This window comes from Lacihabitans soyangensis (genome assembly GCF_024343775.1).
Lineage (GTDB): Bacteria > Bacteroidota > Bacteroidia > Cytophagales > Spirosomataceae > Leadbetterella > Leadbetterella soyangensis.
On record NZ_RJUF01000181.1, the window covers coordinates 57672 to 115342 of the forward strand.

At 36.9% G+C, this 57671-nt stretch carries 57 protein-coding genes (2 of these 57 cut by a window edge); 29 read left to right on the top strand and 28 right to left on the bottom strand.

What is annotated here, in order from left to right; all coding sequences use genetic code 11:
- Positions 1 to 536: the final stretch of a S8 family serine peptidase gene (locus EGI31_RS20025; protein ID WP_255038938.1), read on the top strand. 1093 nt of this gene lie to the left of the window's left edge; 536 of the gene's 1629 nt are visible here — the last part of the coding sequence; its start codon lies off the left edge, out of view; the stop codon is at positions 534 to 536.
- A gap of 73 nt (positions 537 to 609) precedes the next feature.
- Here the strand turns inward: EGI31_RS20025 and gldC are convergent, their stop codons facing one another.
- Positions 610 to 960 (bottom strand): gliding motility protein GldC, encoded by a 351-nt coding sequence (gene gldC, locus EGI31_RS20030; RefSeq protein ID WP_255038939.1) that lies wholly within the window; start codon positions 958 to 960, stop codon positions 610 to 612.
- Between the two features lie 27 nt (positions 961 to 987).
- Positions 988 to 1704, bottom strand: coding sequence for a DUF4197 domain-containing protein (locus EGI31_RS20035; RefSeq protein ID WP_255038940.1), 717 nt, complete (start codon positions 1702 to 1704; stop codon positions 988 to 990).
- A gap of 113 nt (positions 1705 to 1817) precedes the next feature.
- Between EGI31_RS20035 and EGI31_RS20040 the strand changes: the two genes are divergently transcribed.
- The 4 genes from EGI31_RS20040 to EGI31_RS20055 are packed head-to-tail and all read left to right on the top strand — an operon-like array spanning position 1818 to position 6776.
- A complete protein-coding gene (locus EGI31_RS20040) occupies positions 1818 to 3068 on the top strand; it encodes a competence/damage-inducible protein A (protein ID WP_255038941.1) in 1251 nt (416 codons plus the stop codon).
- A gap of 7 nt (positions 3069 to 3075) precedes the next feature.
- Positions 3076 to 4338, top strand: a complete 1263-nt coding sequence (locus EGI31_RS20045) for a dihydrolipoamide acetyltransferase family protein (protein ID WP_255038942.1) — start codon at positions 3076 to 3078, stop codon at positions 4336 to 4338.
- A gap of 5 nt (positions 4339 to 4343) precedes the next feature.
- Complete coding sequence (locus tag EGI31_RS20050; RefSeq protein WP_255038943.1) at positions 4344 to 5774, top strand: MBOAT family O-acyltransferase; 1431 nt, start codon at positions 4344 to 4346, stop codon at positions 5772 to 5774.
- A gap of 3 nt (positions 5775 to 5777) precedes the next feature.
- Positions 5778 to 6776 carry a hypothetical protein gene (locus EGI31_RS20055; RefSeq protein ID WP_255038944.1) on the top strand — a complete coding sequence of 333 codons (999 nt, stop codon included), beginning with the start codon at positions 5778 to 5780 and terminating at the stop codon, positions 6774 to 6776.
- Here EGI31_RS20055 and EGI31_RS20060 read toward each other — a convergent pair.
- The 4 genes from EGI31_RS20060 to EGI31_RS20075 are packed head-to-tail and all read right to left on the bottom strand — an operon-like array spanning position 6770 to position 10845.
- Positions 6770 to 7429: a DUF4159 domain-containing protein gene (locus EGI31_RS20060; protein ID WP_255039007.1), complete on the bottom strand. Its 660-nt coding sequence runs from the start codon at positions 7427 to 7429 to the stop codon at positions 6770 to 6772. The genes EGI31_RS20055 and EGI31_RS20060 overlap by 7 nt on opposite strands.
- On the bottom strand, positions 7429 to 8136 hold the full coding sequence (locus EGI31_RS20065; protein WP_255038945.1) for an RsmE family RNA methyltransferase: 708 nt from the start codon (positions 8134 to 8136) through the stop codon (positions 7429 to 7431). The genes EGI31_RS20060 and EGI31_RS20065 overlap by 1 nt, the downstream gene beginning before the upstream one ends.
- A complete protein-coding gene (locus EGI31_RS20070; RefSeq protein ID WP_255038946.1) occupies positions 8117 to 8653 on the bottom strand; it encodes a hypothetical protein in 537 nt (178 codons plus the stop codon). Before EGI31_RS20070 ends, EGI31_RS20065 begins: the two co-directional genes overlap by 20 nt.
- Positions 8653 to 10845: a glutamine synthetase III family protein gene (locus EGI31_RS20075; protein ID WP_255038947.1), complete on the bottom strand. Its 2193-nt coding sequence runs from the start codon at positions 10843 to 10845 to the stop codon at positions 8653 to 8655. Before EGI31_RS20075 ends, EGI31_RS20070 begins: the two co-directional genes overlap by 1 nt.
- Positions 10846 to 10930: 85 nt before the next feature.
- On the opposite strand from EGI31_RS20075, the gene EGI31_RS20080 reads away from it, so the two are divergent.
- The 3 genes from EGI31_RS20080 (at position 10931) to mtaB (ending at position 15657) form a co-directional block, all read left to right on the top strand.
- Positions 10931 to 12769 (top strand): LTA synthase family protein, encoded by a 1839-nt coding sequence (locus EGI31_RS20080; protein ID WP_255038948.1) that lies wholly within the window; start codon positions 10931 to 10933, stop codon positions 12767 to 12769.
- Positions 12770 to 13195: 426 nt separating this feature from the next.
- A complete protein-coding gene (locus EGI31_RS20085; RefSeq protein ID WP_255038949.1) occupies positions 13196 to 14221 on the top strand; it encodes a glutamine synthetase beta-grasp domain-containing protein in 1026 nt (341 codons plus the stop codon).
- A gap of 104 nt (positions 14222 to 14325) precedes the next feature.
- On the top strand, positions 14326 to 15657 hold the full coding sequence (gene mtaB / locus EGI31_RS20090; RefSeq protein WP_255038950.1) for a tRNA (N(6)-L-threonylcarbamoyladenosine(37)-C(2))-methylthiotransferase MtaB: 1332 nt from the start codon (positions 14326 to 14328) through the stop codon (positions 15655 to 15657).
- Positions 15658 to 15823: 166 nt separating this feature from the next.
- On the opposite strand, the gene EGI31_RS20095 is transcribed toward mtaB, so the two are convergent.
- The 3 genes from EGI31_RS20095 to EGI31_RS20105 all read right to left on the bottom strand — a co-directional run bounded on the left by EGI31_RS20095 (position 15824) and on the right by EGI31_RS20105 (position 19291).
- On the bottom strand, positions 15824 to 17158 hold the full coding sequence (locus EGI31_RS20095; RefSeq protein WP_255038951.1) for an ammonium transporter: 1335 nt from the start codon (positions 17156 to 17158) through the stop codon (positions 15824 to 15826).
- A gap of 39 nt (positions 17159 to 17197) precedes the next feature.
- Positions 17198 to 18373, bottom strand: coding sequence for a porin (locus EGI31_RS20100; protein ID WP_255038952.1), 1176 nt, complete (start codon positions 18371 to 18373; stop codon positions 17198 to 17200).
- 570 nt (positions 18374 to 18943) lie between these two features.
- A complete protein-coding gene (locus EGI31_RS20105) occupies positions 18944 to 19291 on the bottom strand; it encodes a 4Fe-4S binding protein (RefSeq protein WP_255038953.1) in 348 nt (115 codons plus the stop codon).
- 115 nt (positions 19292 to 19406) lie between these two features.
- On the opposite strand from EGI31_RS20105, the gene EGI31_RS20110 reads away from it, so the two are divergent.
- Positions 19407 to 20438 carry an acyl-CoA reductase gene (locus tag EGI31_RS20110; RefSeq protein WP_255038954.1) on the top strand — a complete coding sequence of 344 codons (1032 nt, stop codon included), beginning with the start codon at positions 19407 to 19409 and terminating at the stop codon, positions 20436 to 20438.
- Positions 20439 to 20527: 89 nt separating this feature from the next.
- Here EGI31_RS20110 and EGI31_RS20115 read toward each other — a convergent pair whose 3' ends face one another.
- A complete protein-coding gene (locus tag EGI31_RS20115; protein ID WP_255038955.1) occupies positions 20528 to 21331 on the bottom strand; it encodes an alpha/beta hydrolase in 804 nt (267 codons plus the stop codon).
- A gap of 106 nt (positions 21332 to 21437) precedes the next feature.
- Between EGI31_RS20115 and EGI31_RS20120 the strand changes: the two genes are divergently transcribed.
- The 6 genes from EGI31_RS20120 to EGI31_RS20145 are packed head-to-tail and all read left to right on the top strand — an operon-like array spanning position 21438 to position 27533.
- A complete protein-coding gene (locus EGI31_RS20120) occupies positions 21438 to 22151 on the top strand; it encodes an alpha/beta hydrolase-fold protein (protein WP_255038956.1) in 714 nt (237 codons plus the stop codon).
- Between the two features lie 4 nt (positions 22152 to 22155).
- Positions 22156 to 23166: an ATP-grasp domain-containing protein gene (locus EGI31_RS20125; protein ID WP_255038957.1), complete on the top strand. Its 1011-nt coding sequence runs from the start codon at positions 22156 to 22158 to the stop codon at positions 23164 to 23166.
- Positions 23166 to 24263 carry a carboxylate-amine ligase gene (locus EGI31_RS20130; RefSeq protein ID WP_255038958.1) on the top strand — a complete coding sequence of 366 codons (1098 nt, stop codon included), beginning with the start codon at positions 23166 to 23168 and terminating at the stop codon, positions 24261 to 24263. Before EGI31_RS20125 ends, EGI31_RS20130 begins: the two co-directional genes overlap by 1 nt.
- A gap of 41 nt (positions 24264 to 24304) precedes the next feature.
- On the top strand, positions 24305 to 25135 hold the full coding sequence (locus EGI31_RS20135; RefSeq protein ID WP_255038959.1) for a type 1 glutamine amidotransferase: 831 nt from the start codon (positions 24305 to 24307) through the stop codon (positions 25133 to 25135).
- A gap of 4 nt (positions 25136 to 25139) precedes the next feature.
- The gene (locus tag EGI31_RS20140; protein WP_255038960.1) at positions 25140 to 26339 is read left to right on the top strand and encodes a hypothetical protein; all 1200 of its coding nucleotides are present in this window, start codon (positions 25140 to 25142) and stop codon (positions 26337 to 26339) included.
- Between the two features lie 6 nt (positions 26340 to 26345).
- The gene (locus tag EGI31_RS20145; protein ID WP_255038961.1) at positions 26346 to 27533 is read left to right on the top strand and encodes an aspartate aminotransferase family protein; all 1188 of its coding nucleotides are present in this window, start codon (positions 26346 to 26348) and stop codon (positions 27531 to 27533) included.
- 54 nt (positions 27534 to 27587) lie between these two features.
- Here the strand turns inward: EGI31_RS20145 and trxA are convergent, their stop codons facing one another.
- The 6 genes from trxA to ispG form a co-directional block, all read right to left on the bottom strand.
- On the bottom strand, positions 27588 to 27911 hold the full coding sequence (gene trxA / locus EGI31_RS20150) for a thioredoxin (protein ID WP_255038962.1): 324 nt from the start codon (positions 27909 to 27911) through the stop codon (positions 27588 to 27590).
- Between the two features lie 175 nt (positions 27912 to 28086).
- Positions 28087 to 28998, bottom strand: coding sequence for an OmpA/MotB family protein (locus tag EGI31_RS20155; protein ID WP_255038963.1), 912 nt, complete (start codon positions 28996 to 28998; stop codon positions 28087 to 28089).
- An 83-nt stretch (positions 28999 to 29081) separates the two neighbouring features.
- Entirely contained in the window at positions 29082 to 29483 is a 402-nt protein-coding gene (locus tag EGI31_RS20160; RefSeq protein ID WP_255038964.1) for a gamma-glutamylcyclotransferase family protein, read from the bottom strand.
- A 17-nt stretch (positions 29484 to 29500) separates the two neighbouring features.
- Positions 29501 to 29857, bottom strand: a complete 357-nt coding sequence (locus tag EGI31_RS20165) for an MmcQ/YjbR family DNA-binding protein (RefSeq protein ID WP_255038965.1) — start codon at positions 29855 to 29857, stop codon at positions 29501 to 29503.
- On the bottom strand, positions 29854 to 30048 hold the full coding sequence (locus EGI31_RS20170) for a DUF6728 family protein (RefSeq protein ID WP_255038966.1): 195 nt from the start codon (positions 30046 to 30048) through the stop codon (positions 29854 to 29856). Before EGI31_RS20170 ends, EGI31_RS20165 begins: the two co-directional genes overlap by 4 nt.
- A gap of 1 nt (position 30049) precedes the next feature.
- Positions 30050 to 31993 carry a (E)-4-hydroxy-3-methylbut-2-enyl-diphosphate synthase gene (ispG, locus tag EGI31_RS20175; RefSeq protein ID WP_255038967.1) on the bottom strand — a complete coding sequence of 648 codons (1944 nt, stop codon included), beginning with the start codon at positions 31991 to 31993 and terminating at the stop codon, positions 30050 to 30052.
- Between the two features lie 116 nt (positions 31994 to 32109).
- On the opposite strand from ispG, the gene EGI31_RS20180 reads away from it, so the two are divergent.
- From EGI31_RS20180 to EGI31_RS20190, 3 genes are all read left to right on the top strand, one after another.
- The gene (locus tag EGI31_RS20180; protein WP_255038968.1) at positions 32110 to 32733 is read left to right on the top strand and encodes a 7-carboxy-7-deazaguanine synthase QueE; all 624 of its coding nucleotides are present in this window, start codon (positions 32110 to 32112) and stop codon (positions 32731 to 32733) included.
- A gap of 19 nt (positions 32734 to 32752) precedes the next feature.
- On the top strand, positions 32753 to 33262 hold the full coding sequence (locus EGI31_RS20185) for a GNAT family N-acetyltransferase (protein WP_255038969.1): 510 nt from the start codon (positions 32753 to 32755) through the stop codon (positions 33260 to 33262).
- 64 nt (positions 33263 to 33326) lie between these two features.
- Positions 33327 to 33851: an STM3941 family protein gene (locus EGI31_RS20190; RefSeq protein ID WP_255038970.1), complete on the top strand. Its 525-nt coding sequence runs from the start codon at positions 33327 to 33329 to the stop codon at positions 33849 to 33851.
- 176 nt (positions 33852 to 34027) lie between these two features.
- On the opposite strand, the gene EGI31_RS20195 is transcribed toward EGI31_RS20190, so the two are convergent.
- Both EGI31_RS20195 and EGI31_RS20200 read right to left on the bottom strand, forming a co-directional pair.
- On the bottom strand, positions 34028 to 34960 hold the full coding sequence (locus EGI31_RS20195) for an NAD(P)-dependent oxidoreductase (protein WP_255038971.1): 933 nt from the start codon (positions 34958 to 34960) through the stop codon (positions 34028 to 34030).
- 334 nt (positions 34961 to 35294) lie between these two features.
- Positions 35295 to 36512: an RsmB/NOP family class I SAM-dependent RNA methyltransferase gene (locus tag EGI31_RS20200; protein WP_255038972.1), complete on the bottom strand. Its 1218-nt coding sequence runs from the start codon at positions 36510 to 36512 to the stop codon at positions 35295 to 35297.
- Between the two features lie 113 nt (positions 36513 to 36625).
- Here EGI31_RS20200 and EGI31_RS20205 point away from each other — a divergent pair, with 113 nt between their 5' ends.
- The 5 genes from EGI31_RS20205 to corA all read left to right on the top strand — a co-directional run bounded on the left by EGI31_RS20205 (position 36626) and on the right by corA (position 41512).
- The gene (locus tag EGI31_RS20205; protein WP_255038973.1) at positions 36626 to 37045 is read left to right on the top strand and encodes an RrF2 family transcriptional regulator; all 420 of its coding nucleotides are present in this window, start codon (positions 36626 to 36628) and stop codon (positions 37043 to 37045) included.
- Positions 37035 to 38387, top strand: a complete 1353-nt coding sequence (locus tag EGI31_RS20210; RefSeq protein WP_255038974.1) for an aldehyde dehydrogenase family protein — start codon at positions 37035 to 37037, stop codon at positions 38385 to 38387. Before EGI31_RS20205 ends, EGI31_RS20210 begins: the two co-directional genes overlap by 11 nt.
- 65 nt (positions 38388 to 38452) lie before the next feature.
- Positions 38453 to 38932: a hypothetical protein gene (locus EGI31_RS20215; RefSeq protein WP_255038975.1), complete on the top strand. Its 480-nt coding sequence runs from the start codon at positions 38453 to 38455 to the stop codon at positions 38930 to 38932.
- A gap of 59 nt (positions 38933 to 38991) precedes the next feature.
- The gene (locus tag EGI31_RS20220; protein ID WP_255038976.1) at positions 38992 to 40413 is read left to right on the top strand and encodes an ATP-dependent DNA helicase; all 1422 of its coding nucleotides are present in this window, start codon (positions 38992 to 38994) and stop codon (positions 40411 to 40413) included.
- A gap of 10 nt (positions 40414 to 40423) precedes the next feature.
- Complete coding sequence (gene corA / locus EGI31_RS20225) at positions 40424 to 41512, top strand: magnesium/cobalt transporter CorA (RefSeq protein ID WP_255038977.1); 1089 nt, start codon at positions 40424 to 40426, stop codon at positions 41510 to 41512.
- A gap of 112 nt (positions 41513 to 41624) precedes the next feature.
- Here the strand turns inward: corA and EGI31_RS20230 are convergent, their stop codons facing one another.
- Together EGI31_RS20230 and EGI31_RS20235 are read right to left on the bottom strand one after the other, a co-directional pair.
- A complete protein-coding gene (locus tag EGI31_RS20230) occupies positions 41625 to 42986 on the bottom strand; it encodes a hypothetical protein (RefSeq protein ID WP_255038978.1) in 1362 nt (453 codons plus the stop codon).
- Between the two features lie 28 nt (positions 42987 to 43014).
- Entirely contained in the window at positions 43015 to 44529 is a 1515-nt protein-coding gene (locus EGI31_RS20235; RefSeq protein WP_255038979.1) for a DUF7452 domain-containing protein, read from the bottom strand.
- A gap of 278 nt (positions 44530 to 44807) precedes the next feature.
- On the opposite strand from EGI31_RS20235, the gene EGI31_RS20240 reads away from it, so the two are divergent.
- Complete coding sequence (locus tag EGI31_RS20240; protein ID WP_255038980.1) at positions 44808 to 45599, top strand: LuxR C-terminal-related transcriptional regulator; 792 nt, start codon at positions 44808 to 44810, stop codon at positions 45597 to 45599.
- A 48-nt stretch (positions 45600 to 45647) separates the two neighbouring features.
- On the opposite strand, the gene EGI31_RS20245 is transcribed toward EGI31_RS20240, so the two are convergent.
- The 7 genes from EGI31_RS20245 to EGI31_RS20275 form a co-directional block, all read right to left on the bottom strand.
- Complete coding sequence (locus EGI31_RS20245; RefSeq protein WP_255038981.1) at positions 45648 to 45983, bottom strand: LytR/AlgR family response regulator transcription factor; 336 nt, start codon at positions 45981 to 45983, stop codon at positions 45648 to 45650.
- Between the two features lie 10 nt (positions 45984 to 45993).
- The gene (locus tag EGI31_RS20250) at positions 45994 to 47250 is read right to left on the bottom strand and encodes a hypothetical protein (protein WP_255038982.1); all 1257 of its coding nucleotides are present in this window, start codon (positions 47248 to 47250) and stop codon (positions 45994 to 45996) included.
- A gap of 18 nt (positions 47251 to 47268) precedes the next feature.
- Positions 47269 to 48015, bottom strand: coding sequence for a hypothetical protein (locus EGI31_RS20255; RefSeq protein ID WP_255038983.1), 747 nt, complete (start codon positions 48013 to 48015; stop codon positions 47269 to 47271).
- Between the two features lie 177 nt (positions 48016 to 48192).
- Positions 48193 to 48825 (bottom strand): response regulator, encoded by a 633-nt coding sequence (locus EGI31_RS20260; protein WP_255038984.1) that lies wholly within the window; start codon positions 48823 to 48825, stop codon positions 48193 to 48195.
- 60 nt (positions 48826 to 48885) lie between these two features.
- Positions 48886 to 49926: an ATP-binding protein gene (locus EGI31_RS20265; RefSeq protein ID WP_255038985.1), complete on the bottom strand. Its 1041-nt coding sequence runs from the start codon at positions 49924 to 49926 to the stop codon at positions 48886 to 48888.
- Between the two features lie 70 nt (positions 49927 to 49996).
- Entirely contained in the window at positions 49997 to 50647 is a 651-nt protein-coding gene (locus EGI31_RS20270; RefSeq protein ID WP_255038986.1) for a hypothetical protein, read from the bottom strand.
- 2 nt (positions 50648 to 50649) lie between these two features.
- Positions 50650 to 51477 (bottom strand): hypothetical protein, encoded by an 828-nt coding sequence (locus tag EGI31_RS20275; RefSeq protein WP_255038987.1) that lies wholly within the window; start codon positions 51475 to 51477, stop codon positions 50650 to 50652.
- A 201-nt stretch (positions 51478 to 51678) separates the two neighbouring features.
- On the opposite strand from EGI31_RS20275, the gene dapA reads away from it, so the two are divergent.
- The 4 genes from dapA (at position 51679) to EGI31_RS20295 (ending at position 56029) form a co-directional block, all read left to right on the top strand.
- Positions 51679 to 52566 carry a 4-hydroxy-tetrahydrodipicolinate synthase gene (gene dapA / locus EGI31_RS20280; protein WP_255038988.1) on the top strand — a complete coding sequence of 296 codons (888 nt, stop codon included), beginning with the start codon at positions 51679 to 51681 and terminating at the stop codon, positions 52564 to 52566.
- A gap of 74 nt (positions 52567 to 52640) precedes the next feature.
- Positions 52641 to 53180, top strand: coding sequence for a phosphatase PAP2 family protein (locus EGI31_RS20285; RefSeq protein ID WP_255038989.1), 540 nt, complete (start codon positions 52641 to 52643; stop codon positions 53178 to 53180).
- 184 nt (positions 53181 to 53364) lie between these two features.
- On the top strand, positions 53365 to 55701 hold the full coding sequence (locus EGI31_RS20290; protein ID WP_255038990.1) for a heavy metal translocating P-type ATPase: 2337 nt from the start codon (positions 53365 to 53367) through the stop codon (positions 55699 to 55701).
- Positions 55702 to 55825: 124 nt separating this feature from the next.
- On the top strand, positions 55826 to 56029 hold the full coding sequence (locus tag EGI31_RS20295) for a heavy-metal-associated domain-containing protein (protein WP_255038991.1): 204 nt from the start codon (positions 55826 to 55828) through the stop codon (positions 56027 to 56029).
- 11 nt (positions 56030 to 56040) lie between these two features.
- Here the strand turns inward: EGI31_RS20295 and ispF are convergent, their stop codons facing one another.
- Complete coding sequence (gene ispF, locus EGI31_RS20300) at positions 56041 to 56520, bottom strand: 2-C-methyl-D-erythritol 2,4-cyclodiphosphate synthase (RefSeq protein ID WP_255038992.1); 480 nt, start codon at positions 56518 to 56520, stop codon at positions 56041 to 56043.
- A gap of 136 nt (positions 56521 to 56656) precedes the next feature.
- On the opposite strand from ispF, the gene EGI31_RS20305 reads away from it, so the two are divergent.
- Positions 56657 to 57671, top strand: partial view of a M16 family metallopeptidase gene (locus tag EGI31_RS20305; protein WP_255038993.1) — the 5' portion only. Its footprint extends 221 nt past the window's final position; only the first 1015 of its 1236 coding nucleotides appear in the window; it begins with the start codon at positions 56657 to 56659; the stop codon falls past the right edge of the window.

Below are 57671 nucleotides of genomic sequence, written 5' to 3' on the forward strand. Positions count from 1 at the left end.
ATAATATAAAACCTGAGGTTTCGGCTCGTGGCTCACAAACAAGCGTAGCTATATCGAATCCGAATGCAAGTTTTTCATCGGGGACTTCATTTTCTTCGCCACTAATTGCGGGTATGGTCGCTGGTTTAAAGCAGCAATTTCCAAAATATAGTGCAATGCAAATCAGAGACCTTTTGATAAAATCGGCAAGTAAGTATGAAACCCCAGATAATAAAATTGGATACGGAATACCGAGTTATAAAAAAATAGTTGAACTCTCCAAAATGGTTTTGGCTACTGAGAATGATTCTGATGAAACTATTGTATTTCCCAATCCTGTAAATGACACTCAAAAGTTCAAAATCAAAATAAAAGGTGTAGAAGTTTCTGATAATCAACCAATAGAGGTATTTGACCTGAATGGCAGAAGTACAACTGGTGCTGTAGTTTCAATGGCTGAATTTAGAAATACACTTCCAAAACTGGAAGCAGGTACTTATATTATAAAAATGCAAATAACTGATATATTCTATATCAGGAAATTTGTGAAATTATAGAAATTATAAACCCAATAGAAACAAAAAAAGCTTCCGTAATGAAGCTTTTTTTTTTGTAATGTACTAAAATACTTTAGTTCTTAGCCTGATCTTGTTTTGCCATTTCGTTTAAGTGCTGCGTCATCTTTTTTCCAGCTTCCTCCAAAATACTGATCATTTTTGAGTCTTGAGTGGAGTCTTTCAACATTTGAGAAAGGTTGCCCACGATATCAATGGCAAAATGATTCATTTCATCAACAGGCATATCTTTTGTCCATAGATTAATACCCAAGAGCCCCTTGTGATATTGATCCCATACACTTATAGATATGGCTTTTGTCTCGTTTACACCTTCGTTTGGATTCTCAGTGGCGTCCCAAAATATTTTTTCTGGTATTCTTGATTCATCCAAATCTATAGAAAAATTGATTTCCGATTTTAACATATTATTTCAATTCTGATTATTACAAATTTATTTAGTACTACCAAAAACTCTTTTGAGTAATTCTGAAGTCCTGGCCAATGGATTTTCTCTAATTTTGGCTTCTTCCTCAGCTACCAGTATAAAAAGTCCGTCCACCGCTCTTTGGGTGGCATAACCTTTCAAATCAGGATTTATTTTACTCACAAAAGGCACTTTATTGTACACATTTGCCAAATCGCTATAGTATTTGGTAGCTTGAGTATTTTCAAGAGATTTTAACATATGTGGCTCAAAAGCCTGTATCAATTGAGCTGATGTGGTCCTCTTAAGAAACTGTGTAGCAGCATCTTTTTCTCCTCTCAAAATATTTATAGCATCTCTGATAGTCAATTGTTTAATGGCCGAAATAAATATTGGCTTAGCCTGTTGAGCTGCATTTTCGGCACCCCTATTTAATGCCAAAATGAACTTATCAACTTCACCGCCAAGACCAATCCCTCTCAAAGTGGTTTCTACTTTTTGAACCTCAGGCGGAAACGGAATTCTGATTTTTCGGTTTTTAAAATAACCATCCAGTGCAGAGGCCTTATCAGCTCCCAAATTTATACCAACAGATAATGCTTCTTTAAGACCCTCGCCTACCTCGGCTTCGGTAAGTGGTGCTCCTGACAATACGGAGTTAACCACGTTTCCTAGGTTAATTTTTTGTCCGCATGAAATCAAACCGAATAAAAAGAATAGAGAAAGCAACAATACTTTTTTCATTATGTAATTTTTTTAAAATTGGATTTGTCCATTATAATTGAGAAATTCGGAATTCTTTGTATTTAAACGCAAAATTAGTGAATTTTGTAACAGCAAATAATAAACTTTTTTAGATGAAAATAATTTACGCCGAAGTAGTAACCATAGGTGATGAAATACTTTACGGCCAAATAACCGACACCAACTCAAAATGGATATCGGAGGAATTAGATAAAGTAGGAATCAAAACCATTCGAAAATCTTCGGTCGGAGATCAAAAAAAGGAGATACTGAATATACTTAGTGAAAGCCTTCAAAGAGCCGATATTGTACTTATTACGGGTGGCTTAGGACCAACCAAAGACGATATAACCAAAAAGACTTTAGCAGAATACTTCAACGACGAATTGGTAATAAATCCACATGCTGAGGAATTTGTGAGAGGCTTTTTCGAAAAAAGAGGTAGGCCTTTTACAGAGCTTAATAGGCAACAAGCTGCGATTCCGTCAAAATGTACATATTTGCACAATGCTACAGGTACAGCTCCTGGGATGTGGTTTGACCATCATGGTAAAGTAATCGTATCAATGCCAGGCGTTCCTCTAGAAATGAAATATTTAATGAGTAATGAAGTTATACCTAGGTTAAAAGCGAAATTTGAACTACCTGAAATTGTTCATAAAATTATCAGAACTATTGGTCTAGGAGAATCTTTTTTGGCCGAAAGAATTGAGAATTGGGAGGACAATCTGCCTGAGCACATCAAACTGGCTTATTTGCCTAGTTTTGGTGAAGTAAAGCTACGATTAACTGGAATTGGCGAAAATAGAACCAAAGTAGAGGAAGAGATAGAAACGGAGGTTCTCAAGCTGGTTCCGTTGATAGAAGAGCATATTTACAGCTTCGAAAACGATGAAATAGAGAAATCTATTGGTAAAATTTTAAATGAAACGGCATCCACTTTAGGAGTTGCTGAGAGTTGTACAGGAGGTTATTTGGCTCATTTGCTCACCTCCATTCCGGGAAGTTCTGCCTATTTTTTGGGCGGTGTGGTGAGTTACTCCAATCAAGCAAAAATGGATGTTTTAAAGGTAAAACAAGAAACATTGACTAAATTTGGGGCTGTAAGTGAGCAAACGGTCATTGAGATGGCTGAAGGTGTTCGTAAAGTGATGAAGACAACCTTCGGAATTGCTACTAGCGGAGTAGCAGGACCAGACGGCGGAACTGAAGAAAAACCGGTTGGAACAGTCTGGTTAGCAGTGACTGACGGAAAACAAACATTAACAAAAAAACTAAGCCTAGGCAAAATAAGGATCGTAAACATTGAATACAGTGCCAAAGCAGCTCTTAATTTTTTAAGAATATTAACCAAAGGTAAGTAGAGATTTTATGGCAAAAGTAGAGATATTAATGCCCAGTATGGGTGAAAGTATTTTTGAATGTACTGTTTTAAAATGGTTGGTAAACGAAGGTGACCATGTAGAAATTGACGATATGATTTTGGAAGTAGCCACAGACAAAATTGATACCGAAATTGGTTCTTCTCATTCTGGTGTAATCACCAAATTCTTGGTTAACGATGGAGATGTTGCATTAATCGGCAAGCCAATATGTGAAATTGAGACAGAAAGTGATGCGGTTATCTCAAAACCAGTAGAAAAAGCTCTAACAGCTGAAGTAGATTACCTAGATCAAATAGAAAAAGGCTTTGAAGAAATTGTTTCTTCTCCAACGCTCGTTGCCAGCTCTAATACCAAGTTTTATTCGCCTTTGGTGCTTAATATAGCGAAAAAAGAGAACATTTCTCAAGCCGAATTAGACAATATTAAAGGAACAGGATTTGAAAAAAGGGTAACCAAAGATGATATTCTTAATTTCCTTAACTCCAAAAAACAGCCGAAAACTTTTGTCTCAGAAGACCCGGTTATAAGTAGAACGGGTGAAGATCAGATAGTAGAAATGGACAGAATGCGAAAAATGATTTCGCAAAGAATGGTAGAATCCAAGGCCATTTCTCCGCATGTGACCTCGTTTATGGAAACAGACATGACACCCGTTGTAAATTGGAGACTTAGAATCAAAGACAGTTTTATAAAAGAATTCAAGGAAAATCTGACCTTTACTCCCATCCTAATTGAGGCCGTTGTAAATGCAATTAAGAAATATCCAGGTATTAATATCCAAGTAAATGGTGAAAATATTATTTACAAAAAGGACATAAACATTGGAATGGCAGTTGCCCTTCCTAACGGAAACTTGATAGTGCCAGTTATTCATCAGGCAGATAAGTATTCCTTAAGTCAGTTGGCTGTTAAAGTTAATGATTTGGCCAAACGGGCAAGAAATAATCAACTTAAACCAGAGGAATTGTCTGGTGGTACCTACACCATTACCAATATCGGTACATTCGGAAATTTGTCTGGTACTCCAATCATTATGCAGCCACAGGTAGCCATAATGGCCTTTGGTGTTATCCGAAAACTACCATCTGTTATAGAAACGCCCGATGGTGACTTGATAGGTATCAGACAAAAAATGGTGATTTCTCACTCTTTCGATCACAGAGTGGTGGATGGTTCTTTGGGTGGTTTGTTTTTGAAAGAAGTATCAGACTTTTTTGAAAATTTTGACAACAAAAGAGTCTTAAATTAAGATATATGCTTTTTAATTCTTTCGAGTTTATACTTTTTTTCCCGTTAGTAACCTTCCTTTTCTTTGTATTTCCATACAAATATAGGTGGATGTTACTTCTGGCATCTAGTTGTGTATTTTATGCTTTTTTTAAATGGGAGTATATTTTTATTCTCTTATTTACGATCATAATCGACTACTATGCGGGCATATGGATTGACCAAACAAATGGAATCAAAAGAAAGTGGGCTTTAGCGATTAGTTTGATTGCTAACATTGGTGTTCTTGCTCTGTTTAAATATTATTACTTCATTATAGACAATTTTAATGCAGTTAGTTATAAAATAAACCAAACGCATTATAATCCTCTTTGGCATTTTATTCTTCCGATTGGCCTTTCTTTTCATACTTTTCAGGCCATGTCGTACACCATAGAAGTTTATAGAGGCAATCAAAAGGTAGAACGCAATTTTGGCATATATGCCTTATATGTAATGTTTTACCCACAATTGGTAGCCGGACCTATTGAACGCCCACAGAATGTTTTACACCAGTTTTATGAAAAGTTTGACTTTGATTATGAGCGAGTAAAATCTGGTTTAAGACTCATGTTATGGGGAATGTTTAAAAAAGTAGTGATTGCTGATAACTTAAGTGTTTTTGTAGATCAAGTTTACGGTGATTTGGGGAAATATCAAGGTATGCCGCTTTTGATTGCTACCTTGTTTTACTCTATTCAAATATTCTGTGATTTTTCTGGTTACTCAGACATAGCACTTGGTTCAGCCAGGGTGATGGGATTTAATCTTATGAAAAATTTTGATAGGCCTTATTCAGCCAAAAGCATTTCTGAATTTTGGAAAAGATGGCACATTTCGCTATCCACTTGGTTTAGAGACTACTTGTATATTCCCTTGGGGGGCAATAGAGTTAGCACACCTAGAAAGTACCTCAATCTCTTTCTTGTATTCATGGTTAGCGGATTGTGGCACGGGGCAAGTTGGAATTTCGTGATTTGGGGAGCTTTACATGGTTTTTACCAAATTATGGGGCAGTTGACCAAGAACATTCAAACTAAATTCTTCGGTCTTTTTGGAGAAAAACTAAGTGCGGCATTGCAGAATATTATAACCATTGCACTGGTAGTATTCGCTTGGATATTCTTTAGAGCTCCGAAGTTTGATGATGCCAAATATGTCATCAAGAACATGTTTGCTATCAGTAGCCATAGTTCTAAGGAAATCATTAACCTGATAGGCACACAAAATTTAATTGTGGTACTTTTGGGAATCTTGATTCTTGAAGTAGTGCAATGGATGCAGAGCACCAAAGACATGGGCCGTTGGGTAGAAAATAGGCCATCTTGGCAGCGTTGGAGTATTTATTACTTCTTTTTGTTATTTATCCTCACTTACGGCTATTTCGGAGAAGTTCAATTTATATATTTTCAGTTTTAAGGCATGAAATTCACTTTTAAACAACTCATTATAAGATTATTAATTTTCGGGAGCCCAATTTGGTTTCTAATTATCTCTTATATTGTTTTTGATCCATTTCATGTAATATATAGTTACGATGCCTATGGAAGTAACTTTCTAAAGACCTACAATAGAAACAGAATCAGTACTGAAACGTTTCTAAGGAATAATCCAAAATATAAATTTTCTTCATTTATATTTGGTAGTTCAAGGTCAAGTGCCTTTCTCACAAAGGATTGGTCTACCTTTATTAAAGATCCCTCTCCCTATCATTTTGATGCTTTCAATGATAACATCTCGGGAATAGCTGGTAAAATAAAATTTATAGAAAAACAGGGTAACAAGATCTCAAACGCCATATTAGTTGTTGATAATGATACTTTTAACGAGAGTTTTGAAAAGTCAGAGTCCATAGTTCACCTAAAAGATTACCGTTGGGAGGATTCGACGAATGTCTTCCAATATCATCTGACTTTCTTTAAGTCTTTTTTCAAAAAACAGTATTTTATTTCATTTTTTGATTTAAAAATATTCAAGACATTTCGTCCTTACATGGACGAGTTTTTCAAGTTTAAATACTATTACACTAGCCCGAGCAATGATTTTCTTTTTCCAGAAAACATAGAACTTTTAAAGAAAGATTCACTGGCCTATTATAAAAATGACTGGTTTCCTTACAAACCTGAAAACCCAAAAATGTACGAGGAAGCTATCAAGGAGCATCATTTAAAGGATTTGAGACTTATTGCCGATACTTTTGAAAGCAACCAAACAAACTTCAAAATAATTATAGCACCACTCTACGATCAAAGGGTTTTTAATGTAAATGACAGGGCATTATTAGAGAAATATTTCGGGAAGGAAAATGTATTTGATTATTCAGGCAAAAACGAATTTACAAACTATCTAGGCAATTATTATGAAGGTTCCCACTTTAAGCCAGTGGTAGGTCGCAAAATTATGGAGCAAATTTATCAATAGTTCGAAAAGGCAAACTGAACTAAGTTGGCTCCCATTTTTAGAGCTTCTTGTCTAACACTTTCGGAATCATTGTAAACAGAGGCATCTTCCCAACCGTTTCCAAGATCGCATTCATAGCTGAAAAAGCAAACAAGTTTTCCTTCATGAAATATGCCAAAACCTTGTGGCGGTTTATTGTCATGCTCGTGTATTTTTGGTAAACCCTTATTAAACTGATACTTCTGGTGATAAATAGGGTGAGAGAACGGAATTTCGATAAAATCGTGCTCAGGAAATACCTTTTTCATTTCTCTTCGGATAAACTGATTCAGTCCATAGTTGTCGTCGATATGAAGAAAACCTCCAGAAATCAAATAGTTTCTTAAATTCTTGGCTTCACCTTCATTGAAAATCACGTTTCCATGACCGGTCATATGAATAAATGGGTATTGGAAAATCTTTTTGTCGCCTGGTTCAATAATATCTTCCTCTGGAAAAAGATTGGTTTTTAGATTTTTATTACAAAAATTAATCAGGTTGGGTACAGAAGTTTTATTTGCGTACCAGTCTCCCCCACCTCCGTATTTCAATTTGGCAATTTTAACTGTGTAAACTTGCGAAAATGAGCTGAACGAAATTAAAATCGCTACGGTCAACAAAACATTCTTTTTCATCATAATAAATTTAATATACTTACTGCAACTACCCCAGCGGTTTCAGTTCTCAACCTATTTTCGCCTAAGGTTACGGTTTTAAACTTATTTTCGTGTGCAAGTTTTAGTTCTTCTTTAGAAAAATCACCTTCTGGCCCAATCAATATCAAAAGGTCAGATTCCAACGGTATTTTAGTAACATCAATGGCTTGTTCGTCTAAATGTGCTATCAACTTTTGAGTAAAACGGGTACTTTGTTTAAGGAAAGAATTAAAACTTAGCAAATCGGTCATCTCCGGCAAATATGCCTTCAAGGACTGTTTCATTCCTGAAATGGCAATTTTCCTAAAACGCTCCAAGTTTATCTTCTTTGGATAAGTATGCTGCGTTTTAATAAAAAATATCCCACTAACACCTATTTCTACGCTTTTTTCAATAAAATATTCTATTCTGTCGGCATTTTTTGTTGGACAAATTCCTACAAATATTCGCCTCTTCGGAGAGTTGTAATCTTTCTCAACCTCAAGAATATTTAAAACACAACTTTTAGGATTGGGGTCTGATATCGAACATCGATACCAACCCCCAAGCCCATCAGTTACCTGAATGATGTCGCCTTGCTTTTTCCTTAGAACCTTAACGGCATGCAATGAATCTACGGCATCAAGACAATTATTTTTTTCTATTTCCGGACTGTAGAACAAAAAATCAATCTTCGTCGAATCCATGTTTGAAGCTATAGGCTGTCTTGTCCAACTTAAGGGTACCGTTGTTGAAATCATTGATAAATTTCTCAATTACCTCAACGGTAACTTCCTCAACATTTAACGCTACATCCAAGCCAATTCCGTACTCAAAGTCCATATCAATTTCACAGAATTCGGCTACTTTTACAGTTTCCTCGTCTTCCATTTCTTCAATAAGTTCTTCAATCATCTGCTCGGCTTCCTCATTTACTTTTGCACCTTCGGCTCTTTCCTCAAAAGGAACATAGTCTTTGTATAATTTAGCTACTTTCGCCTCTGCCTCTTCATACAATAAACTACTATGGTGAAGCGATAACGTACTCAAAAGTGCGTCATAAATCACTTCTTTGCCATTGTGTTTCCCCACAAACTGAAAATGAGCAAACTCATTTTCATCGGACATGTCTTCTTCATCTTCTACTAAGACAAAAATTTGATCCTCTTCTTCACATTCAGCTTTTAGCTGTTCAATTTCCTCTTCTTTGTATCCGTCGTTCATTATCTTATGTATAAAAGTTCCCTATATTTGGTTAATGGCCAGTCTTCATCGTCAATGATGAGTTCTAATTTATCTACACTCTTTCTTATAACATCAAAGAAAAGCCTTACTTCGTTTGAGTAAATATTCGCTTTTTCGGTTATATCTTCACAATTATTGGCCTTTTTGCGGGCCTCAGTCATATCCTTCACGTTTTTCGAAATTACATTTACATGTTTAGATATTTCGCGAATGATATTCAGAATCGGCTCAGCTTCCTCCTTCATTTCCATGTCTATCAATGACTTTGCCGTTTGTACGAGTCTTGTCTGATATTTTATGGCCGTAGAAACCACGTGGTTTTGAGCTAAATCACCAATAACCCTAGATTCTATCTGGATTTTCTTGATATAATTTTCTAGTCTGATTTCGTACCTCGCATGAAGTTCTCTTTTATTCAGAACTTTCATACTTTCAAAAAGCTCTACCGTTTGGTCCGAGATATAGGCTTCAAGGGCCTTGGGCACATCTTTGATGTTTGACAAACCTCTTTTTGCGGCTTCGTCTTCCCACTCCTTAGAGTATCCATTTCCTTCAAAAAGGATATTTTTCGACTCTTTGATATATCTTTTTAGAATTTTCAAGATGATCCCCTCCTTCTTAGATGGATCTTTCTCTCTTTCTAAATCATACTCTTTTCTAAATGATTCTAGCTGCTTAGCCACAATGGTATTCAAAACCATCATTGGCGTAGCAGAGTTAGCAGAAGAACCAACCGCCCTAAACTCAAACTTATTCCCGGTAAAGGCAAACGGCGATGTTCGATTTCTATCAGTATTGTCTAATAATACAGATGGAATTCTGTTCAAACCAAGTTTAATATAGGCATTTTCACCTTTTTCAATTTCTATAATCTCCTTATTTTCTATATCTTCCAAAACCTTGGTCATGGCCGTACCTAAAAACACCGAGATGATAGCAGGCGGAGCCTCATTAGCACCAAGTCTGTGCTCGTTGCCGGCAGTAGCAACCGTAGCTCGTAACATGTCGGCATGGTCATGAACCGCTTTAACGATGTTCACCAAGAAAGTAACGAATCTCAGACTTTCTTTTGGTTTAGTACTTGGTCCCAATAGGTTAACCCCAGTATCTGTTTTTATCGACCAGTTGTTGTGCTTTCCACTACCATTAATTCCAGCAAAAGGTTTTTCATGAAACATCACCTCAAAATTGTGCTTTTGAGCTGTCTTTTTCATTACATCCATCAGAAGAATATTATGATCACATGCTAGATTTATTTCCTCGAAAGTCGGAGCCACTTCAAATTGTCCAGGAGCCACTTCATTGTGACGGGTTCTTACTGGTATACCTATTTTCAGAGCCTCTATTTCAAAATCAACCATAAAGGCATTGATTCTTGGAGGAATTGAACCAAAATAGTGGTCTTCCAATTGTTGACCTTTAGCTGGCGAATGACCAAAAACTGACCTTCCGCACATAATAAGGTCTGGACGAGAATGATATAGAGCTTTGTCTACCAAAAAATATTCTTGTTCTATACCACAAGTGGCCGTAACTTTTTCTACGTTCCTGTCAAAAATATTGGCCACAGAGGTTGCAGCTTTATCTAAAACAATCGTTGAGTTCAACAGTGGTGTTTTTGCGTCCAGTAGCTCTCCCGTGTATGAGAAATAAATAGAAGGAATACACAAAGTTCCAGTTCCGGAGCTGTTGTAACTAATAAAAGCTGGTGAGTTTGGATCCCAAACGGTATACCCACGGGCCTCAAAAGTTTCTCTAATTCCACCGTTTGGCAGGGATGACGCGTCAGATTCTTGCTGAACCAACGCACTTCCTTTGAATTTCTCTATGGCGTGGCCGTCAAACGATATATCGAAAAACGCATCGTGTTTTTCGGCAGTACCACCGGTGAGCGGCTGAAACCAGTGAGTGTAATGGGTTGCACCTTTCGAAATGGCCCAAGACTTCATTGCCGAAGCAACTTCATCTGCCACATTACCTTCTATATTGTCACCTGTTTTTATTGCGTTTGATACCTTTTTGTAAGCATCTGGCGAAAGAAGGGTTTTCATGGCTTCATCTGTAAAAGTGTGAATACCGTAGAAATCAGTTACTTTGCCTTCGGGAATTTGGATAATAGGAATAGTGCGGTTTTGTGCCACGTCTATCGCTTTCCATCTAAGTTCTGACATATTTGTTAATTTATGAGCTGTACCTTTTATATTTGAAGCAAAATAAGCATTTGTTTTTTTCTTTTTAAATAAAAACCCAAAATAAATGAGAGAAAGGTTGAGATTCATGTTGATATATTTTGCGTTCTGGTCCATATATTTTTTGGCAGCCAGAGTTATTTTTCTTTCGTATCACATTGAGGATTCCAAAACCTTAACCTTAGAAACTGTTTTTGGCATTTTTTGGCATGGGTTCCGAATGGATTTATCGATGGCTGGCTACCTGTGTATATTCCCTTTTTTATGGGTAACTATTTCAAATTTTCTTAATAAAAGCCTATTTCAGAATACCATATTTTCTTATACCTTCTTTCTGATATTCGTCATAACACTAATTATAGTAGTCGATTTGGAGGTTTATAATATTTGGTCATTTCGATTAGACGCTACACCCTTAGCATACTTAAAGTCGCCAAAGGAAGCTTGGGCTTCAGTCAAGAACTCACCAGTAATTCCATTGATTATTAGCACGATACTTCTTGTAATAGTTGCTAGTTCTATAGTTTACCGTATAATGGCCAACAAAATTTATGATTGGAAACACATCAAAAATTTCCCATTTATAATATATGGTTTACTGATGGTGGGGGTTTTGATTATTCCTATTCGTGGCGGTTTTGGAATTGCCCCGATGAATCACAGCACTGTATATTTCTCAAAAGTAAACTTTGCTAATATCTCGGCCATAAATGCCCCGTGGAACTTTTTCAGCTCAATTATTCACAATTCTTCAAATAAGGTTAATCCTTACACTTATTTGCCGAAAGAAAGCCTTGACACAACAATTGCCAATCTTTACAAAAATGATTTGCCAAGAAAACAAATTCTTAAACAGAGTGGCAGAAAACCCAATGTCCTGATTATTATTTGGGAGAGCTTTACTAAAAAAGTAGTAGACCAAAAACACAATGAGGTTGAGATTACTCCCAATTTTAATAAACTAAAATCAGAGGGTATTTACTTTTCTGATTTTTATGCGATGGGTGACCGGACTGATAAAGCCATTACCAGTATTTTGAGCGGTTTTCCAACTCAGCCGACAGAATCAATCATAAAATATCCTACAAAAACAGCAACATTACCAGTTTTGAGTAAGGAATTTGGCAAAAACGGATTCTCTACGCAATTTTACTATGGTGGTGATACGGAGTTTGCAAACATAAAATCATACTTATTCAATGCTAACTTTGAGAAAATCGTGGATATGAATGATTTCCCGGCTGAACTCGCAACATCTAAATGGGGAGTTCATGACGAATACATTTTTGACAAGTTCTTAGAGGACCATAAAGTATCTGCAAACAAACCGTTCTTTTCAAGTTTGTTAACTTTAAGCAGCCACGAGCCATTCGAAACAACTCAAGAGCCTAAAATAAAAGGTGAAACTACCGTGGATTTGTTCATGAATTCTTTGAATTATTCAGATCAATGCTTGGGTAATTTTATTGAAAAAGCTAAGAAAACCGACTGGTGGAATAACACATTGGTTATCATTGTGGGAGATCATGGGCACAAACTACCCGAAACAGCAAACCGAGTGGATGATTTCAAGATTCCGATGCTATGGACTGGTGGAGCGGTGAACACCAACTGGAACTATAAAAACATTGCCTCACAAATAGATATTTCCGCCACTTTACTCGGTCAAATGAACTTTGACGCATCGGCCTTTTATTGGAGCAAAGATCTTTTCAAAACTAATACCAAGCCGTGGGCATTCTTTGTTTTCAACGATGGGTTTGGTTTTATAAAGCCAAGGAAGGAAGTGCTTTTCGATAATAAAGGCAAGTTACTTATTCAAAATCAAGAACTTCTGAAATCCAAAGAGCTCATGGAGGGTAAAGCTTTACAACAAAAAAGCTATCAAGACTTTCTTGCCAGGTAATTTTTTGTCTTTTTTTCTCCTTGTTTGACACTTGCCAACCAATAAAAGGATACTTTTTAAAAAGGTTTCTTATCATATTTATTTTTGCCTAAATGAGAATAGTGCAATTTGACAAAAAATAGTAAAATCCAAATATTATGTTTTATTTTTGCCCAAATCAGTAGCAAAAATTAGAATTATTAAAAAAATAGATTCCATTTTAAGGAATTTATTACCGCAAAATCATTTTTTAGTCAAAATTTAGTTCATTTTACACCCTAGTTTCGAAACAAATCTCATTTTTTTTACAAATAGTTGTATTTTTCAAATAAAATAGAATAAAATCTATACTTTTTTTTGATTGAAGAAATAATATTTTGATTTCGCCAATATATTTGTAACATAATTCTTTAAGAAAAACAGAATCAATATAAAATTATTACAAAAATGGCAAAAGCGAAATTAGAGTACATTTGGCTAGACGGTTACAAACCAACTCAAAGCCTAAGAAGCAAAACCAAAATAGAAAACGATTTCTCTGGAAAGTTAGAAGACTGTGATATGTGGTCTTTTGATGGATCTTCAACTGAGCAAGCTCCTGGCGGTTCATCTGATTGTCAACTTAAGCCAGTATTTATTTGTAAAGATCCTGAGCGTTCGTTGTTGGGAACTCCTGCATACCTAGTAATGTGTGAAGTTTTGGACGCCAACGGTGATCCGCATGAGTCTAATGGCCGTGCTACAATTGAAGATGATGACAATGATTTCTGGTTTGGATTTGAGCAAGAATATTTCTTATATGACTGCGACACTAACCTTCCTTTAGGATTCCCGACTAACGGTTACCCGCGTCCTCAAGGACCTTACTATTGTTCGGTAGGTGCTAAAAATGCTTATGGTCGTCATATCATCGAAGAGCATTTAGAATATTGCTTGCAAGCTGGTTTGAACGTGGAAGGTATCAACGCCGAAGTTGCTGCTGGACAATGGGAATTCCAATGCTTTGCTAAAGGTGCAAAACAAGCTGGTGACGAAATATGGGTTGCAAGATATTTACTAGAAAGAACTTGTGAGAAATATAACGTATGGGTTAACTACCACTGTAAGCCACTTGGCGATACAGACTGGAATGGTTCAGGTATGCATGCTAACTTCTCTAACACTGCCCTAAGAACTGCTGGAAGCAAAGATGTTTACGATATCATTTGTCAATCATTTGCTCCATTTGTAAAAGAACACATTGCTGTTTACGGTGCAGACAACCACTTGAGATTAACTGGTAAACACGAAACACAATCTATCGATCAATTCTCTTACGGAGTTTCTGACCGTGGTGCTTCAATTCGTATTCCAATAGCTGCTGTACAAAAAGGATGGAAAGGATGGTTAGAAGACAGACGTCCTAACTCGGCTGCAGATCCTTACAAGGTAGCAGCTAGAATTATCAAAACTGTAAAAACTGCTAAAATCTAATTCTAATTTTTAGATTAGAAATAGTTTATTTGTTGATATTGAACCCTCAGAACTTTTGTTCTGGGGGTTTTTTGTTCGTAATTTTGTGACTTAATCGATTCGTAATGAAGAAAGTTGCATTTTATACATTGGGTTGTAAACTCAATTTCTCCGAAACTTCTACTATTTCCAGGACTTTTGAAGACAAAGGATTCAAAAAGGTAGGTTTTCAGGACAAACCGGATGTCTTTATCATAAATACTTGCTCGGTTACGGAGAATGCGGACAAAAAATGCAAGAAAATCGTCAAAGAGGCTCAAAAAATAAATCCTGAAGGCTATGTGGCCATCATTGGCTGTTATGCCCAACTAAAACCAAAGGAGATAGCTGAAATAGAAGGCGTTGACGCAGTTCTTGGTGCAGCTGAAAAGTTTAGACTTCATGAATTAATCGGCACTTTTGAGAAGTCACCGATGTCCGTAAAGCCTGCTGATAAGGTTTTTGCGACTGATATTAACGAAGCAGTGGACTATCATACTTCTTTTTCATTAAACGATAGAACTCGGACTTTTCTAAAAGTACAAGACGGTTGCGACTACCCTTGCTCTTACTGTACCATTCCCTTGGCTCGTGGTTCTAGCAGGTCAGACACCATCGAAAATATCGTTAAAGCAGCTCAGGAAATAGCCAGAAACGAAGTAAAAGAGATTGTCCTCACGGGAGTGAATATTGGAGATTTTGGAATAATTAAAGGCGAAAGAAAAGAGAATTTCTTTGATTTAATAAAAGCCCTGGACGAAGTTGAGGGAATTGAACGATTCAGAATTTCAAGTATTGAACCCAACCTACTCACTAACGAAATAATTGAATTTGTGGCTCAATCGAAGCGATTTGTGCCTCATTTTCACATCCCACTACAATCGGGCTCCAGTAAGGTTTTGGCATTAATGAAACGCCGTTACAAGCGTGAATTGTACCAGGAGCGGGTACAGAAGATAAAAGAGATTATGCCGAACTGCAGTATTGGTGTAGACGTAATTGTAGGCCACCCTGGTGAAACGGATGAAGAGTTCAAAGAAAGTTATAACTTCGTTAATGACCTTGACATAAGCTATTTGCACGTCTTTACTTATTCTGAAAGAGAAAATACTTCAGCACTTCAAATCAAGCCTGTTGTTCCTCAAAATAAACGTGCGGAAAGATCTAGAATGCTCCATATTTTATCGGAAAAGAAGAGAAGATATTTTTATGAACAACATTTAGGCTCTGAGCAAGAAGTTTTGTTTGAAGCTGAAGAGAATAACGGATTTATGACCGGCTTCACCTCTAACTACATTAAAGTTAATGCCAAGTACGATCCTTTACTGATAAATGACATCAAGAAAATAAAGCTCTGTTCAATAAACCTTGATATGTTAGTTGAGATAGAAGAGCTGGAGGAAGTTTTGACCCACTAATGATATTGAGCGTTTTATAAATTAAAATAGCAACGTAATTAAGTCGTTGCTATTTTTTTATCCAAATAGATATAAAAGAAAATACCCATCAAAAGACGGGTATTTTACCAATTGGAGTACAACAAAACCACAATAAATTGTGATTTTTTTGTAAATATAATAAGTTTTAGGCTTCTAATAATGCTTCATCGTGCTGACTAACATCTAGTCCCATCAATTCGTCCTCTTCAGAAACCCTCATTGGAACCAAAATATCTGTTAATTTCAAGATGATGAACGACATGATAAATGCAAACGCTGAAACCAACACTAAGGCAACTAAGTGCTTGATAAACAATGTAGTTTCACCAAAGAACAAACCTTGATTTGAAACTGCTGGGTTGATTGCTGATGAAGCGAATATACCAGTAAATACCATACCAACCATACCACCTACTCCGTGACAAGGAAACACGTCCAATGTATCATCCAAAGCAGTTTTGGTTTTGTAGTGAGCTAAATAGTTTGAAATAATTGATGCAACCACACCAATTACCAAAGCGTGAGGTATAGAAACAAAACCCGCAGCAGGAGTGATAGCAACCAAACCAACAACAACTCCGATACAGAAACCAAGAGCAGATACTTTCTTACCACGAGCAGCATCGAACAATACCCAAGCAATACCAGCAGCACCAGCAGCTGTATTAGTTGTAGAGAAAGCAACCGCAGCTAATGAGTTAGCACCTAAGGCAGAACCTGCGTTAAATCCGAACCATCCAAACCACAATAGACCAGTTCCCAACAATACATAAGGAATGTTTGCCGGAGGAAGGAAACTTCCTTCTACATGAGACCTACGTCTTTTAAGATAAATAGCACCTGCCAAAGCAGCCCAACCAGCAGACATGTGTACAACAGTACCACCTGCAAAGTCAAGAACGCCCATTTCGAACAAGAAACCACCAGATGCCCAGGTCATGTGAGCCAATGGAGCGTAGATGAACAAGCTGAATAGTATCATAAATACTACGTAAGACTTGAAGTTGATACGCTCTGCCATTGAACCAGTTACCAAAGCTGGAGTGATAACCGCAAATTTCAATTGAAAAAATGCAAACATAATCGCTGGGATAGTTCCCCAAGGCTTAGCATCCAATACTCCTTTCATCATGAAGTGAGTAAGTGGATTACCAACGAATCCTCCTACACTTTCACCGAAAGCTAGGCTGTAACCTACTACTACCCAAACAATTGAGATAACGCCCATTGCTATAAAGCTTTGTAGCATCGTAGAGATAACGTTTTTGGCGTTTACCATACCGCCATAGAAATAAGCCAATCCTGGTGTCATAATTAAAACTAGTGCAGACGCCACCAACATCCACGCAGTATCTCCTGTGTCTACTCCTTCTGTAATGATTGCACCAGGTATAGAAGGAAATACCAAGGCCAAGACAACTACCGCCGCCAGTATGGCTATCGGCACATAAGATGGTTTAATTTTTGCTGTTTCGCTCATAATTGAAAATAATTAAGTGTTGTACAAAAAGGGTTATAATTAGAAATAAAAGATTAGGGCTGCTCCCAATGTTGATTGAGATTTCTTTGTCAAACCACCGTCTTTATCATATAATTGAAAAGTACCAGCAGCATTCTTATATGAATCAAATCTATATTCTGGTTTGAATTTTAGATTTGGAGAAACATCATAATTTCCTGTCAAAGTTATTCCAGTTGTTGAAACACCAGCACCATCAGCATCTACCAAATATATCCCACCTTTGCTGTTATCAAAATACTCAATACGAGTTCCTAAGCTAAATTTTTCTGATACTTTACCGTTTAAATAAAGAGCTGCACCACCCCACGATCCTGTCGCGTTCTTTCCAGTTACCGCATTTAAACCAATTAACATTTTTTCTGTAACTTGATACGAAGTAGTCAAATCATACCAAGATGTCATATTTTTCTCATCCACACCTTCGTCAGAACCGAAATAGTTCAGATAAACACTCCATCCATCAACTGGCTTTAGCGTAATTTGTCCTTGAAAACCTTTGGCTTTGTTGTTATCGTCTTTACTATCCAAACCATTAGTGATACCTAACATGAATGCAAATTTGTCAGTTGCGGCCACATCTAACTTCACCCCTGTATGGTAGAATGGTCCGTTACCAAACATATTAGATAAAGAGTAGTTGAAGTTTACAGGAGCATCAATCACCTCGTAACCTACGTTTGTACCATACTGACCACCTGTAAGTGATACCTTGTCTGACATTTTCCAAGTCATGTAGGCTTGTTTGATTGCTAGACCTGTACTTCCAAACTCAGCACCTAGTGGACTGATTGGGTTTCCGTAATTTCCTAAATCTCCGTGATTACCAAAAGTAAGGTCGATTACACCCGTTACCTTGTCAGTAGAATAAGTCGTTTTCAACTGAGCCAAACCTACTTGAAAGTTGTTAGCTTTTTGGTCAAATATTCTTTCGAAACCTGAAGCACCTAAATTAGACTGTACTCCGTTGAAGTTCGCAAAATAGTAAGTATCAACATACCCACTAAATGTAAGAGGGCTCTTGGCTTCCTCTACAACCGCCTTTGGAGCTTCTGTTGTTGCTTCAACTTTTTTTGTTTGTTTTTTTTCACTCTTACCTGGTTTTGTTGGATTTTCGGTTGCCGACACTGCAAGAGCTGAAACAAGGCCGAAAATTGTTAAATACACTTTCTTCATAATTTTCTTTGGTTTAATTAATAAATAAGTATGTTATATTTTTCAACAAACTTCTTTCAAAAAAATGCATAAATCAAATTTTTAAGTGTGATTTTTAGCATATTTCTATTAAAAAAATATAAATTCTTGAAAAAGTGCTATAAATATGAATCACATTTTGGTTTTTTATTACTTTTTTGACAAAAACACATTTATTCTGCATTTTGCTTTAATTACAAAATATTATTTTGAAATGTAGTATTTCTTTAAAACTAAATGAATGAATTCGAGAGTTTATTGAATACTCAAAATCGTAACAATCTGATTATTTGGCAATAATGATCAAGAGAATTATTGAAATAAGCCAATTCTTGAATTTTAAAGTCAGTAGAGCATCAAGTCAGCTGCGTTTTAGGAGGATGTATGGAATTTTAGCTGAAAAAAGGTTTCGTAGAATTGCTAATAATTAACTGATTGGGGGCAATTATAAAATGAAGAACAAAGTGTGAGATTAAAAATTTTATTTTTCCAAGAATAACCAAACTGAGATTCATAAAAAAAGCCGCAAATTAACTTGCGGCTCTCAATATCTTATTCTCCGTGTAACCAAGCTTTCTTAGCCTGTAATGTTTCGAGATCTTCCACATTGTCGGGATCTGGCACACAACAATCAACTGGACAAACAGCGGCACATTGTGGTTCCTCATGAAAACCAGTGCATTCGGTACATTTATCACTAACTATATAATAAAATTCGTCAGAAACAGGCTTCATAGTAGCAGTTCCTTTAATAATAGTACCATCTCCAAAATCAACTTCTGAGAGTTTTGTGCCACCTCCGTAAGTCCACTCTATACCACCTTCATAAATAGCGGTGTTAGGGCATTCAGGTTCACAAGCTCCACAGTTTATACATTCGTCCGTTATAATAATTGCCATCGCGATTGAATTTCTTTTTGTTTTCAAACTAAATAACAAATATAATTCTTCAAAGTTTACCATCCTTTGTATTTTTACATTGATTTTCAGAAAGGGGTATTTTTTTATAAAAAAAATGAAATTAGAAGAAAGAATAATACTATTTAGTGACTTAGGAAAGTCTTTAAACCAAAAGATTGAAACTGAAGACTTCCAAGGGATTTTAGCCTTTGCAAAATCAAAAAATGGCTGGTTTACAATTGACAACTTAAAAAAATCTATACAAACCATTATAGATAAATATTTAAATGAAAGTGAGTTAAGAAATTTTGTAGCTCTATATCCAAATGAGTACTTCGAGCAATTAGAACCAAAGAAAGTGGGTGTTATTGCGGCAGGCAATATTCCTTTAGTGGGTTTTCAAGATATAATTCATGTTATATTATTTGGTCACCTGGCCGTTTATAAGGCCAGTTCGCAGGACGAAATTCTGATTCAATATATCCTGAAGGAGCTAAAATCTATCAATCCTGCAGTGGAGCAATGTTTGGTCCTAGCCGATAGATTAAATAATATGGATGCCTACATAGCAACCGGAAGCGGTAACACTTCAAGGTACTTTGATTACTACTTCGGGGGTAAGCCTAATATCATTCGTAAAAACAGAACCTCTGTTGCTGTTTTGACGGGTGAAGAAACCAAAATTGAGTTGGCTGACCTCGGAAATGACATATTCTCGTATTTTGGATTGGGTTGTAGAAACATAGCCAAGCTTTATGTCCCAGTTGGCTACGACTTCACTTCCTTTTTTGAAGCCATTGAGTATTGGAACACGATCTCAATGCACTCCAAATACAATAATAACTACGACTACATGAAATCCATATATTTGGTAAATGGAGTACAACATTTAGACAATGGATTTGTGTTACTTAAAAATGATGAAAATCTTGCTTCTCCCATTTCTACTCTTTTCTATGAAAATTATACCGACTTGGAAAACTTAAAGGAAAGATTGGAATCTCAGAAGGATGAAATTCAGGTTGTGGTAAGTAAGCTGCCCATTACACCAAATAGCTATCGTTTCGGCGAAAGTCAGTCGCCAGGACTAGCAGATTATGCTGACAATGTAGACACTATGGAGTTTTTAGCCTCAATTGCCCACTAGCCCTATTGGGGGAATTTAGCTCCCTAACCCCCGGTGGGGGAATTTTAGCCCCCTAACCCCCGATGGGGGAATTATTTCCTTATTATTAATTATTTAGAATCAAAAACCCATTCTAAAAACTGTGGGAAGGCGTGTTTCCATGTGTTGAAATTGTGTTCTCCGCCATCAATTTCTACATATTTTATATCAGATTGATTATAGCCCTTATTTTTTAGTTCAGTTATAATATCCAAAGTATCTTCGATGGAATCGATAATGCCATTGTTATTTCGGTCGGCGGTTTCGTCGGCTGTACCACATTCAAGCCAAAACTTTAATCCCGACTTGTAATTCGATTTTCGGATTTTATTATGCATAATTCGGTCTTGGTCATCGGTGTAACCTTCTTCATAACTTTTATCTCTCCACCAAAATGACCCGCTAAAAACTCCTACCTTCGAAAAAAGGTGAGGATTTTCCCAAACAATGTCCATAGCAGACAAGCCACCTAGCGAAAAACCACAAAAAGTATTGTCATTGGCAATCGAAGAACTTGCTGTCTCTTTTCTTATTAAAGGCAACAATTCAGAAACCACGAAATTCATATAATCTGTAGCCTTGTCTCCCCGGTTTTTATAATCAGCCTGAAAAGATGTACCATATTCTGACAATCGCCTTTCATTGGTATGAATTGCTACGAAAATAAAGGCTTGTCCTCCTTTCTTATAGTAATGACGTATCGAATTAAGTGTCTCCAATTGGTCAAAATCTTGTCCATCGTTCATGTATATGGTTGGATATGGAGTATCATTAACCATATTCTTGGGTAAAACCAAGTCATAAATTACGTTTCGATTAAGAAAAGCCGAAGGAATGATTTTCTTTCTAAATACTTCAAATAGTTCCTCTTTCAAATTTTATCATTTTGCTCATTTCTAAAAAAAAATGAATGTTTGTTTTGATTAGTAGAAAATTATTAAGATTTTAATTTTTCAAACTAAAATACAAATTTAAGAAACAATGCAAGAACGACATATACATTTTTATTCGCACATAATTGGTAGGTCGCTCGATTTGTATGTAACGGGCCATTGGGGTCAACCAATTTTGATGTTTCCGACTTCGATGGGAAGTGCCCATCAAAACCGCGACATGGGCCTTTTGGGCAGTATTCACAATTACATAAATGAGGGAAAAGTAAAAACTTACAATATTGCCAGCATTGATTTTGAAACGTTTTATGGCAAAAACATTTCGCCGCATGATAGAGCCTATAATTATGAGCTCTACACTCGTTTTCTGGCGTATGAACTTATTCCTGAAATACAAAAAGAGAACAGCGTACATCGGATTGGCCTGGCCGGATGTAGTTTTGGAGCCTATCATGCCATGAATCTGGCCTTTAAAAAGCCAGATTTGATAGATTTCGTAATAGGAATGAGTGGTTCATATGATATTCGAACATTTATGGAGGGGTATTTTGACGACAACGTTTACTTTAATAATCCTGTAGATTTTGTTCCGAATGCCGAATCATGGACTTTTGACCACATGAAGGTAATTCTTGGAACCTCCGATTGGGATATTTGCCGAAATGAAACTTTCAGATTTTCACAAATCTTAAACAATAAGAATGTAAACCATTGGTATGATGAAAAAAAATGGGCCAGTCACGATTGGCCGCTTTGGAATCAAGCCTTTCCAGAATATTTATCAGCAATAATTAATCATTAACAATATGAAAAAAATAGGAATTCTTTTTGGAATGGAAAACACATTTCCTTGGGCATTTATAGATAGGGTAAATCAGAAAACTGGTGGAAGAGGAATAATTGCAGAACCAGTCTTAATTGATAAAGCCGAACAAGGTGTTGCTTCTGAATATGCGGTTATTATAGACAGAATAAGTCAGGATGTTCCTTTTTACAGAGCTTTTCTGAAAAACGCAGCCCTGTGTGGTACTGCTGTTATCAACAACCCATTTTGGTTTAGTGCTGACGAAAAATACTTTAACAATTGTCTAGCTGTAAAACTTGGTGTTCCAGTTCCAAACACAGTACTATTGCCATCAAAAGAACGACCAGATGACACCGGAGATCAGTCGTTTAGAAACCTGAAAATGCCACTAGATTGGCAATATATGTTTGACAAAGTGAAGTTTCCAGCATACATGAAACCGCATTCTGGCGGTGGCTGGAAAAGTGTCTACAGAGTGGAAAACCCTGACGATCTCTGGCATAAACATGGCGAAACGGGACAATTGGTCATGATGCTTCAAGAAGAAATTATCTTCACGGATTATTATAGATGCTATTGTATTGGCGGTAAATATGTACATGTGATGCCTTATGAACCACGAAATCCGCATCATTTAAGATATGCTACTCAACCTAAAACGCAGGGAGAGGCACACAAAAAATTGATGGCCACCATAACAGACTATGTTTTAAAACTAAACCAAGCCCTTGGCTACGATTTTAATACTGTTGAGTTTGCGATTAGAGACGGCATACCTTATGCCATAGATTTTTGCAATCCAGCACCCGATGCAGATGTAAATTCTGTGGGTCAAGAGAATTTCGAATGGGTGGTTGAAAATGCTGCGAATTTTGCGATAGAAAAAGCTACAAGCCAGGTATTTGGACAAAATAACTGCACGTGGGGCACATTTGTAAGGGATTCAGCTGTTCAGCCGTTAGTTGATTTAAAACCAAAGAAAACCGAAACCATAAAAAAACCTAAGAAATAATGGGATTATTTACGTTGGGAATCGAGGAAGAATTCCAAACTATTGACCCTGAAACAAGAGAGCTGAAATCGCACATGTCAAAAATAGTTGAAGGAGGAAAGACTATTTTACAGGAGCGAATAAAGCAAGAAATGCATCAGGCAGTTGTAGAAGTAGGAACCAATATTTGTGAGAACATTCAAGAGGCACGTGAAGAAGTTACATATTTGCGAAGAATGCTTTTGGATTTAGCCCAAAAACAGAATCTACACATCGCTGCTGCGGGAACACACCCATTCTCTGATTGGCAGCATCAACTAATTACTGAAGATGATAGATACAACAAGCTCATAGACGAAATGCGAGATGTGGCCAGAGGAAACCTAATTTTCGGTTTGCATGTCCATGTGGGCATAGAAGATCGTGACGACGCCATAAATATCATGAACCAAGCTCGATATTTTTTGCCTCACATATTTGCCTTGTCTGTAAATTCGCCTTTTTGGTGTGGTAGAAATACAGGATTTCATTCTTATAGGGCCAAAGTATTTGACAAATTTCCTCGTACGGGTATTCCTGAGCATTTTAAGTCTGCGGCTGAGTACGACTCATACTTAAACTTGCTTATAAAAACGGGCTGCATAGACAACGGGAAGAAAATCTGGTGGGATTTAAGACTTCATCCTTTTTTCCCAACCATAGAATTCAGGATTTGTGACGTACCGATGAGAGTGGACGAGACAATTTGTTTAGCTGCCATTATGCAGGCTTTGATTGCCAAACTTTATAAACTAAGACAACAAAATCTAAGTTTTAGAACCTATCCGCGACATTTGATAAACGAAAACAAATGGCGTGCAGGTAGATACGGTATTAACTCCAAATTGATAGACTTCGGAAAAGAATCAGAAGTGCCTTATAATGAATTGGTTGATGAGCTCTTAGATTTCATTAAAGATTCAGCAGAAGAATTGGGTTCTACACATGAGGTAAATTATGTGCACGAAATATTAAAAAATGGTACAGGTGCAGATAGACAGTTGAAGGTATTTGAAGAAACAAACGACTTCAATGCTGTGGTAGATTATATAGTAAATGAAACAAAATTCGGACTTTAAGAGTAATTTGACGAAATTTGCGGTCATCTTCAAACAAACGAATGTCAGATTTTAAAATAGCCATATTGGATATGTATGACGACGCACCCAATGAAGGAATGCGTTGTATTAAAACTTTGGTGGAAGATTTTCTTCAATCCAAAGGTGTAAATATGACCAACTATTCAATATTTAATGTTCGAAAAGGTGTTTTGTTACCTTCAATCGCCGATTTTGATGCGTTTATTTCTACCGGCGGCCCAGGAAGTCCAATTCTTGAAAATACCGAATGGGAAGCGAATTATTTTCAACTTATCAGTAAACTTTTAGAACACAATAAAAAAGTAGAAATTAAGAAGCAATTATTTGCCATTTGCCATTCTTTTCAGTTATTGTATCAATATTTTGACTTAGGTATTATTACCAAAAGAAAATCAACTTCCTTTGGTGTTATGCCTATTCATAAACTTGAGCCTGCACTACACGAAAGTATATTTTTCGGTTTGGAAGAGCCATTCTGGGCGGTGGATTCTCGTGATTTTCAAGCTATTATGCCCAACAAAAAGAGATTTAAAGAAATTGGTGCGAAAATCCTATGTCTCGAAAAAAATAGGCCACATGTGCCGCTAGAAAGGGCAATAATGGCCATAAGGTTTACCCCAGAAATAGTTGGAACACAGTTTCACCCAGAAGCTGACGCAGAAGGTATGCATCGCTACTTTAAAACAGAGGAGAAAAAACAAGCTGTTATTACCAATTTTGGAGAAAAGAAATACCACAGCATGATTGAACATTTGGAAGATCCAGACAAAATTATGTTAACGGAATCTGTCATACTTCCGAATTTTTTAGAGCATGCTTTTCAACAAAAATTTGAGATTATTCTAGACTAAAACTATGGTAAACGAGCCAAGACAATATTTTAATGATTCATTTTCAGTAGAAAAATACCAGGCCATGTTGGCTGAAATAAAAAATGAATTTCCCGATACACTAGATTTTCGAGTGGCAGAATCTCCGATATTTGTAAGTAAAGACCTGAAAATAAAGATACTAAGTGCCTGCGGCTCCATCATTGATGAAATTAAAAAAGAAGGATTCAAAGAAAAAACCGAAAGAGCAATACCGACAGACCATTTTGTGCCAAATGAAAACCACAGACCGGATTGTTTAGCAATAGATTTTGCCATTACAAAGAACGCTGAGGGTGAGTTTGAACCACAATTAATTGAGCTGCAAGGATTCCCATCTTTATTTGCTTATCAGAGCTATCTTTCAAGTAAATACAAAAAGCATTTTAACGTACAGAAAGGTTACAGCGAGTTTTTTAATAGGCTCAACACCATGACCTATATGCAAGAAATGCAGCAGTTTTTACTGAATGGTAGCCACCCCAAGAATACAATTCTGCTGGAGGTATTTCCAGAAAAACAAAAAACACGATTAGATTTTTCTTTAACCAAGAAGTTTTGGGGAATAGAACCCGTTTGCGTGACCAAACTTCGTAAATCTGGAGAGGATTTGTATTATGAACAGGATGGAAAGAAAATAACTATTGAACGTATTTACAACAGGTTAATATTTGATGACTTGGACAGAAACTATCCTGATTTAAAACTCAATGTTGATTTGAAAGAACCACACTCTGCCAAATGGATTTCTCACCCAAATTGGTTCTATCGAGTTTCCAAATTCAGTTTGCCATTTTTTAAGTCCAAATATATTCCTGAATCAAACTATCTTTCTGAATTCGATAAAGTTCCAGATGATTTAGAAAATTATGTATTAAAACCTTTGTTTTCTTTTGCTGGAGCAGGAGTTAAGATTGATGTATCAAAAGACGACCTAGACAGCATCAAAGACCCAGAAAATTATCTTCTTCAAAGAAAAATTGTGTATGAACCCTGCATTAAAGACTTGAATGGGGAGGGCATAAAATGTGAAATAAGGATGCTTTATATCTGGCCAGAAAATGCAAGTAATCCTAAGTTGATGACCAATTTGGCCCGTTTAAGTAGGGGTAAAATGATAGGTGTGGATTACAACAAAAATTTTGACTGGGTAGGTGGAAGTAGTGCATTTTTCGAAACCAATTGATAATCAGTGGACAACAGACAGCTATTTCTAAATAATCTTGCTCAAACTTCAGATTTTCCTTTGGCTTTGGAATTTACATATGCCGAAGGAAGTTTTCTATTTGATAATAATCACAAAGCCTATCTAGACCTCATATCTGGCATTTCGGTGAGTAATGTTGGTCATCGTCACCCGAAAGTTATTAAAGCAATCAAAAAACAGGTAGATTCCTACTTGCACCAAATGGTTTATGGCGAATATATCCAAAGTCCTCAAGTTCAGCTTGCTCATGCTTTGGTAATGACACTTGCTGGATTTGATACTTTGGCCGGAGATAAAATTGACAATGTTTACTTTACAAACTCAGGTACAGAGGCTGTTGAAGGTGCCTTGAAATTGGCCAAAAGATACACTAAAAAGCGTGAAATAATAGCTATTAAAAACTCCTACCATGGCTCTACACACGGAGCCTTATCTTTGGGAGAAGAGCATTTCAAAAGAGGTTTCAGACCTCTCCTACCCGGCATAAAAAAAATCGAGAGGAATAATTTTGCTGATTTAGACCATATAACAGAAAATACAGCCTGCGTCATCATAGAGCCCATTGGAGCTGAAAGTGGAATCTTCGAAACGGACCATGATTTCATGCAAAAATTAGCCAAAAGATGCCATGAGATGGGCTGTCTTTTGATTTTTGATGAAATACAAACGGGATTTGGACGGACAGGAACATTTTGGGGACTAGAACAATACGGTTTTGCACCTGATATTTTGCTTTCCGCCAAAGGAATGGGTGGTGGCATGCCAATTGGAGCTTTTATGGCTCCGCAAAGTATTATGTCGGTTCTGAAAGATAATCCAATCCTTGGACATATCACTACCTTTGGAGGACATCCTGTAAGTTGTGCGGCTTCTTTGGCTACATTGAAAGTGATTCAGGATGAAATAAATTACGAAGATTTGAATCAGAAATCTGATAGAATCAAATCGATTTTCTTGAAACATCCTCTCGTTAAATCGGTTAGAGGGAAAGGATTTATGCTAGCCGCTGAATTTGAAAATTTTGAGATTCTAAAAGGAACCATCGACGGATTCATTGAAAATGGACTTATAACCGATTGGTTTTTATATTGTGACAATGCCATGAGAATTTCTCCACCTTTGAATATCTCTGACAAGGAGCTGGATTTGGTTGAGCAAATCGTCTTAAACTAAAAAAGACTTTAAGATATCAACCTTAAAGTCTTTTGTCAACGATTTATCTTTGGATTAAAGTGCTGCCTCTAATTTTTGAGCCAAAACGTGTTTTGGAACTGCACCTACGATTTTATCTACCATTTCACCATTTTTAAATATCATCAAGGTTGGAATTGAGCGAATGCCCAAACTAGAAGGTGTCACGCTATTTGCATCTACGTCCATTTTACCTACGATGGCTTTTTCTAAATATTCACCTGCCAATTCTTCTACAGTTGGCCCAATCATTTTACACGGTCCACACCATTCAGCCCAGAAATCAACCAAAACTGGCTTATCAGATTTTATTAATTCTTGAAAATTGGCATCATTTACTTCTATTGCGTTCGCTCCCATTTACTTATTTTTTAGATTATAAATTACAAACATTCCTTTCGTTTTAAATAGTTCCTAATCAGGGTTCATTTTTTCTAAAACTTACCTTCGAAATCATGAGCAAAAAGAATTTAAAACAAAAAAGCCGCCTTGAATGCATCAAGAACGGCTTTTTCTCGAAATAATATGATACCGATTATTTTACGTTATCTGGGTTCAATAAATCGTAAAACTGATCTAACTTCGGCATTAAAATGATTCTTGTTCTTCTATTGATTGAACGTCCTTCTTGGGTATCGTTAGTGGTAAGAGCATTGTTTTCTCCTCTACCAGCCGCTATCAGTTTATTTGGATCAACTCCGAACTTGGTTTGAAGCGTTCTTACCACAGAGGTAGCTCTTTTCACACTCAAATCCCAGTTGTCATCGATACAATCTGTGCTGATTTTGACATTGTCGGTGTAGCCCTCAACCATCATTTCAAGATCTGGTCTGGCCAGCAACATTTTCGCTACTTTCTCTAAAACAGTGTAGGCTTTAGGAGAGATTTTATAACTTCCTGAAGTAAACAACATTTTGTCCGAAAGATTGACCATCACAACAGTTTTGTCAACTTTAACTTCAATGTCGGTATCATCCAAACCTTCATTAAGTGACGACTTTAGATTTACTGCCAAGGCTAGGTTCATTGAGTCTGCCTTAGATTTAGCTGCCTGCAATAGACCAATGTACTTGTCTTTTTTCTCAAGCTGAGCTAATGTACGGTTGATGTTTTCGCTAGCAGTTTGGTTTAAAACAGTCAAACCTCCAACCTGTTGCATTTGTGTATCTCTTACTTTTTGCAAGTCGGTGATTTGAGCACGCAAATCTCTCATTTGCTCTTCTTTAGCGGCTTGTGCTGCTTTGGCGGCATCTTCAGCTCTTTGTTTGTCTTGCTCACATGTAACAAGCTTGTTTTTGAAATCGTTAACCATTTCGCCACGACGCTCAAGGTCGGCTTTGGTACTGGCTAACTCGGTTTGTAATCCAGCGAACTTTTTCTTCGATACACACGAAGAAAACGCTACAGCTACCGCAACAGAAAAAATTATCCCTTTGGTACTTATCATAATAATTAGAATTTGATGTTTAAGGTTCTAAATGAATTTACAAAGGTACAGTTTTTAGAAAAAAAATTAAAGTACTTATTAATTTAACTTAAAAAAAAACGGCCTTTGTTTAAAAATTTTAAATTATTGACTTTCTGGTTATAAATATAGGTATGGCAAATGAACGACGAATTATCAACAAGAAGAAAACACTCTTTCAATTCTCTAATGTACAAGGAGTTAATAATGTTTTCTGGATCATAATCTTCGTATTCGTCAAGGCTTTTAAGGAAATCCGTTTCACTCTCAAAACTAACGATTTCGCCATAAACTTTATGATTTTCTGAAGGTAAATCGTGTATCAGGCCAGGGTAATAATCGACCAAAAATAGTTTTCCGTAGGTAAAAGCCTCGCCGATAAAGTTTGTATTTTTTTCTAACAGCAACCTGAATGGATTATTGGTGTAGTTTCGCATCAAAGTTCCGTAAACAAACAAATATTCCATAAGTCTTTTACTTCCTTTTACATTGAAGAAAGCTCAATTTGAAGTTTCTTGGTTAATCCCTTTACCACCAAATCATAGGACTCAGTGATTAACAATTTTACAAAATCTCGTTTTGTACTGAAGTCGATAATTACATTGTTCCAATGCGTTTTGTTCATGTGAAACGCACCCATTATATTAGGGTGTTCCCCTCTTAATTCTATATTTCTTTCGGGTGAATTTTTAATGCTTATTCGCACATCTTCAACGTCCAAAGGTAGAAGTAGAAACATTTTACCCATTACCTTGAATACGACAGTTTCAGGCCCAAAAGGCATTTCCTCTGTGACACCCTTGAAGCTTAGGCTAAAATCTCTGATTTCCTCAATGTTCATTCTCTTGTAAAAGCACGAATAACCATTACCACAACCGCTATTAAAAACAATACGATAGAAATTTTATTGATTCCGTGCATCATTTTCAAATTGGTGCTTACTGGATATTTACCCTCTTTGTCTTTTTTAAAAACTCTACCGAAATAGTTAAAAACCGGCCCAACTTTGAGCATTTCTTGTAATCTTCCCATTTTATTCTTCTATTGTTTCTGGTTCGTTCCAGTTACCGTCTTCTTTTATTAAGTTAATCAACTCATCTACAGCATTTTGCGAAGCCACAGATCGCTTTACTACCTCCTGACCACGATAAAGCGAAATTTTATCTTTACCAATGCCCACATAACCATAGTCGGCATCCGCCATTTCTCCGGGTCCGTTTACGATACAGCCCATTATACCAATCTTCACTCCCTTAAGGTGATCTGTTCTTTTACGGATCATGGCCGTGGTTTCCTGAAGGTCAAATAATGTACGACCGCAAGATGGACATGAGATGTATTCTGTCTTGGAAATCCTCGTTCTGGCCGCTTGCAAAATACCAAAAGCCAAACTATTTATCTCCTTGGGATTTTCTTTGACTGATAGCATTATTCCGTCACCAAATCCATCTAAAAATGCTCCACCTATATCAGTTGAAGCATGTAGTTGAATCTCTTCCAGGCTCAGTGCGTCATACTGTCTTTTAAATATAACTGGATTTTTAATCCCTTGGTTAGCAAATTCTAATAAAACTTTTCTAAAATCAGGATAGGCATTTGGTCTTTCTGAACTTAGAATAATCGTTACTTTTTCGTCCGTTTTTATCTTTTCTAAAAGACTTTCATCCAGAGCTTCTGTTGAAATATTCAAAAAGTTTATGCTTTCAGATAAATCAACATTCGTCAGAAATTCGGCTTTGCTAATTAATGGAAAATTGTGTATTTTGTCCTCTAAAGTTTTCCAAACTTCATAGTCTAAAATCTGTTTCAATCCGTTTGGAAGCATGAAAGCGATTGGCTTTTTACCCGAATAGATAAAATCCACACCCAAGTCATTCATTTTCCATTTGTCTGGTAGAGGCAAATAGAAATGTCCAATGCTTTTCATATCCTCAATTTCAACTTTCTCTCTATCTGAAAAGTCGGCGATCACACGAGGAACGTTTTGAGAACCAATATTTGTGACCTCAATTGATTTTCTTTTTTTGTAAGAAAAAGGCTCAAAATTCGAAGATTCCAAAGGTTTTAAGTCAAAATTGCTCGAATTCGGAAGATATCTGTCTATAAGTTTACGAGCAACTGGCGATTCAAATTCAGGATCTTCTGTAAGACTCACTCTAACTGTATCTCCCAATCCATCTTCCAAAAGTGTCCCAATGCCCATGGAAGATTTGATGCGGCCGTCCTCTCCTTCACCTGCCTCTGTAACGCCCAAATGTAGCGGATAAGGCTTCATTTGCTCGTCATTTAATCTTTTAGCCAAGAGTCTGTAGGCATGAACCATTACTTGTGGGTTGGACGATTTCATGGAAATTACCACATTGAAGTAGTTTTCGTCTTCACATATTTTAAGGAACTCCAAGGCAGATTCTACCATTCCCGCAGGCGTATCGCCATATCTACTTAATATTCTATCAGAAAGTGAGCCGTGGTTGGTACCGATACGCATGGCTGTGCCGTATTCTTTACATATTTTCACCAATGGCAGAAATCGCTCTCTAATTCTTTCTAATTCAAGTGCATAAGAAGCATCGGAATAATCAATGACTTCAAAACGCTTTTTGTCGGCATAGTTACCTGGGTTAACCCTCACTTTTTCAACAATTCTCGCAGCAAGTTCTGCTGCATTGGGTGTGAAATGTATATCGGCCACCAAAGGTGTACTATAACCTGCCAACCTCAGTCCCTTTTTTATATTCTCCAGATTTTGAGCCTCTTTGACGCTCGGGGCCGTGATTCTCACTATTTCACAGCCGCTCTCAATCATTCTAATACATTGGTCTATTGAGCCTTGCGTATCCATCGTATCCACAGTGGTCATAGATTGGACTCTTATTGGAAAATCTGAGCCAAGGCCTAAGCCACCAATATTAATTTGGTTGGTAAGGCGTCGTTTATACGAGGTCAATGAAGGACAATAAAGCGGAATATAGGCCATGAAAATGCTTTTTTTATGCAAAAGTAATTCGAAAAATCGTTTTGTGAGTGTGAAAAACAAAATTGCTTACAGTTGATAACACTAAACACTAATTTTCTGTTTAATTTTGTATTGAAATGCAAGAAATTAAAATAGATTTATCAGAAAAGCTGCCCATTATGGAGGCTTTTTATACCTTACAAGGGGAGGGTTTTCACAGTGGAAAGGCCGCTTACTTTATTAGGTTGGGAGGTTGTGATGTGGGCTGTGTGTGGTGTGATGTTAAAGACTCATGGGATGCAAACGCTCACCCAAAAGTGGCTGTTGAGGAGCTTTTGCTCAATGCAAAGGCCAATCCTGGAAAACTAGTAGTGATAACTGGCGGTGAACCTTTGATGTATAATCTGGATAATTTAACGGCTGTTCTACAAAGCGAAAATTTCAAAACAAATATAGAAACCTCTGGAGCCCATCCTTTGTCGGGTAGTTGGGATTGGATATGTTTTTCGCCAAAAAAATTTAAGGAGCCATTGCCCGAATTTTACGAGGCCGCTCATGAATTGAAGATTATTGTTTTCAATAAATCAGATTTTGAATTTGCAGAAAAACATGCTGAAAAGGTCAATCAAAATTGTATCCTATTCCTACAACCCGAGTGGGACAAAAGGGAGCAAATGATGCCTTTAATAGTGGATTACATCAAAGAAAACCCTAAATGGAGAATGAGTATTCAGACGCACAAATATTTGGACATTCCTTAAAAGACATATTTTCAGAACCATGGAAATCAGAAAAGCTCAAGTAAAGGACATTCCGAGCATTCAAAAGATCGCTTTTGATACTTGGCCGAGTGCATATGGTGATATATTGGAGCAGTCGCAAATAGATTACATGTTGGATATGATGTACAACAAAGAGGTTTTGGAGCGACAAATGAAGGAGTCCCAAACATTTTTAATCATCCAAGATGGCGACATGGATATGGCCTTTGTGTCTTTCGAGACTGACTACGAAGGGCAAGCACAAACCAAGATCCATAAAATATACATCACACCAGCTGCACAAGGTAAAGGCCTCGGCAAAATACTGATAGAAGAAACTGAAAGCCAAGCTATTAAAAAGAGAAACAGTAAACTCTTACTCAACGTAAACCGCCAAAACAAAGCGAGATTTTTCTACGAAAAGCTGGGCTTCAAAATTGCCTATTCGGAAGATATAGAAATAGGAAATGGATATCTGATGAATGATTATGTGATGGTTAAGGAGATTGAGTTAGGTGGTGGAAGGTGAGTCATAAGGTTGTTATTAATATAAAAAGTTATAAAAAGCAATCTAGATTCAATCAATCAAAAAAATGACTGAAATTAAGTTGTATAAAACGAATTGGAAAGGTTTGAAATTAATTGGATTAGCAATTCCTTTTGTCGCGGTTGGAATATTTGCCATAAGAACTGAGCAATTTGGTACATTTGATAATTTTATGGGTTGGGTTGCTACTTTTTTCTTTGGACTTGGAATTCCGATTGGGATATTTCAAGTCTTTGATAAGCGACCCCAAATAATAATTAATGAAAATGGCATCTGGGACAGAACAAGCAAGCAAGAAGAAATAAAATGGGAGCAGATAAAGAAAGCATATCAAATAAATATTTCAGGTCAGAAATTTATTTCAATATCGACTGACGACAGTTTTGTCTTCAAAACAAAACAATATAAATGGGCTATTTCGTTAAGTAAGGCCGTTGGTGCTCAAAAACTAAATCTACATTTGAATCAAATAAATATTGACGAAAAAAAATTAACAGAATTTATCAATGAAATATGTAAGATAGATAAACCTTATAGAGCAAACTTAATTAGACTGTACTTTGAAAAGTAGCGAACTTATTTAACCAATAACAATAAATCTTGGACCAGAAAATAGTCAAAATAGAATACATTAAATTATTGACTATAAATTATTTATAAACAATTCTATTTAGAAACCAAATCTTATACATTTCAATAGTCTACAATTTCAGTTTTTTGTTTACTTAATAATTACTTCAAAATTGCCTACAACCCCAAAAACCTAGCAATTTTATCTTTCAAAACCGTATTGATCCTATTGTAAGATTCAAAAGTCCAGCCGGCAATGTGTGGCGTAATAATGACATTTGGGTGATTTTTTAGATAGTCGAAACTTTCTTGTTGTGATTCTGAAAGTTTATTAATTTTCTCATTTTCTAAAACATCCAAACATGCTCCTTTTACTTTTCCAGTCTTTAATGCATCTACCAAATCCTCTTGAACTACCAACTCTCCACGGGCCACATTACAGAAATAAATGTTTTTCGAAAACTTTTCAAAAAACGCTTTATCCACCATTTTGTTGGTTTCGGTTGTGAGTGGAATGTGCAAACTTAGTATGTCTACCTCTCGAAATATTTCATCAAGCGTTGATTCGGTAACAAATTGATTACCAAATCCATACCTGTATTTATCATAGGCCAGAATTTTACAACCAAACGCTACCAAACGAGAAGCGGTTGCTTCGCCATTATTTCCAAAGCCAATGATACCAACTGTCTTTCCAAATAGCTCTTCTCCCCTATTTTCTTCTCGCTTCCATTGGCCTTGTTTAATTTCTAAGTGCGATTTTTCTATTTTATTGAAAAGACCGAGAATCATACCAATCAAATGCTCGGCTACCGCAATTCTATTGCCTTCATTGGCCGCAAAAATCTCAATATTTCGTCTTTTACAAGCATCGATATCAATCAAATCTAAACCGGCTCCTGCCCTACCAATGAACCTGAGCTTAGGTGCGTTTTGCAGGAAATTCTCGTCTATAAAAAACTTACTTCTGATAATAAGCCCTTCATAATCAGCTACTTTTTCCAAAACCTCTGACAAAGCAATATTCGGAAAATAGTCTACCTCCAAGCCCAATTCCTCAGGCATGTGGACTATAGACTCGTGCATTTCGTCAACTATTAGTATTTTCATGAATGTCCTCTAATACTTTTTACTCAACTATTTAAAAATATTTCTTGTACTCTGACTTCGGCTTCGCTCAGTCATCGATTACATTTCAGTGCTCTCTGACTTCGGCTTCGCTCAGTCTTCGGTTTGGAATTTCAGTGTTCTCTGACTTCGGCTCCGCTCAGTCTTCGGTTTGGCATTTCGGTTAACTCCGGCTCGGCTCAGTCATCGGTTTGGCATTTCAGTGTTCTCTGACTTCGGCTCCGCTCAGTCATCGAAATTCAGAGTCATACTAATTACCTCCCGATAGCTATCGGGACACCAATAACCAATATACCAGTAACTACCAACCAGTCAACTAAACCCTCCCAATCAATGCCATGTAAAATCCATCAAAACCGCTTTTGGCAGGAGAAACTTTGTTTTCTTTTATCAGAAAATAATCTGGATTGTTCGCTAAAAACTTCTCCACCTGTTTTTCGTTTTCAGATGGGAGAATAGAACAAGTGGCGTACACCATTTTACCTCCAGATTTCAAAATTTTAGAATAATCTTGAAGGATGGTCGCCTGAACCTGCTTGATTTCTTCCAAAAACTCTGGTTTCAATTTCCATTTTGCATCTGGATTTCTTTTCAAAACACCTAAACCAGAACATGGAACATCTAACAAAAGTCTGTCCGCAGTATCTCTCAAACGTTTGATCGTTTTTGACTCAATTAACTTGGGCTCAATGTTGCTCAATCCATTTCTTTTGGATCTGGTTTTGAGTTCAACCAGTTTATGTTCTTCTACGTCAAGAGCAATAATTCTTCCCTTATTTTTCATGATGTTGGCCATGTGAAGGGTTTTTCCACCGGCTCCAGCACAAGCATCAATGACTCTTTGCTCTGGCTGAATATCCAGTAGTTCAGAAATCATCTGACTACCAGCATCTTGCACCTCAAAGAAACCTTTTCTGAACTCTTCCAAAGAGAAAACATTCATACGTTTTTGCAATAGAAGAGCCGACTCAACGCCTTCAACCTCAGAGACTTCAACGTCTTTTTCTTTCAGAAGTTTTATTAAATCTTCCTTAGATATTTTGGTGGTATTTACTCTTAAAAATACCTCAGCCTGGTTGCTCAGTGCCTCCAATTCTCTTGGCCAAGTAACTCCTATTTCTTCCGAAATTTTCTCGTCCATCCAGTCGGCTACCGAATATTTTATTCTTCTATCTTTTTCAGCTTCAAGCCTTCTTTCGTTGATTTTTTCTATATCGATTTTACCAAAAAGCGAACTATTTGACAAGTCATATCCTTTGAAAACTAACCAAATACCTATTAAATCTCTGTAAGTTCCGGCCAGTTTATTATTGACATCATCTTTGCCGTAACAAAAATTTATCAGACGCCAATTTCTCACCATATCGTAGGTATTTTCAGCAATAAATCCCCTATCGCGTGATCCCCATTTCGGATTAGACTTTAAAATTCCCGAAATAGCTTTGTCCGCTTTTCTATTTTCAACAAAAATCTCCACCAAAGCCTTCTCGATGGCCTCTATTAAAGGTGGAAATAATTTTATAACTTTACTCATTATCTTAATTTTGTGCAAATTTACCAATAATAAGCTGTTTTATTCCTCTCAAAACTCAAAATGATTTTGTTTGGTATAGAATCGAAACTAAATTTGCTAAAACATCAACCCCTATGATTTCTAAAAAAGCCAAATACGCACTTAAAGCCCTCACCAGACTAGCTGATGGGTATGAAGCTCATAAACCGTTGTTAATAAGCGAAATATCGGAAAAAGAGAATATTCCGAAGAAATTCCTAGAGGCCATACTTCTTGAGCTGCGAAACAACGGAATTCTGCAAAGCCAGAAGGGAAAAGGTGGCGGTTATTTGTTAAGAATTCCGCCTGAAGAAGTTACACTTTCTAAAGTCATTAGAATAATTGATGGCCCCATAGCCCCAGTGCTTTGTGTTTCATTGAATTTTTATGGTAAATGTGATGATTGTAGCAACGAAGAAAAATGTAGAATAAGGCCAATAATGGCACGCATTAGAGACGCCAATTTATCAGTGTATGACAATGTGACTTTAAAAGATATGATGAATGACATTTAAGAGTGTAAATCCAGCAAATGGAGAGATTTTAGCGAGTTTTGAGGAGGATGTCGACTATTTTTCAAAGATCAGGGAAGCTGAACGAACTTACAACCGTTGGAAAACGGCTGATATTATCGAGAGGATTAGGTTAACCCTCAATTTGGCCAATATTTTAGAGGCTAGAAAGACTGAGCTAGCGAAAGAAATAAGCCTAGAAATGGGCAAAACATTAAAATCTGCTACGGCCGAAATTGAGAAATGTGCAGTTACTGCAAAATATTATTGTCATGTAGCCGAGGAACAAACCAGAAGCGTTGAAATCAATAATTATGCTCACAAAGCCTATTATAGATATGAATCACAAGGTGGGATACTGGCTGTTATGCCTTGGAATTTCCCTTATTGGCAGGCATTGAGGTTTGCTATACCTACTATTTTGACGGGAAATGTGGTTTTGCTAAAACATGCCCCAAACGTATTTATGTCGGCAACGACACTAGAGAAACTCTTCATGGAGGCTGGATTTGAGCAAGGTGTTTTTCAAAATCTTTTCGTGGATATTGATAAAATTGAATCTATCGTAGCCGATCCATTCATAAAAGGTGTGACTTTGACCGGAAGCAATCTGGCCGGTTCGTCTTTGGCGAGTTTGGCCGGAAAATATCTAAAAAAATCTGTTCTAGAACTTGGTGGTTCTGATCCTTTCGTGGTTTTGGCTGACGCCAATATTGAAAACGCCGCCACTTTTGCGGTAAAATCGCGATTTCAGAATGCTGGACAAACCTGCATTGCGGCTAAAAGGTGGATTGTTGTTGAGGAGGTTTATGAAGAATTTCTTGATAATGTTTCTGATAAAATAAAGAAACTAAAAGCTGGCGATCCATTTGAAGCCGATACCGATTTTGGACCAGTTGCCCGATTAGATTTAGCCGAAAAAATTGAGGGACAAATTGATTATTTAGTAAATAAGGGTGCAATTAAACTTATTTCAGGAGTAAGAAAGGGTTGTTTACTTACGCCAACGCTTTTAGAATTAAACAGGGAATTGAGTCATTCATTTACTGAGGAATTGTTCGGACCTGTAGCTTGTATAATCAAGGCCAAAGATACTGAGGAAGCTATAGAAATAGCCAATGAAACCAGTTTTGGCCTTGGAGCGAGTCTTTGGACACAAGATTTAGAAAACGGAGAAAAACTTCTAAAAAAACTCAATGCTGGCAATGTTTACCTAAACTCTATGGTAAAATCTGACGCCTCCATGCCATTCGGAGGAATAAACCAATCGGGATATGGCAGAGAATTAGGCGTTTATGGATTATACGAGTTCTGCAATGTAAAATCCTATATTATTGAAAAATGAATTCGTTTGGTGGTTACTAAACTTATACTTAAATTTAAATTTCAAAACTAAACCCTTATCTAAATATGGAAAACATTAGACCTACATTCCTTACCGTTTTGTGTGTTCTGACCTTCTTAGGTAGTGCATTTGGTATTTACAATGCCATCACTACTTATTCTGCTGCTGGTATGACCACAGGGCTAACCCAAGAGGCTATGGAGAATGCCAAGGACCAAATTGACGAGCAAGCTCAAGATGAGAAATCGGCTGAAATGGTAAATAAAATTATGGACTCGGTGAGCAACGACCTTTCTGAAGAAAAAGTAAGAAATGGTGCTATGGCAAGTGGTGTAGCCAATATATTGACCTTAATTGGTGCAGTTTTAATGTGGGGATTGAACAAAAAGGGCTTCTTCATTTATGTAGCTGGCACACTGGTAGCTATAATTGCACCCTTGGTTATTTATGATGGATTTTTAGGATTTATTGGAAGCGGTATGATTGCATTTGTGGGTATCATATTCTGTGTCCTTTACTTCCTCAATATCAAGCACATGGCTTAGATCATTATTAAACTTTTCTTTCAAAAGCCTACTAGTTAGGCTTTTTTTATTTTCTCAAAATGGCCAAAATTCTTTCTTTCTCTGAACTACTTGCTGAAAACTTTAAGCATACACCTACGCCTGGACAGGCGAAGCTTTTTGGTTTGCTTGAAAAATTCATTGCAGATGAGGACGAAAGAACAGCCTTTGTCTTGAAGGGTTTTGCTGGTACTGGTAAAACAACCATTCTGGGTTCGTTTATAAAAAGTCTCCCCAGCCATGGCTGGAAATATGCACTTTTGGCACCGACTGGACGTGCGGCAAAGGTTATGGCGAACTACACAGGTGGTAAAGCTCAAACCATACACCGAAAAATTTACAAACAAAAAGAAGACAGCAACTCGGGGAATTTGGTTTTTGAACTACAACCAAACAAAGACGAAGGAACGATTTACATTGTCGATGAGGCTTCTATGATTGCTGATACGAGAGAGTTTGGCAGCAATGGTCTCTTGCATGATTTGATAAACTTTGTCTTTAGTGGTACCGAAAACAAAATTATGCTTATCGGTGATGAAGCTCAGCTGCCTCCTGTTTCAATGCCGCTCAGTCCAGCCTTGGATGTGGCCCATATTCAGGACTTTTATTATACCAAAGTTTACACCATCACGCTTAAAGATGTTATGCGGCAGGAAGCCAACTCCGGAATTTTGACCAATGCCACTTTACTTCGGGATCAATTGGGTTCAGAAAAACCTGAAATTCAACTCATAACAAGAGGTTTTAAGGATATTTTTAAAATGACCGGTGAAAAACTTGAGGATGGTATCAGATACGCTTATGACAAATATGGCCCTGAAAATACCATTGTATTGACTCGGTCAAATAGAAATGCCGTACAATATAACCGACTGATTAGAAACCAAATAAACTACTCAGACACCGAGCTTGACAATGGTGATATACTGATGGTAGTAAAAAACAACTATACTGTTTTGGGAGACGATTCTGAGGCGGGATTTGTGGCCAATGGTGAGTTTGCCATAGTCAGGCGAATTGGACGAGAAGAAGAAATGCACGGTTTTCGGTTTCAAAATGTCACACTTCAGTTGTTAGATTACCCCGAAGAACCTACTTTTGAATCCTTGATAATTCTGGATACTTTGTATTCAAATTCGCCAAGTTTGACACAGGAAGAGAACAAAAAACTGTACGAAAGTGTTGCCAAGGATTATTTTTGGGTGAAATCGAGAAGAGAGAAAAGCAAAATGATAAAGGAAGATAAGTACATGAGTGCCTTACAGGTGAAGTTTGCCTACGCTCTGACTTGTCATAAGGCACAGGGTGGTCAATGGAATGCTGTTTTTATAGATCAAATATATTTGCCAAACGAAGAAATAGATATAGAAATAGTGAGGTGGCTCTACACCGCCATCACGAGAGGAATAAGTGAGGTATTTTTTGTAAATTTCCAGTCGGCTTTCTTCTTGGAAAACAAATGATGACAATTTTATGGGAAAAATAAAACAAAAAAACAGACCCAAAACACCGAAACACGAGGTTTTTTCTTCAGCTGGAACGGCCAAATACATTGGGAAAACCATTGAGGGTGAGTCTTCGATTACCATCGTAGACTATAACGTGGAGGGTGTTTTGATAACCCAAAATCCAGCCATTGAGGAAATAAAGGGAGTTTTGGATGCCAAGATGAACCACTGGATAGACATTGAGGGTATTCATAACAAAGAAAATATAGAGAAAGTTAGCAAGATTTTTGGGCTACATCCTTTGATGATGGAGGATATTCTGAATACTACCCAAAAGGCCAAACTTGATCATTACGAAAAAAACAATCAGTTGTTTTTGGTCCTGAAAATTCCGTTTCGAAATCTTGAAACATCCGAGATTGAGACCGAACATGTTTCTATAGTTTTGGATGAGGATTTTGCCATTAGTTTTCAGGAATTGGATCATCACAATATTTTCAAGCCAATTCTGCTCAGAATGGACAGAGAAAACAGCAAAACAAAAAGGAGCAAATTGGACTATCTGTTTTATTCTTTCATCGATATCGCGGTTGACAACTATTTTGTGGTTTTGAACGAAACGGAAGAGAAACTTGAGGAGCTAAGCGAACAAATTCTGTCTAACGCACAATCGGCACATCAGAATCAATTGTTCTATATTAAAAGAGAAATAAATGCCCTCAAGAAGGCTCTTTTTCCATTGAAAGAAATTATAAATCAGTTGATTAGAGACGAAAACAGCCTCATCCATACAGAAACAAAAGTGTATTTGAAAGATGTCTTGGACCACGTCATCGAAAACCTAGAGGCCATAGAAACCTTTAAAGACGAAATAGAGAATCTTTTGGTCAATTATCATTCACAGCTGAGCAATCGCATGAACTCCGTCATGAAAACCTTGACTGTTTTTACAGCCATTTTTATGCCACTGACCTTCATTGTGGGTATTTATGGTATGAACTTCGAGCAAATGCCCGAGCTCAAAGAACCAAACGGGTACTTCTATACTTTAATAGGCATGTTTGTTTTGGCCGTGGGTTTGTGGGTTTATTTTAGGTGGAAAAAGTATATATGAACTATACTTTAAAATCCTAGGGCCTACTTTATTAAATTCTTAAATTGTATTTGACAGAAAAAAAACGCAAAGGCAGTTCTTCCACCCTTGCGTTTTTTTGATTTATTAAAACCTAGTAATTCTTTAAGGCCAGCGTATTTTCTAAAAAAGGAATATTTGCTGCAGGACATTTGGAGCCAGGAGTTTTGTATTCTTGACTTTTTTCAAAAAGTTTCAAAGAGCCTGAGGTCGTAAGTCCCAAGAAACTGAAATTATAGCCAGTTTCAGCTTTTAAGGTTATTCTGGTGCTATTGCACGGCCCAGGCATAAAAGGCAAGCCACTTTCAAAATAACTAACTACACTGGTATTTGTCAGGAAATACGGAACTACTACAGTGTCAAAAATCCCGATTTCGAATCTTGGAAATTCTAAGCCAACACCCACGCCAACAATTCCAGTAGATGCAGAACCCGTTTCACCAATTATCGAAGGATTAAAATTGGCCATAGTGGCCCTTGGAGTCAGACTGTTGTTTTCATAAGAGAAACCATTTGTACCTGAATAAGCCAGTTTAAGGTTTGCCTGACATGTGCTATTGGCCGAAATTTCAGGATAGACCTTGAGCACACACTTGATGCGGTAAGTCACCGGAATAACTCCGTGAACCACCATCACTCGCATAAAATTTATAGGGATTTCGAAAGCCGCATCGGCATTTGACATGGACAAGAAAGCATATTTCGCCTCAATTTCGCCATTGATATCATTATGAGATTCAGAATAGGTGTTCAAGCGGCTATTTTCAACATTTATTTGGCTTTCTATATTGAAGTTTGAAATAAAACCTTTGAATTCTATGGCTCCCAAATTTCCTTTTTTGGCTTTCAGATTCAGTCCAAGTTTTCGGTTATCACCCGAAGATTCTGGTGCAAGGGCTAATTCTACTTCCCAGCCTCTTATTTCGCCTTTATAAGTCCACTCTTGTTTACCTTCAATGTGTTTAACTCTGGCTCCTTTTTCGTTGTTGATATCTATAATTGAGGAATTTAGCACCGAACTATTCCACTGAAATGCTGTTTTGTAGTCTATCTTGGCCGATTTGTAATAATCCACAAACTTGGCGGCTGTAGTCTTTACTATTATTTTACCACCTGACTCAGTTACACTGCTAATTTTTTTGAGTGAATGTCCTGTAAACAAAACCACAGAGCCGTTCTTTAGCAATTTCAGTTCGTTGGCATCACTTTTAAAGGTCATTTGCCCCGTGGCTTTGTCGAAACTTTCAAAGCTTTTCGTCATGGTTTCCAAAGGCACTTCGGCGGTATTGGCTTGTTTAACCACATTAGAAACCGTTCCTTGGTCGGGTTCAAAAAGGCGGTTTTGGCCGATTGTGATACTTTTTTCCTCGGGAATTATGTCGCTTCCTGATTTTTTGCATCTTATGCCAAAGACCGAGAGAAATAGGATCAGCGTGAGTGTTGTTAGTTTTTTCATGGGTGATTATTGTTTAATGGCGTATGAGTTACTGCTTGATAACTAAAATATTGAAAGTGATGCCTACAGGCATGGCTGAATTGTCAGTGAGATGAATTTCCCAGTTACTTCCATTCCAATAAGTTGCGAATTGTTTGTTAAGATAAGAACCACCAGTATATTCATAAGTTACTATTAAGATATCAGTAGAACGATTAGCCATGGTAGTATTTACGATACCGAATGAATTACCTGAAATGTAAGTAGATATGGTTACAATCTTAAAAGCTGCTCTGTTTGTACCGGCTACCTTTATGCCGCCCGTGACTTCCAGGGCAGTTCCTAAATTTGTTAGATTGACGGCAAGTAACGCTGAAGATGAAATTGAGTTATTCACTATGGTTAAACCTCTACCTGTGCCGTTGGTTTGAACACCAACTGCGTCCGAACTGCTAGATGGATTGTTGATAACAAAGCTGGCAGCAGTTCCAACACCCGTATTTTGACCTAAAATAGCCGCACCCTGATTATTTGAATAAGACCTCAAACTGGGGGTAGTATTTGTAGATTTGGTAGTTTGAAAATAGCCCGCCGAACCAACTCCATTGGTCGTTGAATGAATGGTGCTACTATTGCTATTAGCATTATAGACTCCAAATACACCACCAAAGCCCGTTCCAAAGTTATTAACTACCAATGCGGCACTGCTATTTCCAATAATGGGAATAGTGAATTCACCTGCTGCACCTGTACCTACGTTTTCACTTTTTAAACTCACTCCCGATCCGTTTGATCTTGCGAAAACAGCATTGCTTGTATTTGAACTATTAAGAATCGAAAAATTCCCAGCCCTTCCCAAACCGTTGGTTGTTGCATTCAATGCTTCTGCTCCACTCGAATTATTTGATATTGTAAAAAGACCAGCACTACCATCACCATAAGTTGTGGACTTTAAAGCGACTCCCGCACCATAAGTCTCACTCTCCAGGGAGGTTTGTCCGTTTGAACTTACGGGAATACTAAAAAATCCTGCTTTCCCTTTTCCACCATTTATTGATTCAATGGCATCACCGTTTCCGTTGGTTTGGGCTGATAATGCTGCTGCATTATTGCTTGTGTTCTGAATATAAAAAAGCCCTGAACTACCCAAACCACTGCTCTGTGAGGAGATGGTTGGACCACTTCCCCAATTGTTGCCTCTTATTACTGGGTCTTGGTTTGAGGCTATGCCAGATTCAAAGGCAGCTACACTGCCTGAGGCTCCTGTATTTCCGATATAAAAAATATCAGAGGAGCCGTTAAAGTTTTGAGAAAACGGTAGTGTTAGACTACCGGCATAATTGGTCCAGCTGGATCCATTATAAAACCAATTAGAAGCAGTCTCAATATTATAAACCATCATGCCTTGTGTCGGTGTGGCTATGCCGGTGGTAATATTTGTTATTGCAGCCAAATTTGCATACCTAGGCAGTTTCAAACTTTTGGAGTCAATCTCAGTAGCTTGTTGTGCGTAGGTAGTGATAGCGAAAAGGCTGAAAAATAGAATTTTGACGAAATTTTTCATGATTTTTTGGAAGATAGAAAATTAAACACAAAGTTTTTATTTAATTGAATGGTTAGAAATCCTACAATTTGGGTATTACTTATCTTTAAATTTGAGGATATTTAATGGCTAGAGGTTTACATTCAATCAATCACCAAAGTTCGTATTTATGCTTCAGCTTGGAAATGACAGATATCTGTCATTTTTTCCTATATTTGGTGGTTTTATAACTTTAACCTTTAAAATGAGTTCAATTGGGTGCGTAAAATGGTTGTTTAAATCTTGCTAATAATTTCAGTATGAATGTACTCAGTCCATTGTCTGTTCATGAGTTTATAGAAATTGCCAAAAATGAAAATGAAATAATGATTGGCGATTTTGTGTCTTATTTCCAAAACCAAATTGAAGAAGCATCTAATTACGCAATTGGACCCTATTTTTGGTTCATTGGTGATAACTCTACACTTATGATTACGGCAGCTAGTCAAAATATAAACGAGCTTACACCCTATCAACATGAAGCTTGGACGAAGGGAAATACATTCTTTTTTGCTGAAAATATTCACCCCGATGACCGTTTTTTTGTTCTGTCGGCATTTAAACTAGCTGTTGAAAAAATAGAACTATTACCCTTGGAGCGTCAATCCTCGGTGAGACTAAATATATATGCCAGAATGTTGAACGCCAAGGCTGAATATCGGTGGGTGTTAATTCAAATGCCCCGCCTGTATATCAACGAAAAAGACCGCACCACTGTTGGTTTTATACTCGTCACTGACCTCTCACACCTTGAGTTTCTGAAAAGACCGACTTTGATGACCCTTACGGATAAGGTGAACAATCAAAATCAGTACTTTCATATTGCTGAAGATCTAAAAGAGCTCGTAGTGGCGGATTTACCAAATATCACAAAAAGAGAGCAGGAAATAGTAAACTTAATGGCCAAAGGTCTTAATTCACCGGCTATTTCAGAAAAACTCTATTTGTCGTATCATACCGTTGAAAACCACAAGCGAAATCTCAGAAAAAAGACCAACACTAAGACTTCTGCCGAACTCATCGATTATGTTTGGAGAAACAACCTCATTTGATCTACTATATTTACCCAAATTGTCAAAGAACTAGATTTCAATAAAACTTCAATTCATTCCACTATTCCTCCAAGCTTTCTCCATTCTTCTTGAGAAAACGACTTTCTTATCTCCTGGCAAAAAAAGCGTTTGATCTTCTATCTTTTCCACCAAATCTATATTCACCACACTTTGGCGATTGATTCTCACAAAATTCTTAAAAGGCAAAAGGCGATTTTCAATGATTTTGAGCGTAGTAGAACTTAGTATTTTTTTGCCATCTGACAAAAGAATATTGGTATAGTTCAAGTCTGCCTCCAGATGTAAAATGTCACTTGGTGCGAGGTATTTGCGACTGCCCACATGTACCTGTGGACAGTTTTCGATGTATTTTATGGTTTCCATGACATTTGATTTATTCAGTATAAGTAACTACTACTTTTATTGGTCTACTTAGTATATTGCCACTATTGGTTGGATTATTATAAACTCTGATGTTGACTGTGTTAATTTCTGTGTCAAATTGTCGCTCTGTAAAATGGGTATGACCACTTTTAACCCAAACGCCCCCACCTGCAACTTCCACCAAAACAGAGTAATCGATAATTTTAGAGGCAGTTAAACCATGAGGAAAGCTCGAATCGCTACCTTCGGTAGCTCCCGTGGTACTCGTTATGGTTTTCATTTTAATTTTTGGTGCTGATGGCTCACTACCCATTTTAGTAAAACCTGCTATTTCAACATTTCCGTTACCTTTCAGATCAAGAATGGGTGTGGATCCGTTATAATCAAAAGAAAGAAAGTTATTGGCGGCAGTGCCGCTGTTCAAATTAAAGTATTGTCCAAAATATCTACTTCCCGCTATGTTGGTCATTTTTATCATTCCATTGTTGGCATCCACGGCAGTTATTAGATTAATATGAGGTTTTACAAAACCGCCTTCTGTATCATGGAATATCTGAAACCTGGCGGTTGGAGCACCTCCAAATAAGCTATTAATGCCAACATTTCCGGTTGGTGTGATATTCATTGTAGGGACGTTGTTTGCTCCCAGAAAAAGTTGAGTATTTTCTTTGTTGATTATTCTGGCAGCATTCGGATGAAGCAAATCATTATTTCCTAATATTTGTAATTCCAAGCCGTCGGTATCCAAATCACCAGTAGACGCTGTTGTTAATTTTACACTGGCTATCGTGGCGGTATTATTTTCATGCACATGAAGATTTTTTGTTTCAGTTGAAATACCTATTCCTACTTTCGCATTGGGGTTTAAAGACATTGATGGATAAGTCACATTTCCATAATTAAATTGCATGAAGTCATCAGTAGTTGAACCGCCAAATACATCGCCTCTAATATCCCAAAATCTGTCATTAGAAGGAGTGGAAGTTTGACTTATCATTCTAATTCTTGGATAATTACCACCGGTTTCCTTTAATAGTAAATGTACTTTTGAAATATAATTTTCAGGACCTGCAATTTCATGAAAAGCAGAAAAATTTGTAACAGCTACACTTTTTGCTCCTAATCCCCTTTGTGTAGAAATTTTAGATTCAGATAGAGATTCTACGTTTGTATTTGGGGATACGGTATATGTTGCTTCATTACCTTGTTGGGCAAAAACAGATGCAGAAAATGAAAGAAAAATGATAGAATAAATAATTTTTTTCATGATACTTAATATTTAATATTATTTGATTTGATATGTTACTGTTACCGGAAAAAACTCAATTTTCACAATTCGGGTGTCGTCGTTACAATTATCATCATTACTGATATCATCGCCACCAGTGTCGCCTACTACATGGAAAAATTTCACAAGTGTTCCTTCCGTAGCAGGAACTTTTATAACGGTATTTCCATGATTAATGGCTGTATTTATTAAGGTCTTCAAAGCTGCTCTGTCTTCTCTTTTGATGCCGTGCATCTCAAATATCTTTTTTTCGATATCTACGCCGTCCAGAAAAGTATGGAATGCATTGGCAACGTCTTGACCTGGTAACAAAAACTGAAATCCTGCAGCTGGACTAATAAATTGGGTTCTTGAGGCCATATCAGAATTTATGGCTGTGATTTTTTTGCCATATGGCACATCAAACACTTTTTTTGACCATTTCCCTGAAGTTGTGCTGAAGTCTTGGACAGTTTCCACTGCCGAAAAAGTAATTTCTGCCCATATTTCGGTTCCATTGTTGGCCAATCTTAACTTAACTTCGGACTTCACTTTTGGTCCGTTGCCACCAAATTCTTTGTCGCCACGTTCCAATCTGCTCGGGCAAAGCCATTCATCGATGTCTTCTAGTTTGATAGTTTCCTGACCGATTGCTTTAGTAGCTACTCCTGCCTTCAGAACAGATTTATTTGTTGGACTCAAAACTTGTGCATTAGCCCAGCTAAAAATAAATATACCTAGAAACAGTATTAATGTTGTTTTCATGTTTGACAGCATTTTTTGATAAATAATTATGTCTCAAATTTCCGCCAAAAAAACACGCCCGTCAATTACATGATGATGTAATAGCCTATAAATAAACAACTTGCAGAAACAAAAAAAAACTCACATTTCCTTTGAAAGAAAAATGAGTTCTTGAATAAAATGCGAGAATATTTTGAATCAAATAATTTTTTCCAAGATAGCTTTGGCAACAGCCTCGGTTTGAGAATGTACATGGAGTTTTTCGTAAATATGCTTTATATGTGCCCTTACGGTATCGATACCAGTGCCAATCTGACTTGCTATCATTTTGTAACTGAGGCCTTTTACCAAATTCTCCAAAACCTCTTTTTCTCTTTTAGTGAGTTGATAATCATGAGTTTGAGTATTTTTTACAGACATAAACTCCAATACTTTTCGGGCAATTGAAGCCGTCATGGGCACACCGCCCTGATGTACGTTCAGTATGGCATCAACTATTTGGCCTGGAGGGGTTGATTTTAAAAGATAGCCATTAGCACCTAATTGCAAGGCCTCAAAAATATGCTCTTTGCTGTCAAATACGGTTAGCATCACAATCTGAATGTCTTTGGAAAGCTTACGTACGGCTTGAATACCCATAAATCCATTGGCAATGGGCATGTCAATATCCATCAGAATAACATCAGGTTGGAGAGTTTTTACATGAAAATCAACGTCTTGGCAGTTTTCATAGGCACCTAAAAGCACTATTTCAGGAGTACTTTCAAGCAGAAACGACAAGCCCGAGCGTAATTTCTCGTTGTCTTCGAATAACATTACTTTGATGGGCATGGCGTTGTTTTTTTTGCAATTTTACAGATTATTTTTCAATTGATATATTACACGATGATGTTACAATGGAATAACCAACACAACGGATGTTCCTTGATTTTTGACGGAAATGATATCTATTTTCGCATTTATAAGAGTAGCTCTTTTAGTCATGTTCAAAATTCCGTTACCATTTCCTTTTAATGAGGTATCAAAACCAACACCATCGTCAATAATTTCTAATACTAGATTACGCTCTTCGTTAGTTATTCTGACTGTTACGTAGCGAGCTTTTGAATATTTAGCTGCATTATTGATGGCTTCCTTAAAAATCATGTAAAAATCGTAGTATTTCTGAGAAGTCCACTCCAAATTTCCCAGTTTCTGGCTTGTTGTGAGTTGATAATCAATATCTTTTGGCTCTAAAACTTTACCAAGAAACTCATTCATTCTCACCGTTAACTGCTCAAAATTGTCATTCAACGTTTTATTGGTCCAAACAATATCACTCATATTGTCTAATGTTTCTTGTGCATTTTCAGAAATTTGCACCAAAAGCTTTTTCGTCTTTTCAGGAGCTTTTTCAAGGTTGTTTTTGGCAGCCTGTGTTAAGATTGCTATGCTGCTAAGTGTAGATCCAACATCATCGTGCAAGTCTCTGGCTATTTTGTCTTGTACTTTTAAAGTTTTCATTTTTTGTCGAAAACGATACAGAAAAAACAAATAAAATACCAAACCAATTACCGTGAAAATATAGAGCATGATGGATGGAATAAACCACCATTTTTGCCAAAAGGCGGCCTTTATAGTAAACTCAAGAGACTTTTCAGCATTATTATTTTTATTCTTTACTGTAAAAACATACTTCCCTCCGTATAAGTTGGAGTAACTCATAAAACCTTGTGAGCCAATCGGAATCCAAGCGATATTGTCAGAACCTTCCAGTTTTATTTCGAAATTAGGCAAAGTCTTTTCTGAAGAATCCAAAAAGCTAATACCAATATGTTGGGGTTTGTAATCTAAAACAATAGGCTTATTGCAATCAAAAAACGAGCTATCATCAAATATCTGAAATTTGGTAAAATGGATAGTTGATTGTCCGTAACAACTCGTAATGGACATGAAGACACAAATAAGAATTCGGGATTTCATCAAGTTTTGACTAAGTGTAAAGTAAATTATACAAATAGGTCTAAACCACCAAACTTGTATGGTATTTTTTGGTTTTCCAAAACCCGACACACAGTAAAGCAATTTTAATGAATCCAAAAACTGGCGTGATGTAATCCCAAAGTATAAAGAAAAATTGGCGGTTGACGGCATAAAGCCAACCATTCGCTACAGCCAACAAAAAGTCAAATATTACATAAATGAGCGTACCTAAAACAATCCAAAAAAGCGGATAATTTCGCAAGGATTCTACCTTTTCATCTTTAAGAATTTGGCTCAAAGCAAGTATCAGAAAAACCGTCATCAACAAATCAGAAACTCCAAAAAGGTATTGGTTCATGTAAATTCCGTGAACAGCAATGTCTACACAAATGCCTGACAAATATATAATTAGAGCATATACAACCAATCTTTTATTCCAAACAGAAGTAAAAATACAGGTAAAAAAGAAGGCTCTGAAAATAAAATTGGTAGCGGCATTGATATAAATCATGAAATGATTATTTATACCTTTTTCTCCCAATTTAATGGAAATTAGGCCATATATGCTGGCCATAATCATTCCACCCAAGTACCATTTTAAGCCTTTTTCAAGGAATTTCAAATGAAAAAGTGCAATCAAAATTGGCAAAAACTCGGCATACGAAGATATTTGATATAGCCAGTCGCTCATTATTATTGTCTACAGTAAGTTGGACACGGACGAGAACCACCCATTTTGGTTAGTGGTCTATTTACAGGCTGAAAAACTGCTTCATGCAAGGCCATTCCGAGAAGTTCAACCGATTTGTTGCTTTTTATTGCTTTCAATATCAGTACTTTGTTCATGTCCCTTGTAAACCGAACTTCAATTTCCAAAGAAGCTATGTCATTTTTGACAAATCCTGATTCTGAAACCAATTTACGATATAAAACATTTCGGCCAATGAAATAACCCCTAACACCTGTTGACTTGGCAAATGGTACAATATCTTTTAAATTTTTCGAAGCAAATGGACTAATCCTTCCAAATTGTGCTTTGTCAGTACTTTTTAGAACCATGAAAGTTTTTTCAATGCTCTTGTATCCAACCGTTGGAACCAATTCTCCTACTCTAAATATATTCAAATCCGTTTTTTCAGATCCAAATTCTATCATCAGACCCGATATTGCTTTTTCTCCAGTAAAACTAGGATCGTACAGAAATTTGGTGAGTTTATCTTTTGAAATTCTAAAGGTAGCTTCATAGGTTGTTCTATCCAAAACACTTCTTTCTATATCTTCTCCATTATCCAAACCATTATTTATACTAGAATTCAAATCGATCACCTCTGAATCCGCCTTGATTTGTTTCGCTACGTAATCGTCATAAACCGAAAGTGCAACATTATTTTTTACAGGGCTGGCCACCTCCCTCTGAGGCTTAACTTTTTGTGCTAACGCTTCAAAATTTGCTACGAGTGTAATTAAAAATACTGAGATGGCAATTCTACCACAGACATTTTTGTTAATTTTTATGGTCATTTTTGGTTTTATTTATGGGTCAAAATTCGAGTTTTAAAAGTTAATTGTCAATTACATGATTATGTAGTTCGCACAGTTTTGCAAAATCTAATTTCAATATAATTTTCCGAAATTCCTATTTATTGCGTTTTGATGGATGCTGTTTCAGATTCTTCCCCTTCGTTTTAAAAAAATACTTACTTTTGCAAAAAAATATAATAGATGGAACATCGCCTGAAAGGAGTTGGGGTGGCTTTGATAACCCCATTTAACGAAGACAATACTATAGATTTCGCTGGATTAAAAAAACTTATTGATTTCAATGCAGAAAATGGCACGGATTATTTGGTAGTAAATGGCACCACTGGGGAGTCAGCTACCACGACCAATGAGGAAAAACATGCCATTCTTGATTTTGTAAAAAAGAACAACTCTAAGCATTTGCCAATAGTTTATGGTATAGGCTCTAACAATACTGCTGAGGTTATCAATAAGCTAAAAACCACAGATTTGTCTGGTGTAGATGCCATTCTTTCAGTTTGTCCTTACTATGTAAAACCTTCTCAAGCAGGCATTATTGCCCATTTTACTGCTATTGCCGACGCTTCACCACTACCAATAATACTATATAACGTTCCTGGAAGAACAGTGACTTCTATGCAAGTAAGCACCGTCATGGAGCTTTCGCAGCATCCTAACATTATTGGCTTGAAAGATGCATCATGTAGCATGGAAATAGCCCTTGAGTTATCCAAAAAACTTCCTGCTGACTTTTTGTTGGTTTCTGGCGATGACAATCTAGTTACTCCACAAATAAGTTTGGGATATAGAGGTGTTATTTCAGTAATAGCCAACGGTTTTCCGAAAGAATTTGCTGAAATGGTGCATTCTGCCTTGGACGGTGATTTCAAAAAAGCTTCTAAAATTCAAGAGCGTTTTCTGGATTTTGATACACTGCTTTATGTAGAATCTAATCCCGTGGGTATAAAAATGGTTTGTGAAATTAGAGGAATTTGTGATGGTAGAGTGCGATTACCCTTAGTTAAAGCTACTGATGGGCTAAAGGCTCAACTCATAGATTCTATGAAAAAAGAAGGATTCCTAAATTGATGAGGTTAAATCTAACATTCATATGCATTCTTTTTTGTTCCCAAGTTTTTGGACAAAATGTCGATATAAACATTTTGAAACAAATCAATTTAAACAGGTACAAAAGTGCAGATGCTGGAATGAATTTCTTAACCAATACCTCCGATTTTGTTGCAATCGGTACACCTGCTGCTTTGTTGGCGGTAGGTTTTATACAAGATGATGCCTCCCTCAAAAAGGAAGGTTTAAATGCAGCAGTGGCAGTGGTTGGTGCTTATGGCGTTGGTTATGTTCTCAAAAAAACTATTGATAGAAATCGTCCTTACGTCAAATACCCTCTTTTACAAAACTACAAAATAGAAAACGACAGTTCATTTCCATCTGGAAGTACTTCGGTGGCTTTTTCAGCAGCAACTTCGCTGTCTTTAAGCTACCCCAAATGGTACGTAATCGCCCCTGCGGCACTTTATGCTACCGGAGTGGGTTATTCTCGTTTACATTTGGGCGTGCATTATCCTTCTGATGTATTGGCTGGAGCGATTTTGGGGGCTGGCTCGGCCATTGTTTCAAGACAACTGAACAAAATGTTGGTGAACGAGTTTAGAAAAAGAAAAGTGAAAAAGTCAACTTTCTGACGGACAATTTTGTTGAAACTATATAATGGTAAAAAGAGAGAAAATAGTAGCATATTTAAAAAAGCTCGGATGGGCTGGTTTTATCTTTTTTTTGATAAAAGGATTGACCTTGTATGTTCTACTTCCTTATCTTATAACCAAGGGTTTAATCAACTGTGAATAAAGTCCTTACGGGCTTTGAAATATGACAAAGCACGAAATATTCTTTTCGACAGACATCAAAGAAAATCTTCTCGAAACTTTAGATAGGCAAATACCTTTTCCTCATCAACTCCAGCGAAAATCATTAATCATTGAGACCGACGAGCTGAGCGATTATTTACCCGAGGCCGTTAAAGTTCTAAAAATCAACGAAGTAGATTTAGAAACTAAAAAAAAGAGTTTTAAAGTGCTGGGTTATAGTTGTGCCTCCTGTGCAAACAGTGCCGAAACAGTCCTTAAATACGTTGATGGGGTTTACGGTTCATCTGCAAACTACGCCAACCACTCTGTAACCGTCGAATATCTACCTCAACTTACCAATCCAGAAGTTTTCAAAAGTAGCCTAAAAGAAATTGGTTTTGATTTGGTATTGGATGACAATTTTGAAAGTGCCAATCAACAAAGATTCAGAACTCAGAAAAGGGATTTGATCCTTGCGGGATTTTTTGCAGTTCCATTGTTTATAATTGGTATGTTTCTGATGGATTGGTCTTTAGGCCAATATGTTATGTGGGCCTTATGTACACCTCTAGTATTTTATTTTGGGAGACATTTTTTTATAAATGCTTGGAACAAAGCCAAAAGGTTGGAAACCAACATGGATACTTTGGTGGCTCTCAGCACGGGAGTGGCGTATGTTTTTAGTGTAGTAAATTTAGTCTTTCCACATCTTCTTCATCAACATCACCACGCTCAAATCTACTTCGAATCGGCTGGAATTGTTATATTTTTTGTGCTTTTAGGTAAATATCTTGAGGATTCAGCAAAAAACCGAGCTTCCGACTCCATAAAGAAACTGATGAAATTGGATGAGAAAAATGTAAAAGTTTTGGTCGGTCAGCAAATTGTGGAAAAGCTGATAGATGAAGTAAATCACGGTGACTTGGTAAGGGTTTTGCCCGGTCAAAAAATACCTTTGGATGGAAAAGTAGTGGTCGGAACTTCAAGTGTCAACGAAAGCATGATAACTGGAGAACCAATTCCGAAAAGCAAAAGCTTGGGAGATATGGTTTTTGCTGGCACCATAAACGTTGAAGGAGTTCTTGATTTTGAAGTGACGAAAGTGCATTCCGAAACCTATTTGGCATCCATTATTACTAAAGTCGAGGACGCTCTTTCGTCAAAAGCACCTATTCAAAAAAAGGTGGACAAAATTTCTAGCATTTTTGTACCTGTTGTCATATCTGCTGCTGCACTAAGCTTTTTGGTTTGGTATTTTGTGTTTAATAACGCCAACATGGCTCTATTGAGCTTCATAACCGTATTGGTTGTGGCCTGTCCATGTGCCATGGGTTTGGCTACACCTACGGCTCTGATGGTAGGCATTGGCAAAGGTGCCCAGAATGGAATCTTGATTAAAAACGCCGAATCTCTCGAAAAAACCGGTAGAATAACGGACTTGGTTCTCGATAAAACGGGAACAATTACCACGGGTAAACCCAAAGTGATAAAAGCATTTTGGAAAGACGAATCAAAAAAATCTATTTTAGCTGCATTAGAAGCTAATTCGAGCCACCCTTTGGCTCATGCTATTGTTGATTTTTTGCCTCAAAAAGAATTTATAAATATTCAGAATTTTGAAAATATTCCTGGAAAGGGAATAAAGGGAATATTCGAAGGGCAACATTATTTAGCTGGTAATAAGCAGTTTATTTTGCAAAATGAGATTGAGATTCCGAAAAACGATTTTGAAGATTCTGAAAATTCATTGGTATATTTTGCGACAGAAAAAGAACTTTTGGGAATTATAGAAATTGGAGATGAACTTAAACCTGAAATCGAAAAGCATTTAAGTGAAATCACGAATCAAGGAATTAAAGTTCATTTACTTTCTGGTGATAATGCTTTAGCGGTAAAAAATATGGCCCAAAAGCTAGGCATTTCTGATTACAAAGGGGAAGTTTTACCAGAACACAAAGCAGATTATATCAACTCTCTAAAGACTCAAAAAAGGGTAATTGCTATGGTAGGCGATGGTATAAACGATACACTTGCTTTTACGCAAGCAGATGTGTCAATAGCCATGAGCGACGGTGCAGATGTGGCGAAAGAAGTTGCTGATATCACAATTCTAGGCAATGATTTGTCGAGAGTCAAAAAGGCCATAACTTTGTCGAAGAATACAACAGCCACCATCAATCAAAACTTGTTTTGGGCGTTTTTCTATAATATTCTTGCCATTCCAGTGGCCGCTGGATTGTTATTTCCAAGTACAGGATTTCTGATGCAACCCATGTACGCCAGTGCCGCCATGGCCATGAGCTCGATTAGTGTGGTGGCCAATAGTTTAAGATTAAAAATTAAGAAAATAAACACATAGGCACATAAAACACATAGAAAAACTTTAATCTTTTGGTGTAATATTTTATGAATACCTACACCCGCTTTAAATATGAACCTATGCTCCCTAAGTGCCTATGTGTTAAAAAAAACAGACAAACAAAATGAAATTCAAATCAAATATCAATTGCCAAAACTGCGTAGCTAAGGTAAAAAACACACTTGATACGCTTGTAGGTGCAGAAGCATGGAAAGTTGACACCGAAAATCCTTCAAAGATTTTGGACATTTCCAATCCTGATACTTCAGCGGCTGAAGTGGTGAATAAGCTCAAAAGAATTGGTTTTACTGCTGAATTAATAGACTGATATTTCTAAAATCAGTCTTTAAAAAGCAAACAAACGGCGTGGGCTTCGAGGCCTTCTTTTTTACCAACAAAACCCATGGTTTCGGAAGTGGTGGCTTTTATAGAAACATCATCTGGCTCGATATTGCAGCACTTTGCAATGGCGACTTTCATTTCAGGTATGTATTTTCCTATTTTGGGTTCTTCCAAAATCAAGGTACTGTCTATATTTCCAACTTTATAGCCCTTTTCCCCAATCATTTCGGTGACTTTGGAAAGAAAAACTTTGCTATCCATTCCTCTCCATTGCGGATCAGTATTTTTAAAATGCTTTCCGATATCTCCTAGAGACAAAGCACCCAACAAAGCATCACAAATGGCGTGAAGCAATACGTCAGCATCCGAATGCCCCATTGAACCCACCGTATGAGGTATTTTGATACCTCCCAAACTCAATTCATATCCTTCCGCCAACTGATGCACATCGTAGCCGTGCCCTATTCTGAATTTCATATATTCTTTGATTAAACCGCTAAGACGCTATGTCGCAAAGTTCCTTTTTGACCCTTAACGAAATGCCCCGAAGTAGATTCTTTTTATTTTTTTATCGTAAAATTAGCCATAAATTTACACCAAATTAAAGTATTTGATGATTCAATTCCAACATTTCGAACTCAACAACGGCCTAAAAGTTTACGTTCACGAAGACCCTACCAGTCCAATTGCCGCTTTTAATATTTGTTACAATGTAGGTTCGAGAGACGAAAACCCTAACAAAACTGGCTTTGCACACCTGTTTGAGCATTTAATGTTTGGCGGTTCTAAAAATATACCTTCTTACGACGAACCACTCCAGAGAGTGGGTGGCGAAAACAACGCTTTCACTTCGCCCGATATTACCAATTATTATATCACTTTACCGGTTGAAAATTTGGAAACGGCATTTTGGTTGGAATCCGACCGGATGTTGAGCTTATCATTTGACCCTAAAGTACTCGAAGTTCAGCGAAGTGTGGTAATTGAAGAATTCAAACAACGCTACTTAAATCAGCCTTATGGTGATGTTTGGCTAAAACTAAGGCCTTTGGCTTATCAAGTTCATCCTTATAAATGGGCAACGATTGGCAAGGAAATCAGTCACATTGAAAACGCCACCATGGACGATGTTAAATCGTTTTTTTACTCGCACTATTTACCAAACAATGCTACTTTAGTTGTTGGTGGAAAGGTGACAGTTGGTCAAATAGAAAAATTGGCTAAGAAATGGTTTGGAGACATTCCAGCGGCTGCATTATATCCAAGAAATTTATCGAAGGAACCAGTTCAAACTGAACCAAGAAGACTTGAAACTACGGCTAAAGTACCTTTGAATGCCATTTACAAGACCTTCCATGTACCAGGTAGATACCACGATGATTATCATGCGGTAGATCTGTTGAGCGATGTACTTGGAAGAGGAAAATCCGCTCGATTGCATCAAAAACTGGTAAAAGAAGCCAAACTTTTTAACAATATCTCAGCTTACAGTACAGGTTCTCTAGACCCCGGTATGTTTGTGGTCAGCGGTAATCTAAACCAAGGAATAGACTTAAAAACGGCAGAGGATGCTCTCAATGAAGAACTTGAGAACATTAAAAACGCTAACATTACTGATATTGAGCTCG

Excerpts from the sequence above, each read along its gene's own strand:
- mtaB (WP_255038950.1), top strand. The coding sequence starts at position 14,326 with ATGAAGAAAGTTGCATTTTATACATTGGGTTGTAAACTCAATTTCTCC.
- EGI31_RS20260 (WP_255038984.1), bottom strand. The coding sequence starts at position 48,825 with ATGCCCATCAAAGTAATGTTATTCGAAGACAACGAGAAATTACGCTCG.
- EGI31_RS20250 (WP_255038982.1), bottom strand. The coding sequence starts at position 47,250 with ATGAAAAAAATTATTTATTCTATCATTTTTCTTTCATTTTCTGCATCT.
- EGI31_RS20230 (WP_255038978.1), bottom strand. The coding sequence starts at position 42,986 with ATGAAAAAACTAACAACACTCACGCTGATCCTATTTCTCTCGGTCTTT.
- dapA (WP_255038988.1), top strand. The coding sequence starts at position 51,679 with ATGGAACATCGCCTGAAAGGAGTTGGGGTGGCTTTGATAACCCCATTT.
- EGI31_RS20080 (WP_255038948.1), top strand. The coding sequence starts at position 10,931 with ATGAGAGAAAGGTTGAGATTCATGTTGATATATTTTGCGTTCTGGTCC.
- EGI31_RS20170 (WP_255038966.1), bottom strand. The coding sequence starts at position 30,048 with ATGGGAAGATTACAAGAAATGCTCAAAGTTGGGCCGGTTTTTAACTAT.
- EGI31_RS20205 (WP_255038973.1), top strand. The coding sequence starts at position 36,626 with ATGATTTCTAAAAAAGCCAAATACGCACTTAAAGCCCTCACCAGACTA.
- EGI31_RS20210 (WP_255038974.1), top strand. The coding sequence starts at position 37,035 with ATGACATTTAAGAGTGTAAATCCAGCAAATGGAGAGATTTTAGCGAGT.
- EGI31_RS20105 (WP_255038953.1), bottom strand. The coding sequence starts at position 19,291 with ATGGCAATTATTATAACGGACGAATGTATAAACTGTGGAGCTTGTGAA.
- EGI31_RS20235 (WP_255038979.1), bottom strand. The coding sequence starts at position 44,529 with ATGAAAAATTTCGTCAAAATTCTATTTTTCAGCCTTTTCGCTATCACT.
- EGI31_RS20255 (WP_255038983.1), bottom strand. The coding sequence starts at position 48,015 with ATGAAAACAACATTAATACTGTTTCTAGGTATATTTATTTTTAGCTGG.
- EGI31_RS20220 (WP_255038976.1), top strand. The coding sequence starts at position 38,992 with ATGGCCAAAATTCTTTCTTTCTCTGAACTACTTGCTGAAAACTTTAAG.
- EGI31_RS20035 (WP_255038940.1), bottom strand. The coding sequence starts at position 1,704 with ATGAAAAAAGTATTGTTGCTTTCTCTATTCTTTTTATTCGGTTTGATT.
- EGI31_RS20240 (WP_255038980.1), top strand. The coding sequence starts at position 44,808 with ATGAATGTACTCAGTCCATTGTCTGTTCATGAGTTTATAGAAATTGCC.
- EGI31_RS20130 (WP_255038958.1), top strand. The coding sequence starts at position 23,166 with ATGGGATTATTTACGTTGGGAATCGAGGAAGAATTCCAAACTATTGAC.
- EGI31_RS20190 (WP_255038970.1), top strand. The coding sequence starts at position 33,327 with ATGACTGAAATTAAGTTGTATAAAACGAATTGGAAAGGTTTGAAATTA.
- EGI31_RS20275 (WP_255038987.1), bottom strand. The coding sequence starts at position 51,477 with ATGACCATAAAAATTAACAAAAATGTCTGTGGTAGAATTGCCATCTCA.
- EGI31_RS20040 (WP_255038941.1), top strand. The coding sequence starts at position 1,818 with ATGAAAATAATTTACGCCGAAGTAGTAACCATAGGTGATGAAATACTT.
- EGI31_RS20295 (WP_255038991.1), top strand. The coding sequence starts at position 55,826 with ATGAAATTCAAATCAAATATCAATTGCCAAAACTGCGTAGCTAAGGTA.
- EGI31_RS20095 (WP_255038951.1), bottom strand. The coding sequence starts at position 17,158 with ATGAGCGAAACAGCAAAAATTAAACCATCTTATGTGCCGATAGCCATA.
- EGI31_RS20160 (WP_255038964.1), bottom strand. The coding sequence starts at position 29,483 with ATGGAATATTTGTTTGTTTACGGAACTTTGATGCGAAACTACACCAAT.
- gldC (WP_255038939.1), bottom strand. The coding sequence starts at position 960 with ATGTTAAAATCGGAAATCAATTTTTCTATAGATTTGGATGAATCAAGA.
- EGI31_RS20065 (WP_255038945.1), bottom strand. The coding sequence starts at position 8,136 with ATGGATTCGACGAAGATTGATTTTTTGTTCTACAGTCCGGAAATAGAA.
- EGI31_RS20135 (WP_255038959.1), top strand. The coding sequence starts at position 24,305 with ATGTCAGATTTTAAAATAGCCATATTGGATATGTATGACGACGCACCC.
- EGI31_RS20185 (WP_255038969.1), top strand. The coding sequence starts at position 32,753 with ATGGAAATCAGAAAAGCTCAAGTAAAGGACATTCCGAGCATTCAAAAG.
- EGI31_RS20075 (WP_255038947.1), bottom strand. The coding sequence starts at position 10,845 with ATGTCAGAACTTAGATGGAAAGCGATAGACGTGGCACAAAACCGCACT.
- EGI31_RS20215 (WP_255038975.1), top strand. The coding sequence starts at position 38,453 with ATGGAAAACATTAGACCTACATTCCTTACCGTTTTGTGTGTTCTGACC.
- EGI31_RS20245 (WP_255038981.1), bottom strand. The coding sequence starts at position 45,983 with ATGGAAACCATAAAATACATCGAAAACTGTCCACAGGTACATGTGGGC.
- EGI31_RS20120 (WP_255038956.1), top strand. The coding sequence starts at position 21,438 with ATGCAAGAACGACATATACATTTTTATTCGCACATAATTGGTAGGTCG.
- EGI31_RS20140 (WP_255038960.1), top strand. The coding sequence starts at position 25,140 with ATGGTAAACGAGCCAAGACAATATTTTAATGATTCATTTTCAGTAGAA.
- EGI31_RS20155 (WP_255038963.1), bottom strand. The coding sequence starts at position 28,998 with ATGATAAGTACCAAAGGGATAATTTTTTCTGTTGCGGTAGCTGTAGCG.
- EGI31_RS20060 (WP_255039007.1), bottom strand. The coding sequence starts at position 7,429 with ATGAAAAAGAATGTTTTGTTGACCGTAGCGATTTTAATTTCGTTCAGC.
- EGI31_RS20055 (WP_255038944.1), top strand. The coding sequence starts at position 5,778 with ATGAAATTCACTTTTAAACAACTCATTATAAGATTATTAATTTTCGGG.
- EGI31_RS20110 (WP_255038954.1), top strand. The coding sequence starts at position 19,407 with ATGAAATTAGAAGAAAGAATAATACTATTTAGTGACTTAGGAAAGTCT.
- EGI31_RS20265 (WP_255038985.1), bottom strand. The coding sequence starts at position 49,926 with ATGTCCATTACGAGTTGTTACGGACAATCAACTATCCATTTTACCAAA.
- ispF (WP_255038992.1), bottom strand. The coding sequence starts at position 56,520 with ATGAAATTCAGAATAGGGCACGGCTACGATGTGCATCAGTTGGCGGAA.
- ispG (WP_255038967.1), bottom strand. The coding sequence starts at position 31,993 with ATGGCCTATATTCCGCTTTATTGTCCTTCATTGACCTCGTATAAACGA.
- EGI31_RS20270 (WP_255038986.1), bottom strand. The coding sequence starts at position 50,647 with ATGAGCGACTGGCTATATCAAATATCTTCGTATGCCGAGTTTTTGCCA.
- EGI31_RS20045 (WP_255038942.1), top strand. The coding sequence starts at position 3,076 with ATGGCAAAAGTAGAGATATTAATGCCCAGTATGGGTGAAAGTATTTTT.
- EGI31_RS20200 (WP_255038972.1), bottom strand. The coding sequence starts at position 36,512 with ATGAGTAAAGTTATAAAATTATTTCCACCTTTAATAGAGGCCATCGAG.
- EGI31_RS20125 (WP_255038957.1), top strand. The coding sequence starts at position 22,156 with ATGAAAAAAATAGGAATTCTTTTTGGAATGGAAAACACATTTCCTTGG.
- EGI31_RS20165 (WP_255038965.1), bottom strand. The coding sequence starts at position 29,857 with ATGAACATTGAGGAAATCAGAGATTTTAGCCTAAGCTTCAAGGGTGTC.
- EGI31_RS20195 (WP_255038971.1), bottom strand. The coding sequence starts at position 34,960 with ATGAAAATACTAATAGTTGACGAAATGCACGAGTCTATAGTCCACATG.
- EGI31_RS20070 (WP_255038946.1), bottom strand. The coding sequence starts at position 8,653 with ATGAACGACGGATACAAAGAAGAGGAAATTGAACAGCTAAAAGCTGAA.
- EGI31_RS20290 (WP_255038990.1), top strand. The coding sequence starts at position 53,365 with ATGACAAAGCACGAAATATTCTTTTCGACAGACATCAAAGAAAATCTT.
- corA (WP_255038977.1), top strand. The coding sequence starts at position 40,424 with ATGGGAAAAATAAAACAAAAAAACAGACCCAAAACACCGAAACACGAG.
- EGI31_RS20100 (WP_255038952.1), bottom strand. The coding sequence starts at position 18,373 with ATGAAGAAAGTGTATTTAACAATTTTCGGCCTTGTTTCAGCTCTTGCA.
- trxA (WP_255038962.1), bottom strand. The coding sequence starts at position 27,911 with ATGGGAGCGAACGCAATAGAAGTAAATGATGCCAATTTTCAAGAATTA.
- EGI31_RS20180 (WP_255038968.1), top strand. The coding sequence starts at position 32,110 with ATGCAAGAAATTAAAATAGATTTATCAGAAAAGCTGCCCATTATGGAG.
- EGI31_RS20085 (WP_255038949.1), top strand. The coding sequence starts at position 13,196 with ATGGCAAAAGCGAAATTAGAGTACATTTGGCTAGACGGTTACAAACCA.
- EGI31_RS20050 (WP_255038943.1), top strand. The coding sequence starts at position 4,344 with ATGCTTTTTAATTCTTTCGAGTTTATACTTTTTTTCCCGTTAGTAACC.